The 57,671-nt window shown below is 59.6% G+C and carries 46 protein-coding genes and 6 tRNA genes (1 of these 52 running past the window's edge); 45 read left to right on the top strand and 7 right to left on the bottom strand.

Annotated elements, in window-relative coordinates; all coding sequences use genetic code 11:
• From DW796_RS00255 to proC, 15 genes are all read left to right on the top strand, one after another.
• A protein-coding gene (locus DW796_RS00255) for a hypothetical protein (protein WP_118093915.1) crosses the window boundary here: on the top strand, positions 1–550 show its 3' portion. The gene continues 1,511 nt to the left of window position 1, outside the view; only the last 550 of its 2,061 coding nucleotides appear in the window; the start codon falls outside the window, past its left edge; its stop codon occupies positions 548–550.
• Positions 550–1,026 carry a TadE/TadG family type IV pilus assembly protein gene (locus tag DW796_RS00250; RefSeq protein WP_117816973.1) on the top strand — a complete coding sequence of 159 codons (477 nt, stop codon included), beginning with the start codon at positions 550–552 and terminating at the stop codon, positions 1,024–1,026. The genes DW796_RS00255 and DW796_RS00250 overlap by 1 nt, the downstream gene beginning before the upstream one ends.
• Complete coding sequence (locus DW796_RS00245) at positions 1,023–1,382, top strand: DUF192 domain-containing protein (RefSeq protein WP_233539619.1); 360 nt, start codon at positions 1,023–1,025, stop codon at positions 1,380–1,382. Before DW796_RS00250 ends, DW796_RS00245 begins: the two co-directional genes overlap by 4 nt.
• A gap of 58 nt (positions 1,383–1,440) precedes the next feature.
• The gene (locus DW796_RS10395; protein WP_118093913.1) at positions 1,441–1,707 is read left to right on the top strand and encodes a hypothetical protein; all 267 of its coding nucleotides are present in this window, start codon (positions 1,441–1,443) and stop codon (positions 1,705–1,707) included.
• Positions 1,707–1,991 (top strand): ribbon-helix-helix domain-containing protein, encoded by a 285-nt coding sequence (locus DW796_RS00235; protein WP_035137167.1) that lies wholly within the window; start codon positions 1,707–1,709, stop codon positions 1,989–1,991. Before DW796_RS10395 ends, DW796_RS00235 begins: the two co-directional genes overlap by 1 nt.
• Positions 1,992–2,114: 123 nt before the next feature.
• Positions 2,115–2,187 (top strand) — tRNA-Phe (locus tag DW796_RS00230).
• 482 nt (positions 2,188–2,669) lie between these two features.
• Positions 2,670–3,731 carry a glycoside hydrolase family 5 protein gene (locus tag DW796_RS00225; RefSeq protein WP_055250529.1) on the top strand — a complete coding sequence of 354 codons (1,062 nt, stop codon included), beginning with the start codon at positions 2,670–2,672 and terminating at the stop codon, positions 3,729–3,731.
• 6 nt (positions 3,732–3,737) lie between these two features.
• Positions 3,738–4,616, top strand: a complete 879-nt coding sequence (gene rsmI / locus DW796_RS00220) for a 16S rRNA (cytidine(1402)-2'-O)-methyltransferase (RefSeq protein WP_117637383.1) — start codon at positions 3,738–3,740, stop codon at positions 4,614–4,616.
• A 69-nt stretch (positions 4,617–4,685) separates the two neighbouring features.
• Complete coding sequence (gene metG / locus DW796_RS00215) at positions 4,686–6,287, top strand: methionine--tRNA ligase (protein WP_118093912.1); 1,602 nt, start codon at positions 4,686–4,688, stop codon at positions 6,285–6,287.
• Positions 6,288–6,397: 110 nt separating this feature from the next.
• The gene (rsmA, locus tag DW796_RS00210) at positions 6,398–7,258 is read left to right on the top strand and encodes a 16S rRNA (adenine(1518)-N(6)/adenine(1519)-N(6))-dimethyltransferase RsmA (protein WP_118093911.1); all 861 of its coding nucleotides are present in this window, start codon (positions 6,398–6,400) and stop codon (positions 7,256–7,258) included.
• Positions 7,248–8,165, top strand: coding sequence for a TatD family hydrolase (locus DW796_RS00205; RefSeq protein WP_118093910.1), 918 nt, complete (start codon positions 7,248–7,250; stop codon positions 8,163–8,165). Before rsmA ends, DW796_RS00205 begins: the two co-directional genes overlap by 11 nt.
• Positions 8,166–8,208: 43 nt before the next feature.
• A tRNA-Leu gene (locus DW796_RS00200) sits at positions 8,209–8,295 on the top strand.
• A gap of 289 nt (positions 8,296–8,584) precedes the next feature.
• Complete coding sequence (locus DW796_RS00195; RefSeq protein ID WP_055250521.1) at positions 8,585–9,523, top strand: SPFH domain-containing protein; 939 nt, start codon at positions 8,585–8,587, stop codon at positions 9,521–9,523.
• A 6-nt stretch (positions 9,524–9,529) separates the two neighbouring features.
• Positions 9,530–10,000, top strand: coding sequence for a 23S rRNA (pseudouridine(1915)-N(3))-methyltransferase RlmH (gene rlmH / locus DW796_RS00190; protein ID WP_117563694.1), 471 nt, complete (start codon positions 9,530–9,532; stop codon positions 9,998–10,000).
• A gap of 73 nt (positions 10,001–10,073) precedes the next feature.
• The gene (gene proC / locus DW796_RS00185) at positions 10,074–10,844 is read left to right on the top strand and encodes a pyrroline-5-carboxylate reductase (protein ID WP_118093909.1); all 771 of its coding nucleotides are present in this window, start codon (positions 10,074–10,076) and stop codon (positions 10,842–10,844) included.
• A gap of 157 nt (positions 10,845–11,001) precedes the next feature.
• Here proC and DW796_RS10500 read toward each other — a convergent pair whose 3' ends face one another.
• Positions 11,002–11,175, bottom strand: coding sequence for a DUF6724 family protein (locus DW796_RS10500; RefSeq protein WP_168170424.1), 174 nt, complete (start codon positions 11,173–11,175; stop codon positions 11,002–11,004).
• Positions 11,176–11,286: 111 nt separating this feature from the next.
• Here DW796_RS10500 and serS point away from each other — a divergent pair, with 111 nt between their 5' ends.
• The 7 genes from serS (at position 11,287) to DW796_RS00150 (ending at position 16,752) form a co-directional block, all read left to right on the top strand.
• On the top strand, positions 11,287–12,570 hold the full coding sequence (gene serS / locus DW796_RS00180; protein ID WP_118093908.1) for a serine--tRNA ligase: 1,284 nt from the start codon (positions 11,287–11,289) through the stop codon (positions 12,568–12,570).
• 171 nt (positions 12,571–12,741) lie between these two features.
• Positions 12,742–13,119, top strand: a complete 378-nt coding sequence (locus DW796_RS00175; RefSeq protein WP_117765452.1) for a hypothetical protein — start codon at positions 12,742–12,744, stop codon at positions 13,117–13,119.
• Between the two features lie 77 nt (positions 13,120–13,196).
• Positions 13,197–13,273, top strand: a tRNA-Arg gene (locus DW796_RS00170).
• A gap of 354 nt (positions 13,274–13,627) precedes the next feature.
• Positions 13,628–13,704 (top strand) — tRNA-Arg (locus DW796_RS00165).
• 159 nt (positions 13,705–13,863) lie between these two features.
• A tRNA-Arg gene (locus DW796_RS00160) sits at positions 13,864–13,940 on the top strand.
• Positions 13,941–14,125: 185 nt separating this feature from the next.
• A complete protein-coding gene (locus DW796_RS00155) occupies positions 14,126–16,567 on the top strand; it encodes a lipopolysaccharide assembly protein LapB (protein WP_147350996.1) in 2,442 nt (813 codons plus the stop codon).
• 94 nt (positions 16,568–16,661) lie between these two features.
• A tRNA-Ser gene (locus DW796_RS00150) sits at positions 16,662–16,752 on the top strand.
• A gap of 320 nt (positions 16,753–17,072) precedes the next feature.
• Here the strand turns inward: DW796_RS00150 and DW796_RS00145 are convergent.
• Positions 17,073–18,413 (bottom strand): D-alanyl-D-alanine carboxypeptidase family protein, encoded by a 1,341-nt coding sequence (locus tag DW796_RS00145; RefSeq protein ID WP_158567656.1) that lies wholly within the window; start codon positions 18,411–18,413, stop codon positions 17,073–17,075.
• Between the two features lie 197 nt (positions 18,414–18,610).
• On the opposite strand from DW796_RS00145, the gene DW796_RS00140 reads away from it, so the two are divergent.
• The 19 genes from DW796_RS00140 to larD all read left to right on the top strand — a co-directional run bounded on the left by DW796_RS00140 (position 18,611) and on the right by larD (position 45,251).
• On the top strand, positions 18,611–19,306 hold the full coding sequence (locus DW796_RS00140; protein ID WP_117655503.1) for a response regulator transcription factor: 696 nt from the start codon (positions 18,611–18,613) through the stop codon (positions 19,304–19,306).
• A 25-nt stretch (positions 19,307–19,331) separates the two neighbouring features.
• The gene (locus DW796_RS00135; protein WP_118093905.1) at positions 19,332–20,570 is read left to right on the top strand and encodes a sensor histidine kinase KdpD; all 1,239 of its coding nucleotides are present in this window, start codon (positions 19,332–19,334) and stop codon (positions 20,568–20,570) included.
• A gap of 103 nt (positions 20,571–20,673) precedes the next feature.
• Positions 20,674–21,549 (top strand): phosphate ABC transporter ATP-binding protein PstB, encoded by an 876-nt coding sequence (gene pstB / locus DW796_RS00130; protein WP_199579815.1) that lies wholly within the window; start codon positions 20,674–20,676, stop codon positions 21,547–21,549.
• 64 nt (positions 21,550–21,613) lie between these two features.
• A complete protein-coding gene (locus DW796_RS00125) occupies positions 21,614–22,342 on the top strand; it encodes a response regulator transcription factor (RefSeq protein ID WP_089572665.1) in 729 nt (242 codons plus the stop codon).
• A gap of 3 nt (positions 22,343–22,345) precedes the next feature.
• Positions 22,346–23,770, top strand: coding sequence for a cell wall metabolism sensor histidine kinase WalK (locus DW796_RS00120; RefSeq protein ID WP_117757828.1), 1,425 nt, complete (start codon positions 22,346–22,348; stop codon positions 23,768–23,770).
• Between the two features lie 195 nt (positions 23,771–23,965).
• The gene (locus DW796_RS00115; protein WP_118093904.1) at positions 23,966–24,622 is read left to right on the top strand and encodes a YveK family protein; all 657 of its coding nucleotides are present in this window, start codon (positions 23,966–23,968) and stop codon (positions 24,620–24,622) included.
• Positions 24,623–24,624: 2 nt separating this feature from the next.
• Positions 24,625–25,362 carry a CpsD/CapB family tyrosine-protein kinase gene (locus DW796_RS00110; RefSeq protein WP_118093903.1) on the top strand — a complete coding sequence of 246 codons (738 nt, stop codon included), beginning with the start codon at positions 24,625–24,627 and terminating at the stop codon, positions 25,360–25,362.
• Positions 25,363–25,379: 17 nt separating this feature from the next.
• The gene (locus DW796_RS00105) at positions 25,380–26,030 is read left to right on the top strand and encodes a tyrosine-protein phosphatase (protein ID WP_022094060.1); all 651 of its coding nucleotides are present in this window, start codon (positions 25,380–25,382) and stop codon (positions 26,028–26,030) included.
• A 39-nt stretch (positions 26,031–26,069) separates the two neighbouring features.
• Positions 26,070–26,573, top strand: coding sequence for a GNAT family N-acetyltransferase (locus DW796_RS00100; RefSeq protein ID WP_117628973.1), 504 nt, complete (start codon positions 26,070–26,072; stop codon positions 26,571–26,573).
• A gap of 202 nt (positions 26,574–26,775) precedes the next feature.
• The gene (gene htpG / locus DW796_RS00095) at positions 26,776–28,800 is read left to right on the top strand and encodes a molecular chaperone HtpG (RefSeq protein ID WP_118093902.1); all 2,025 of its coding nucleotides are present in this window, start codon (positions 26,776–26,778) and stop codon (positions 28,798–28,800) included.
• A gap of 387 nt (positions 28,801–29,187) precedes the next feature.
• Positions 29,188–31,953 carry a YhgE/Pip domain-containing protein gene (locus DW796_RS00090; protein WP_233539618.1) on the top strand — a complete coding sequence of 922 codons (2,766 nt, stop codon included), beginning with the start codon at positions 29,188–29,190 and terminating at the stop codon, positions 31,951–31,953.
• Positions 31,954–34,143: a YhgE/Pip domain-containing protein gene (locus DW796_RS00085; RefSeq protein ID WP_117716631.1), complete on the top strand. Its 2,190-nt coding sequence runs from the start codon at positions 31,954–31,956 to the stop codon at positions 34,141–34,143.
• A 201-nt stretch (positions 34,144–34,344) separates the two neighbouring features.
• Entirely contained in the window at positions 34,345–35,328 is a 984-nt protein-coding gene (locus tag DW796_RS00080; protein WP_117637368.1) for a DMT family transporter, read from the top strand.
• A gap of 116 nt (positions 35,329–35,444) precedes the next feature.
• A complete protein-coding gene (locus DW796_RS00075) occupies positions 35,445–36,743 on the top strand; it encodes a M20 family metallopeptidase (RefSeq protein ID WP_199579814.1) in 1,299 nt (432 codons plus the stop codon).
• A gap of 38 nt (positions 36,744–36,781) precedes the next feature.
• Complete coding sequence (locus DW796_RS00070) at positions 36,782–38,086, top strand: MFS transporter (protein ID WP_117583388.1); 1,305 nt, start codon at positions 36,782–36,784, stop codon at positions 38,084–38,086.
• A gap of 305 nt (positions 38,087–38,391) precedes the next feature.
• The gene (hisS, locus tag DW796_RS00065; protein WP_117583387.1) at positions 38,392–39,705 is read left to right on the top strand and encodes a histidine--tRNA ligase; all 1,314 of its coding nucleotides are present in this window, start codon (positions 38,392–38,394) and stop codon (positions 39,703–39,705) included.
• A gap of 314 nt (positions 39,706–40,019) precedes the next feature.
• Positions 40,020–42,776 (top strand): phosphoenolpyruvate carboxylase, encoded by a 2,757-nt coding sequence (locus DW796_RS00060; RefSeq protein ID WP_369831552.1) that lies wholly within the window; start codon positions 40,020–40,022, stop codon positions 42,774–42,776.
• A 416-nt stretch (positions 42,777–43,192) separates the two neighbouring features.
• Positions 43,193–44,470, top strand: coding sequence for a nickel-dependent lactate racemase (larA, locus tag DW796_RS00055; protein ID WP_117583385.1), 1,278 nt, complete (start codon positions 43,193–43,195; stop codon positions 44,468–44,470).
• Positions 44,471–44,519: 49 nt separating this feature from the next.
• The gene (gene larD / locus DW796_RS00050) at positions 44,520–45,251 is read left to right on the top strand and encodes a D/L-lactic acid transporter LarD (protein WP_117583384.1); all 732 of its coding nucleotides are present in this window, start codon (positions 44,520–44,522) and stop codon (positions 45,249–45,251) included.
• Between the two features lie 323 nt (positions 45,252–45,574).
• Here larD and DW796_RS00045 read toward each other — a convergent pair whose 3' ends face one another.
• The 4 genes from DW796_RS00045 to serB all read right to left on the bottom strand — a co-directional run bounded on the left by DW796_RS00045 (position 45,575) and on the right by serB (position 48,580).
• Positions 45,575–46,114 (bottom strand): TetR/AcrR family transcriptional regulator, encoded by a 540-nt coding sequence (locus DW796_RS00045; RefSeq protein ID WP_117628965.1) that lies wholly within the window; start codon positions 46,112–46,114, stop codon positions 45,575–45,577.
• 2 nt (positions 46,115–46,116) lie between these two features.
• Complete coding sequence (locus DW796_RS00040; RefSeq protein WP_117583382.1) at positions 46,117–47,037, bottom strand: LarC family nickel insertion protein; 921 nt, start codon at positions 47,035–47,037, stop codon at positions 46,117–46,119.
• Between the two features lie 10 nt (positions 47,038–47,047).
• The gene (larB, locus tag DW796_RS00035) at positions 47,048–47,830 is read right to left on the bottom strand and encodes a nickel pincer cofactor biosynthesis protein LarB (RefSeq protein ID WP_117583381.1); all 783 of its coding nucleotides are present in this window, start codon (positions 47,828–47,830) and stop codon (positions 47,048–47,050) included.
• Between the two features lie 114 nt (positions 47,831–47,944).
• Entirely contained in the window at positions 47,945–48,580 is a 636-nt protein-coding gene (gene serB, locus DW796_RS00030) for a phosphoserine phosphatase SerB (RefSeq protein ID WP_117583380.1), read from the bottom strand.
• A 256-nt stretch (positions 48,581–48,836) separates the two neighbouring features.
• On the opposite strand from serB, the gene aspS reads away from it, so the two are divergent.
• The gene (gene aspS, locus DW796_RS00025; RefSeq protein ID WP_117583379.1) at positions 48,837–50,624 is read left to right on the top strand and encodes an aspartate--tRNA ligase; all 1,788 of its coding nucleotides are present in this window, start codon (positions 48,837–48,839) and stop codon (positions 50,622–50,624) included.
• 305 nt (positions 50,625–50,929) lie between these two features.
• Here aspS and DW796_RS00020 read toward each other — a convergent pair whose 3' ends face one another.
• The gene (locus tag DW796_RS00020; RefSeq protein ID WP_117583378.1) at positions 50,930–51,946 is read right to left on the bottom strand and encodes a LacI family DNA-binding transcriptional regulator; all 1,017 of its coding nucleotides are present in this window, start codon (positions 51,944–51,946) and stop codon (positions 50,930–50,932) included.
• A 376-nt stretch (positions 51,947–52,322) separates the two neighbouring features.
• On the opposite strand from DW796_RS00020, the gene DW796_RS00015 reads away from it, so the two are divergent.
• The 3 genes from DW796_RS00015 (at position 52,323) to DW796_RS00005 (ending at position 57,407) form a co-directional block, all read left to right on the top strand.
• A complete protein-coding gene (locus DW796_RS00015; RefSeq protein ID WP_117583377.1) occupies positions 52,323–55,331 on the top strand; it encodes a glycoside hydrolase family 2 TIM barrel-domain containing protein in 3,009 nt (1,002 codons plus the stop codon).
• 3 nt (positions 55,332–55,334) lie between these two features.
• Positions 55,335–55,790: a hypothetical protein gene (locus tag DW796_RS00010; RefSeq protein WP_117563669.1), complete on the top strand. Its 456-nt coding sequence runs from the start codon at positions 55,335–55,337 to the stop codon at positions 55,788–55,790.
• Positions 55,791–55,943: 153 nt separating this feature from the next.
• On the top strand, positions 55,944–57,407 hold the full coding sequence (locus DW796_RS00005; RefSeq protein ID WP_117583376.1) for an amino acid permease: 1,464 nt from the start codon (positions 55,944–55,946) through the stop codon (positions 57,405–57,407).
• The last annotated feature ends 264 nt before the right edge of the window (positions 57,408–57,671 follow it).

The following is a 57,671-nucleotide window of genomic DNA, read 5'->3' as shown; positions in this document are numbered from 1 at the left end:
TGGGGCGACGGCGCAAAACAACGTGCTTTCGCGATTTTTCTCGACATTGAAGGAACGCTCGGGCGGCGTTGCCGGCGTGCTCGACGGCGTCATGGATGTCTGGGGACGGCTGCTTGTGGGATACGGAGACATCCAAGGTTCGGCCGACGAACTTATGGACGAGATGATTAAAGGCCTAGGAGGGGGCAGCGGCGCGTTGGGCTCCATTGCATCGTGGCTCGGCGATACCGTTTCGGCGTCCGTGGCGGCGCTGGGTTTGGAACCGTGCGACTTGCGCCTGCGAAAGCCGGTGCTGACTGATTCCGCCAACGTCATTAAGAGCCCGGGGTCTGACATTGCTGGCCTCTCTCAAGCGCAAGACAAACTGCGAAGTATTCCGTTGGGCGTGACCGATCCCAAGGCGCTTTGCGAGGCGTTGGAATATCAAGTCGAACGCACCATTAGCGGTACGGTGTTCACGCTTGCGGAGATTCCTCTGCCCGGCGGCGGCTCCATCCCGCTCACCGTCGATGTCGCCACGCTGGTTGGCGCTTTGGGCGGTGGGTCGTAATGAGTATCCGCATGCGTCTGCGCGAGGAGCGCGCCCAAGCGACGGTGGAGATGGCAGTGGTTACGCCCGTTTTGCTGGTGCTGGCACTCATCGTGTACAACGTCATGATCTTTGCCAGCGCTGTCGCGCGCTTCGACCGCGTGGTGCCCGACATCGTGTTGGCGCACGCCGTGGCGTCGGAGGGGGAGGGCGACGAAAGCTCTGCCGATGCCTCGGCGACGGTTCAGACTCAAATTCTGAATGCCATGGAAGGCTATGGCTTGCAGATCGAAGTGTCGAGCGAGCAAGGCGCGGAGGCATCGGATGGTGGCCTGCTCTCCCTATCCGGTACGTTTAGGACCTACACCTGCACCATGCACTATGAGCCGTGGCCGACTTCTCTCAGCATCGCTGGCGTTTCGCTGGGGGCGCCGACAACGTTGTCGCACGAGCGCGCGGTGACGGTCGATCCATGGCGTCCGGGGGTGGTCATGTGACCGCGGTCTCGTCCTACATCGCGTACGCGCGGGCGCTCAACAGGCTGGGTTGGACGCCGGCCGAGTTTGTGGTGGCGGAGTCGTTTGCCGTGCGCCTGCGCGGTATGCTGGGACGGTGTCCGGTTGCCGCCAACGGTCTGCCGCTCGTCATGGCGTTTCCACGCTGCTCTTCGGTCCATACGTGTTTTATGGCCTATCCCATCGACATCGCCTTCATCGATCGCGACGGCAATATCCTCGCGCGCTACGAAAGCGTTCGTCCTTGGCGCACGTGCTCCTGCCCCGGCGCCTGGGCCGTACTAGAGCGTCCTTCAATCATTGTTTCGACCCCTGCTCTCCAACGCGTGCCGACTTAAGAATTGGCGACAGCGGACTTTCGTCATACGAAATTGGGTAAGATGGAGGAGAAGATGCATGGATGTTGAGATCCATCCCAACGCTAAAAAGCACCTGACAGAAAAGCAGGTGCTTAGCGCTTGGCTTGCGGTTACTGAGCGAATTCGTCGCGAGTCGAAGGACGAGCCGCCGAGATGGCTTGCGATTGGATGGCTCCCAGACGGACGAAGCGTGGAGCTTGTCGCGGTCGAGCTTGTTCGTGGGTGGCTTATCATTCATGCCTTGTCTCCAGTCCAGAAGAAATTTTGGCAGGAGATTGAATGGGCTCGGCAAAGGGGTCGATGATGGGCAAGACGTATACGGCCGCTAATGGTCAGGTTGTAACGGATGAAATGATTGACGCGTGGTGCGAGTCGTACGAGCGCGGAGAGTTTCCGGATGGCGAACACACCGTTGGTGGGATCGTGCATGGACGGCCCCCACTCTCAGGTGAGGGGACGGCAACGCTGTCGGTCAAGATTCCTCTGGGAATGAAGGAGGCCATTCGTCGACGGGCGGCTGCCGAGGGGATGACTCCAAGTGAGTTTGCCCGTGCGGCTCTGAGCGAAAAACTTCTTGCTGCCGGCTGATGCCTCTGACGTGCCGATTTAAAGAACCGAGGCTGTGCTCAAAAACTTTTTTGAAATTCTCGGTTGACCGGAACGCGTCCTTGGTTATACTAATCAAGCCTTGAAACAAGGCACACCTCAAATGGCTGGGTAGCTCAGTTGGTAGAGCAGAGGACTGAAAATCCTCGTGTCAGGGGTTCGATTCCCTTCCCCGCCACCTTGAATTGACTAGGACCTCTGCAAAGGGGTCCTTTTCTTTTATGCAGCCCCCACATGGAATCGAACCCCGTGAGGGCGCGGAGCTGAGTAAACGCGTAAGCGTTTGCCAGCGCAGCTCGCAAGGCGCGTAAGCGCCGCAGCGGTCCGTCCGCGCAGCGCGCGGACGCGATTCCCTTCCCCGCCACCTTGAATTGACTAGGACCTCTGCAAAGGGGTCCTTTTCTTTTATGTAGGGTTCTGCGGAAACTGCGTCCCAGAATAAGGGCTCAGAACGGGACACACTTTCCGGTGCCTGCCTCCGGCGCGCGTACACACCTCGTCGCACCATTCCGAGCCCGCTCGCCCCAGACATTCCTCCCACTTTCGCGTCACTTTACAGACCGTTCGGTCGCCTGTCCGCACACGCGGGTATACTCAAAACGATACTTATCCTATGCAATACGATGCGGGTTCGACCTGCATGATCCGAAGGGGGCAGTGATGGAGAGGATACTCGGCGTTAATCTCTCTGGCTGGTTTATTCCCGAGCCTTGGGTGACCCCGTCGCTGTACGCGGCGACCGGTGCATCCAACGCGGCCGAGCTACAGGAGGCCATGGGTACCGCCGCCTATAACGAGCGCATGCGCCGCCATTACGAGACGTTTGTGAGCGAGGACGATTTTCGCCGCATGGCGCAGATTGGCCTCAATGCCGTGCGTCTGCCGGTGCCCTGGTATGCCTTTGGCTCACAGGGGTCCGATGCGTCCTACATCTCGGTTGTCGACTACATTGACCGTGCAATTGAGTGGGCTGCCAAGTACGACATCCGCGTGCTGCTCGATCTGGCAACCGTGCCCGGTGGCCAGGGCGATTCCAACGATTCGCCCACCACGCCGGAGGCTGTCGCCGAGTGGCATTCGTCCACCAACGGCCGTCATGTCGCACTCGACGTGCTCGAGCGCTTGGCCGATCGCTATGGCGAGGCCGAGAGCCTGCTGGGCATTGAGCTGCTGGACACGCCGCAGATGAGCGTTCGCAAGAGCCTCTTCACCATGACGGATGGCATTCCGGCCCACTACCTGCGCAATTTCTATCGCGATGCCTACGAGCTCGTTCGTTCGTATATGCCCGAGGATAAGATCGTCGTCTTCTCGTCGTCGGGGCATCCCAGCGAGTGGAAGCATTTTATGCGCGGCGCCAAGTACAAGAACGTCTACATGGACCTTCACCTGTACCATTACCGCGACGAGTACGCGCTCGACATTACGAGCCCCCGCGGGCTGACGACGGCGATTTCGCGTAACAAGCGCGAGCTTAAAGAAGCGATTTCGACTGGGTTCCCCGTGCTGGTGGGCGAATGGTCGGGTGCGGCGATCTTTGCCAACTCGTCGGTTACGCCCGAGGGCCGCAATGCCTACGAGCGCGTGTTTATCGCCAACCAGCTGGCTTCGTTTGCGCCGGCTGCCGGTTGGTTCTTCCAAACGTGGAAGACCGAGAAGCGCATTGCAGCATGGGACGCCCGCGCGGCGCTTGGTACGCTCGAGCGCGGCATGATTGAATAGGTTGATATGACGCAAAACAGCGCCCATACGGGCAAACTCTATGTGGTCGGCACGCCCATCGGCAACCTAGGCGACCTGTCCCCGCGCGTTGGCGAGGCTTTTGCCGCCGCCGATGCCATTTGCTGCGAAGACACGCGTGTGACGTCAAAGCTGCTGATGCACCTGGGCATTTCCAAGCCGCTTGTCCGTTGCGACGAGAATGTGATCGCTAGCCGCGCTGCCGGCCTGGTCGACCGTCTGCTGGCGGGGGAGACCCTCGCCTTTGCCTCGGACGCCGGCATGCCGAGCGTGTCCGATCCCGGCCAGGCGCTGGTCGAGGCGGCGCGTGAGGCCGATGTGCCCGTCGAAGTTATTCCCGGGCCCTCTGCTTGCGTCACGGCGCTTGTTTCGTCCGGCATTCCCTGCGAGCATTTTTTCTTCGAGGGCTTTTTGGGCCGAAAGCACGGCGACCGTGTGCGCCGTTTGCAGCGCCTTGCCGTGGTGCCTGGCGCACTCATCTTCTACGAGTCTCCACATCGTATCGTGGCGACGCTCGAGGCCGTGGCGGAGGTCTTTCCCCAGCGTGAGGTCGCCGTCTGCCGCGAACTCACCAAGCTGCACGAGGAGGTCTTGCGCGGGCCCGCTGACCAGCTTGCCGAGGAGCTGCGTGCTCGCGGCGAGGTAAAGGGCGAGATTGCGCTGGTCATCGCGCCGCCGAGCGAGGACGAGGAGGCCGGCATCGCGCCGGTTGGCGCTGCGGTAGCGGATCCCGACGATGCCCTGCGCGAGGATATCCGCACCGCGCTCGAGGAGGGGGAGCCCGCCTCTGCGGTGGCCAAGCGCCTGTCTCAGAAGTATTCGCGCCGCAAGCGCGATGTCTATGCCATGGTGCTCGATATGCAATAGATGGAGGATATCCAGCCCTTGCGCTAGAATCATCCCCTGTATGCAACGTTTTTCTGGAGGACAAACCCCATGGATCAAAGCAAGCCTTCGTTCTTTATCACGACGCCCATCTACTACGTCAACGCCGATCCGCACCTGGGCACGGCTTATTCCACCATCATCGCCGACGTTCAGGCTCGCTATCGCCGCTCCGCCGGCTATAACGTCAAGTTCCTGACCGGCATGGACGAGCACGGCGAGAAGGTCGCCGAGGCCGCAGCCAAGCATGGCATGACGCCGCAGGAGTGGACCGATAGCCAGGCCCCGCACTTCAAGGAGCTTTGGAGCAAGCTCGAGATTTCCAACGACGACTTCATCCGCACCACCGAGCCGCGCCAGCATCATGCCGTGCAGTATCTGTGGGAGCGCATGAAGGAGTCCGGTTACCTGTATAAGGGCAGCTACGACGGTTGGTATTGCGTGCCTGACGAGACCTACTTCACCGATACGCAGGTCCAGAAGGGCGACGAGGAGTACGGCAGCGTCGGCCAGCATCTATGCCCCGACTGCCACCGTCCGCTTGAGCGCGTGCAGGAGGAGTCCTACTTCTTTAAGCTTTCCGCCTTCCAGGACAAGCTTCTCAAGCTCTATGACGAGCACCCCGACTTTGTCGAGCCTGCGTTCCGCATGAACGAGGTACGTAGCTTTGTCGAGGGCGGCCTTAACGACCTTTCCGTGAGCCGTACGAGCTTTGACTGGGGCATTCAGGTCCCGTTTGACGAGGGTCACGTGACCTACGTGTGGTTCGATGCGCTGCTCAACTATATGACTGCCGTCGGCTACGGTGTCGACACCGACGAGGCCCGTGCCGAGCTGGCCTATCGCTGGCCCGCGCAGTTCCATATTGTGGGTAAGGACATCATTCGCTTCCACTGCGTCATTTGGCCCGCCATGCTCATGGCCATCGGCGAGGCCCTGCCCGAGCACGTCTTTGCCCACGGCTTCCTGACCGTGCGCAATGCCGAGACCGGTAAGGCCGAGAAGATGTCCAAGAGCCGCGGTAACGCCATCGCTCCGCAGGATGTTATCGACATGCTGGGCGTCGAGGGCTATCGCTACTACTTTATGACCGATGTCGTTCCCGGTACCGACGGCGCCATCAGCTTCGATCGCATGGAGCAGGTCTACAACGCCGACCTGGCCAACAGCTGGGGCAACCTTATCTCGCGTTCGCTCAACATGAGCGGCAAGTACTTTGACGGTTGCGCGCCCGCCAAGCCCGCATCGTTCGATGCGTTCGACAACCCGCTGGCAAAGATCGCCGATGGCCTGGTCGACCGCTACATGGCCAATATGGACGTGCTCGATTACGGCGGAGCCAAGGATGAGGTCATGGAGCTCATCCATGCCGCCAACCACTACATCGAGGACTCCGAGCCCTGGGCGCTTGCCAAGGACGAGGCCAAGGCTGACGAGCTGGCATTTGTGATCTACAACCTGCTCGAGGCCATCCGCATCGCCGCCCACCTGCTGATGCCGCTCATGCCCCAGACTTCTGCCGAGGCTCTGCGTCGCCTGTCTTGCGAGGACGAGGCCTCGAGCGACGACCTCAAGGGCATTTGCACTTGGGGCCTGCTTGCTGGCGGTCAGCCCGTCGAGAAGGGCGATCCGCTGTTCCCGCGTCTGGCGTAGAGACCGCGCGAGCGCCATATCGGCAATTTGCTGTTTAGCTGTAAGGGCATGGCCGCCACGGTCCATGCCCTTTTGTTTCAAGACGCCGCCATCATGCTAAGGAGGCAACCATGACAACTTCGCCTTTGGCAAACCCCACGGCCACCAGGGAGCTGCTGGAGGAGTTTGGCCTTGCGACCAAGCATCGCCTGGGCCAGAACTTTCTAATCGACAATCATGTGATCGAGCGTATCTGCGAGCTTGCCGAGCTTGCAGGTGACGAGCGCGTACTCGAGGTGGGTCCGGGTTGTGGAACGTTGACACTTGCGTTGCTGCAGGAAGCGACGTGCGTTACGTCCATTGAGGCCGATCCCGAGCTTGAGCCGGTGCTCGATGCCCACGCCGCCGACTATGCCAACTTCCGCTTTATCATGGGCGACGCGCTCAAGGTGGGCCCGGAGCAGATTGAGCAGGCTGCGGGCGGTGAGCCGACGGTGTTTGTCGCGAACCTGCCCTATAACGTGGCGGCGACGATCATCCTGCAGTTCTTCCAGACGATGCCGGCGCTCAAGCGCGCCGTCGTCATGGTGCAAAAGGAGGTTGCCGATCGCATTGCCGCAGTGCCGGGCAACAAGACCTATGGCGGCTATACGGCAAAGCTTGGCCTGTATGCGCAGGTAACGGGTCGCTTTGAGGTGCCGCCGCGTTGCTTTATGCCGGCGCCACACGTGGACTCGGCCGTCGTGCGTATCGACCGTGTTGACGGTGTGGTGCCCGAAGGACTCGATCGCGAATTTGTGGCCCGCGTGATTGACGCTGCATTTGCTCAGCGTCGCAAGACCATCCGCAATTCCATGAGCGCCAACGGTTTTGCCAAGGACGTGCTCGATGCCGCCTTTGAGGCTTGCGGTATCGCACCCACCACGCGCGCCGAGACGCTCGGCGTCGCCGACTTTGTGTGCCTGGCTCGGGAGCTTTCCCATGACGCTTAATGCCGAACGCGTGACGTTTACCAAGAAAAAGAAGACGGTTGCTTGTCCCGTGCCCTTGGCACCGCTTGCCGACACACATGCGCATCTGCTTTCGTTCTGGGGCAAGGATGTGCCCGAGACACTCGTGCGTGCCAAGGCGGCAGGCATCGACCTGTTGGTGACGGTCTTCGACCCCATCGCCGACAAGCGCAGCGTGACGGACTATAGCGACTGGCTCGTGCGCGAAATTCTGCCGATGCAGGATATCCCGCAGATCAAGTATCTTGCCGGCGTGCATCCGTATGGCGCGCCGGACTATACCGACGACATTCACGCGCAGGTTGTTGCTGCGCTTGATGACCCTTTGTGTGCCGGTATTGGCGAAATCGGTCTGGACTACCACATGGATTACGACGACGACATCACGCCGGCGCCCCACAGCGTGCAGATTGATTGCATGGCGCGCCAGCTCGAGCTTGCCGTGTGTCGTAACGTGCCGGTGGAGCTGCATCTGCGTCACGAGGACATGGACCAGGAGCGTACCTCGCACGTGGACGCCTACAACGTGCTGCGCGAGGTGGGTGTGCCTCAGGCCGGTTGCGTGCTGCACTGCTTTGGCGAGGACCGCGCCACGATGGAGCGCTTTGTGGAGCTGGGCTGCTATATCGCCTATGGTGGTGCGGCCACCTTTAAGCGCAACGACGACGTGCGCGAGGCATTTGCGGCAACCCCACTCGATCGAATTTTGTTCGAGACGGATTGCCCGTATATGGCTCCGGAGCCCATCCGCGGTCTTGAATGCGAGCCCGCAATGATCTCCATTACGGCAAACGCGCTGGTTAACGACCGTGTCGATCGCACTGGTGAGGACGCCGAAACAATCGCGCATGCCGCTTGGGAAAATGCCTGCAAACTTTTTCAAAAATAGTTCTTGCGTTCGCGATGGCGCTCCGTTATTCTAATTCCTGCACGCGGGCGTGGCGGAATTGGCAGACGCGTACGGTTCAGGTCCGTATGGGGGCAACCCCATGAAGGTTCAAGTCCTTTCGCCCGCACCATTGATTGAAAAAGCTCCCAGCAATGGGAGCTTTTTTGTTACGGGCCCATCGCAGGGACTTGAACCTGTGAAGGAGCGAGCGTCAAGAAAACGCGGAGCGTTTTTAGCGAGCTGGCGAGTCCGCCGGCAGGCGGGCGAAGCCGGTGCGGATCCGCGCAGCGGATAGGCGGACGTCCTTTCGCCCGCACCATGGATTGAAAGAGCTCCCAGCAATGGGAGCTCTTTTTGTTATGCACGATCTCCTTGGACGGGTATCCTAGTACCAACGTGTGCCTATCAGAGGAGAGACCATGCTGTTTTCCGGTATCATCGCCGCCCTTACCAGCCTTTTGATTCCCATCATCATCCTGTTGCTGCTGCTCCCCAACGCCTGTTATGTCGTTGAACAGCAGCACGCCGTAATCATCGAGCGCTTGGGTAAGTTCAACCGTATCGTCAACGCGGGCTTCCACGTGAAGGTGCCCGTGATCGACCGCAAGGCCGCCACGGTGAGCCTGCGCACCATGAAAAACGGTTTTGGCATCGACGTTAAGACCCAGGACAACGTGACCATCGGTCTTGAGGTCTCCGCTCAGTACCACGTGAGCTACGACATGGGCGCCGGCCCGGCAGATTCGGGCATCTACAAGAGCTACTACATGCTGCAGGAGCCCGTCGACCAGATGCGCGACTTCATCACCGACGCCCTGCGCTCCTCCATCCCCGTCTACACACTCGATGAGGTCTTTGCCAAGAAGGATGACATCGCCAAGGATGTCAACGCTACCGTTTCCGAGCAGATGGCCGCCTACGGCTTCACCCTCGTGTCGACGCTCATCACTAAAATCGCACTGCCGACCGAGGTCGAGAACTCCATGAACGACATCAACGCCGCCCAGCGCAAGCGCGCTGCGGCACAGGAGCTCGCCGAGGCCGACCGCATCAAGCGCGTCACCGAGGCAACCGCCGAGGCCGAGGCTATGGAAAAGGCGGGCGAGGGCATCGCCAACCAGCGCAAGGCCATCGCGCTGGGTATCAAAGATTCGCTCGAGATCATCCAGGAGACGGGTGTCGGCAATGACGAGGCCAACCAACTGTTCATGTTTACGCAGTGGTCCGAGATGATGACGGAGTTCGCTCGCACGGGTAAAACCTCGACGGTCGTGCTGCCGAGCGACTTTTCGCAGTCGGCCTCGATGTTCGAGCAGATGCTGGCCGCCGGCAAAGTTCAAAACGATTCGAAGGAGTAGACGCGCGTGAAATACACCGTCGTTTGCGTCGGTAAGCTCAAGGAGCGCTTTTGGAAGGACGCGTGCGCTGAGTACACCAAGCGCCTAGGTGCCTATGCCAAGGTGGATATCCGCGAGGTGGCCGATATCGACCCGGCTAAGGCGGGCGGCGTGGATGCCGCGCGCGACAAGGAGGGGGCGGCGATTCTTGCCGCCTTGCCGTCTCGAGCGCATGTGATCCTGCTGGCTATCGAGGGCAAGGAGCGCTCGAGCGAGGAGTTTTCGGCGAGGCTCGACGATCTTATGCTGCGAGGCAGCAGCGACATTGCCTTTGTAATCGGCGGTTCGGACGGCGTGAGTGACGACGTGCGCGCACGAGCCGACGAGATGCTCAGCTTTGGACGCATTACCTTGCCGCATAACCTGGCGCGTGTGGTGCTGCTGGAGCAGATTTACCGTGCCTGCAAGATCAGTCGTGGCGAGCCGTATCACAAATAGGTCGGCAATACGAAACAATGGCGTGGGACAATACCTTTCGTTTTGAGGAATGTGTCTGAAAGGACTATGCGATATGAAGATTGGATTTGTCGGTTTTGGCAATATGGCGAGCGCTATGGCCGATGGCTGGATCGCTGCCGGTGTAGCTGCGAGCGACATGTGCGCCTGCGCGGGTCGCTACGACGCACTGGTTGAGCGCTGCGAGGCGCGCGGCATGGTCGCCTGCCACGATGCCGCCGAGGTTGTCGCCGCATCCGATATCGTGGTCGCTGCGGTCAAACCGTACATGATCGAGAAGGTATTCGCCCCGCTCAAGGATGCTCTTGCCAAAAAGGTCGTTCTGTCGGTTGCCTGGACTTGGGACAGTGCCAAGTGGGAGCAGGTCCTGCCGGGCGTCGCGCACATCTCGACGGTGCCCAACACGCCGGTTTCGGTGGGAGAGGGCGTTATCGCCTGCGAGAAGTCCTCTACGCTCAACAGCGAGCAGCGTGCTGTGGTGCTCGACCTGCTCGGTAAGCTTGGCGCTGTCGTCGAGCTCGACACAAGCCTGCTGTTTGTGGGCGGCACGGTGGGTGGTTGCGCTCCGGCGTTTGTCGCCATGGCAATCGAGGCCCTGGGCGATGCGGCGGTCAAGCACGGTATCCCGCGTGCGGATGCTTATCGCATTGTGAGCCAGATGGTGCTGGGTACGGCAAAGCTGCAGCTTGCAACTGGCCAGCATCCTGCGGAGATGAAGGATGCCGTGTGCTCGCCCGGCGGTGCCACCATCAAGGGCGTCGTTGCGCTCGAGGACGCCGGCATGCGCAGCGCCCTAGTCAAGGCAATCGACGCAACCCTCCAGTAAAACCGACCAAAAAGGGACAGGTTTATGTTGGCAGGTTTTTCCTGCGGTTTTGTCCTTTTAGCGAAAAGTGCCCCGCAACTGGCTCAATTCCAGTTGCGGGGCACTTGCGTTTGCCCAGATAAAACCGACCAAAATAAACCTGTCCCTTTTTGGCAGGTTAGTCCCAGAAGCTGTCTTCTTCGTCCTCGGACTTGGGGCCGCGGTCGACATACATCTTATGGGTGCGCTTCTCCATTACAAAGGCAATAATCGCAAACAGCAGGATGCCGCCGGCGAAAAGGATGGCAAAACCGGTGCGGGTGCCAAACAAAAAGGAAAAAACTGCGTCCATTGGGTGCCTTCTTGCGTAGTTGAGTTGGGTCGTAAACGCTCATAAGTATATACTTGCCCATACATGTACAAGGTTGCAACCTAAATGGAATGTATATCGCCGGAGGATCTAATGCTTGATATCAAGTTTGTTCGCGAGAACCCCGATGCCATCGATGTCGCCATGGCTAACCGCCAGACGTCTTGGGATCGCGAGAAGTTCTTTGAGCTCGACGACGAGCGTCGTGCCGTCATCACCGAGGTCGAGGAACTTCAAGCCACGCGCAATGCCGAGTCCAAGAAGATCGGCGCCCTGATGAAGGAGGGCAAGAAGGACGAGGCCGAGGCCGCCAAAGAGGCCGTGCGCGCCGTCAACGAGAAGATTGACGGTCTGGCCGAGCGCCGCACCGACCTCGAGCAGGAGCAGTACGACTTCATGGCTCACCTGCCCAACATTCCTTGCGAGGCCACGCCGTACGGCAAGGACGAGGACGAGAACATCGAGCGCCGTCGTTGGGGCACCCCGCGCGAGTTCGACTTCGACTTTAAGCCGCACTGGGATCTGGGCATCGACCTCGACATCCTTGACTTCGAGCGCGGCAACAAGCTCTCCGGCAGCCGCTTCACCGTTCTCGGTGGCGCCGGCGCCCGTCTTGAGCGCGCCCTCATCAACTTCTTCCTCGATACGCACACCAGCCGTGGCTTCAAGGAGTGGTGGCCGCCCATCGTCGTCAAGCGTCAGACCATGTTCGGCACGGGCCAGCTGCCCAAGTTCGAGGACGACGCCTATCACGTCTCGGGCGACAACTTCCTGATCCCCACCGCCGAGGTCGTGCTCACCAACCTGCACGCCGGTGAGGTCCTCGACGCCGATACCCTGCCGCGCCGCTACACCGCCTTCACCCCCTGCTTCCGCGAGGAGGCCGGCTCCGCTGGTCGCGATACCCGCGGCATCATTCGCCAGCACGAGTTCGACAAGGTCGAGATGGTCAAGTTTGCCAAGCCGGAGGAGTCCGACAAGGAGCTCGAGAGCATGACCGCCGAGGCCGAGTTCCTGCTGCAGCAGCTGGGTCTTCCGTATCGCGTGATTAGCCTGTGCACCGGCGACCTGGGCTTCTCTGCCCGTCAGACCTACGACGTCGAGGTCTGGCTGCCGAGCTACAACGCCTACAAGGAGATCAGCTCCTGCTCCAACTGCGGTGACTTCCAGGCCCGTCGCGCCAACATCAAGTATCGCGACCCCGAGAACTTCAAGGGTTCGCGCTATCTGCACACCCTCAACGGTTCCGGTCTGCCGGCTGGCCGTACCATGGCAGCCATTCTGGAGAACTACCAGAACGCTGACGGCACCATCACGATCCCCGAGGTTCTGCGTCCCTACATGGGCGGCCTCGAGAAGATCGAGCCGGTCGCGTAGATTGGCTGCATAAGCGATTTGCTAGGGCACTCCTTTTTGGGGTGCCCTTTTTGTGTGCGGCCATACCATGCTGTGCGGACAGCTCAATAGAAAACACACGAACAACTGTTCTGTATACAGCCATCTACCTGCTATGCTTTTGCTAAATAAGAGCGAGAGAAAGGGGACGCGATGGAGCTGTTTGATGAGCGGGTGGTTTTGTTTGAGAGCGACGAGGGCGGGGAGTACCTGCTTGTGACGTGTGAGCCGTCTGGCATGGGTGGCCTGGTGGTTCGACAGACGAGCGAGGGTCCGTTGACCCAATGGTGCTACGAGGAGTCGCCGCATGTGGTTGAGACGTTTGTGGCGCACGAGGGGCTTGTGGCCCTGGAGCATTTCTATGGGGTCCGGACATCTAACCAGGTTGCTCGCATGTTGAGTATCTCGTTTGCCGATTATGATTGTGCCCAGCGGGTGAGATCGCTCCTGAGGGAACTTGATGCTAAGTTTGACGTGATCGAAAAGCCAATCGATCGTACGGGGAACGACGGTATATGCGGAGCAGCATGACAAAACTGCGTTCCAAAAAAAAGTTTGAGATTGTGCTTGACTCCAATAAGCTAAAGTGGTTTTATATGTTTTGCGCTGCGGCGTTACCTCAGCTGGATAGAGGGTCTGACTACGAATCAGAACGTCATAGGTTCGAATCCTATACGCCGCACCAATTGAACTTGAAGCCTCCGGCAACGGGGGCTTTTCTTTTTTGGAGACCAGACAGGGATTCGAACCTCGGTCGAGGCGCGAGCGTGAAGCGGACGCGGAGCGTCCGTAGCGAGCGGGCGAGCACGCCGGCAGGCGGGCGAAGCCGGCGCGGATCCGCGGAGCGGATGCGCGGAATCCTATACGCCGCACCAATTGAAATTGAAAGCCTCCGGCAACGGGGGCTTTTCTTTTATGGCAACACCGCATGGATTCGAACCTCGGTCGAGGCACGAACAACTTAATTATCACTCCGTAAAATTTTTTCTAATTGTCGCTTGACCCATCGGGGGCTCGCGTGCATAATAATCCGTGCGTTGCGGCGTTACCTCAGCTGGATAGAGGGTCTGACTACGAATCAGAACGTCATAGGTTCGAATCCTATACGCCGCACCAACTGAACTTTAAAGCCTCCGGTAACGGAGGCTTTTCTTATATCGCGATGCGTCGAAGATCGCGCCAAGCCCTCCAAATGATTAAAAATCAAATTCGATAACTTTTTTTGAAAAAATGCTTGACCATTATTCAGTCCCTGTGCATAATAATCAACAAGTTGCGGCGTTACCTCAGCTGGATAGAGGGTCTGACTACGAATCAGAACGTCATAGGTTCGAATCCTATACGCCGCACCATTTGAGATTAAAGCTCCCGGCAACGGGGGCTTTTCTTTTACGTAAACACCGCATGGATTCGAACCTCGGTCGAGGCGCGGGCGTAAAGCGGACGATTTCCTGTCGACTCGTGTAAGATTCCGAGTAGATGTCGCGACTAATTCGCGACCACTCCTTCTTCAAGCGACCGATCAGGGTGATACTTCGTGGCAGAGCGTCCGACATACAAGCTCAGGTTTCTCGATCCCAAAAAGCGCTTTCCGGCGATGCCCGAGCAGCCTGCGGGACGTTCATATGGCGTGGTCTGGAAACTCTTTGGCGAGGATCAGCATGAATCTTGCTATGTCGTCGAATTCGTTGGCAAAAGCCATGTGTCGCTTTTGGGCTACGTAAGCGTTTCGGGCGAGGTGTACAAGGTGGACCGCCCCGTTAGCGAGACTCCGCTGCCCAACGATCCCGACATGGAACTGGTCCTTGACGAGTCGGACTCCGGTATTGGTGAGATTGTGGTTCGGGGAGCCAACGGCACAATGCGCGCGTGCGCGCGAACCGTCGGCTCTCCCGAAGGCCCCATGCGCGAGCAGTCCGACCACGAGACATGGAATTCGACCCGCTCCCTTCCTTACGGCGAGTTCATGGCATCGATGTTCCTGCGCTACGTGATATTCGCTGACTCCGAAAATGCCATTGCGAGCACGGCGGACGCCGGCGGACTCGACGAGGGTATGCAAAATGTTATCGACAAGATCAAGCTCGTAAAGTTGCCCGAGCCGGTCGAGGTGTTTTTGGGCTTTAACACGGCACCGCTCCCTGATGCTATCGAGACGCTGCTTTACCGCGTTGACCATGCCGAGAATCCGAGCGGTATCGAGCGCTATGCCGCCGCCCTTATGAGTGAAATTGACTTGCCCCGCTTGCGCACCATCGCCGCTAAGTCCGAGATGAGCCTGGCTCGCATCGATCGCTCAAAGCTTTTCTATCTCAATTTTGATCGCAGCCTGCTGGACCAGGACGAGATTGACATGCTGCTTGCCATCGAGTGCCGTCTTAACCGTCTCTCCGGCATCCTTGAGCACATCGGGGCCGGATTGGTCCCTGCGGCATCCTCGCCGAGCCTTGAGGGCTGCGCGCTCTTTGATGCGTGGCATATCGCCAAGACGACCAACGATGTTCCCCGACTGCTCGATACGGCCTCGAGCGATAACCCGTGGGGCAAACCGGGTACGGTGGCTTGCCAGCCGGGCGGTGAGTGGGATGTGCGTACCCGCTTCGCGCGTATTGTCGAGGCACTTAACGTGGTCACGCGGCTCGACTATACCTATCGGGCAAACGTTGCCGAGGGGATCATGCTCGTTCGGTTTGGGCAGTCTGTCGTTGATGCTATGCCACAACGTGAATACGACGCTCAAGATGACGCCTGGCGCGAGTTGGACGAGGACACGCGCGCGATCTGGGCCGCGGAGCACGATGCGCGCGTGGCGCTCACGCTTGCGGCAGCGTGTTTTGCCGCGGGCACCTGTATCACGCGCTGCTATGTGCAGATTGCTGCTCCCGACAGTGAGCAGGGCGAGTGCGTTGTCGCAACGTATTTCTTTGGGCGCGCGGCCTATCTGGCCGATTGCGTGCCTGTCGCCAAGGATCTTGAGAGCATGGACATGGACGATATGCCGTGCAAGCGTGTGCTTGAGGCATATGAGTCAACCGCTCCGGAGACGATTGAACCTGCGGAGGTTCATGCTCGTCCGCGTGATGACCATCGCATGCTGCCGCCGGCGCTGCGCGATCTGCTGCTTGCCGATACAGCTGACGAGCTGGAGGTCATGGAAGAGGACGACGACCCATACGTGGCCCGTGTTGTTGAATTGCGCGAGCAGGCAAAAGTCGACCGTACAGGTGCTTTTGAAGGCTTTTCCCGTCTTGTTGAGGAGTTGGAGGCTAAGTGCGCCGTCGCCGAGCTTTTGGCGACAGGTCCGGTTCAAACGCAGTTTTGCGATAACCAGCTGGTGCGCATGGTGCTACCGGTGTTGGAAGAAGACCGCTCTGTACGAATCCTTCGTGCGCCCGATGCGCTGTACTTTGCCCAGCACGAGATCTGCAGCTTTTACGCCGAGCAAGAGGACTTTGAACGAGCACTGCCCGAGGTGCGCCATCTTTACGATCTGGCGCGCTCGTCCATGCAGTCGCACTTTGCGCTCATCAACGTGCTTGCGCGTCTGGAGCGCTTTGATGAGATTATCGAGGTGGCGCGCCACGGCCTACGTATTGCCAGCGATCGTTCTGCAATCGGCTACCTGTTCTATCGCTTGGCGTTTGCCTATTGGAATTGCGATCAGCTCGACCTGGCGCTGGTTTGTTACCGTCTGGTGCCGCGCGGCGAGGAGTCGGGCAGCAGCGCGCTGGAAGAAATGCAGGGCCTTATGAACGAGATGGGCGTCAGCGAGCCTCCGACGTTCGAGGAAGCGGTCGAGACCATCCGCAGGGCTGGACTCGAATTGCCGCCCGTGCCCGCGGTGGCCAACCAGCTTGCGGATGCCGCCGTGCAGCTGGTCGATAACGGCTTCTTTTTCCTGGCGCGCGGTTGCATCTTCCAAATGTGGCGTACCATGGGCAACGACGAGCTCGGCTCCCTCAACCGCTCGCTGGGGTAGGGGCGAAAACTGCAAGGAGGAAAGGCCGCCGGGCAATTAGAAAATTACCTCTTGCCCAACTTCGACTGTTTGGTTACTATAGAACGGCTGTTACGGAGAGCTGACCGAGAGGCCGAAGGTGCTCGCCTGCTAAGCGAGTATGCCCCAAAAGGGCATCTGGGGTTCGAATCCCCAGCTCTCCGCCAGTACGAATTTGAAGAAGGGTCCCATTTGGGGCCCTTTTTATTATCAAGAATGGCGGCTGGGGATTCGAACCCGAGAGGGCACGGGCGTTAAGCAAACGCGAAAGCGTTTGTAGCCCGTGGGCGAAAAGCCGCCAGGCTTTGAAGCCGGAGGGCATGCGCAGCATGCCCGGACATCCCCAGCTCTCCGCCAGTACGAATTTGAAGAAGGGTCCCATTTGGGGCCCTTTTTATTATCAAGAATGGCGGCTGGGGATTCGAACCTCAAAAAAAGAGGCATCCTTTCGGACGCCTCCCTTCAGTGGGCTTATTATTCTTGCGCACTACACCTCGGGCGCCTTGGCGACGGTCTCGCTTTCTGCCGTGAGCGGGCGGTTGTCGATGCGGCGGCCCAAGCGATCGAGCTTCACGAGTAGCCACTCAATGGGATTCGGCCCTGCGCCTTCCTCGTCGGCAACCAGGTCCATGACGGCGATCTTGGTGCCATCCTGCTTGAGCGTAACGCTGCCCACCTTGTCGCCCACATGCACCGTGCCCGAAAGATCGTCGTAGCTAACCTTTTCGGTCACCTCGCCGGCAAGGGAAAACACGGTCGCTTGCGCCGTAGGATCGGCGAGCGTGGCGTCGATCGTCTTATCCGTCCAGTCGGTTTGGCCAATGCGCGCCATAAGCGGGTTGCCGTTGGCGGTCTTTTCCTGCGTGTTGGCGATTGCGACCGTCACCTTGTGACCGTAGTACCAATTGGCAAGGGTTGCGGTATCGGTAAAGCGCTGGTCGGTGGTGGTGGAGTTCAAAACGACGGTGTAGATCTCGTCGCCATCGCGGTTGTAGGCACCCGTAAAGCAATAGCCTGCATCATCGGTGGTGCCGGTCTTGCCACCGATGATGCCATCTTGGCCTAGCAAATAGTTATGCGTGTCCATGGAATGCGAATGGTCGGTGCCGTCGGCGCCCGTGACCTCGATCCAGGAATCTTCGCTCGCTACGACCTCGCGGATCGTGTCGTTTTTCATGGCCTCCTGCATCATCAGCGCTACGTCGTGTGCGGTTGAGTGCATATCGCCAGCCCACTCATCAAAGTCCAGACCATGCGGGTTTTCAAAAAGCGTGCCGGTGCAACCGAGCTTCTTAGCGCGCTCGTTCATGGCTTTCACAAATGTTGCCTCGGCGTCTTTGGTCTTAGGGTCGATCTTCTTGCCCACATATTCGGCGAGCACGATGGCGGCGTCGTTGCCCGAGGGAATCATCAGGCCGCGCAGTGCCTGCTTCACGGTGAGCTCGTCGCCTTCGAGTAGGCCGGCTGTTGAATTGCCCACGGTGGCTGCGGCGTTGCTCACCGTGACCTTCTCGTCCATCTTGCAATTCTCGACGGTTAGGATTGCGGTCATGACCTTGGTGATCGAGGCAATCTTGACCTGCTCATCGGCGCCGCGGGCATAGTAGACGGTGCCGTCTTTGCCCATGACGAGGGCATTGGTCGCATCGATATCGGGCAGGTTTTCGGCCGTGATGCCGCGCGCATCGGCGGTTTTGCCGCAAACATTGTCGGTCGTGAGTACTTGGGCGCCGGCGACGGTGGGCACGCCAGCGGCAAGGGCGATAGCGCAGACAAAGCCGGCGGCAAGCTGGGCTGAGCGCTTTGCAAAAGAGGTGAGGGACTTCACGGATTTCGCTTTCGACGGGATGGTCTCTTCTGGAACTAGAGTATATCGTTTGCCGGCGTCGGCGATCATCGCGTGCGTGCGTGGCCCACATCCGCGCCCGAACGGGCACAAGGGTGCTTAAGGCCGACTTAATCACCAACGCTTGTTGTGTGTGGCATGCGTCCCCTCGGGCATAATGGAGCGCGAGAGGAGCACGCATGAACGAGCGCATTTTGGTAGTTGATGACGAGAAGGCCATCGCCGACTTGGTTGGTATCTACCTTACAAAAGAGGGCTTTGATGTCCAGATTGCCTATAGCGGGGCCGATGCTGCCAAGGCAATCCTGGAGCAGGAGTTCGATCTGGCACTGTTGGATGTCATGCTGCCCGATATCGATGGCTTTGAGCTACTGCGTACGATCCGTTCCAGCCATACCTATCCCGTGATCATGCTGACGGCGCGCGATGCCCAGCAAGACAAGATCGAGGGCCTTTCGCTTGGCGCGGACGATTACGTGGTTAAGCCGTTCCGTCCGCTGGAGCTCATCGCGCGTGTGCACGCTCAGCTTCGCCGCTACACCAGCTACGGTAGCCGCTCGCAGGCGGCCGAGTCGCCGACCATCCAGCTCGACGGCCTGGAGATCAACCGCGATGCTCGTTCCGTAACGGTGGACGGTGCACCGGTGCGCCTCACGCCCATCGAGTATTCCATCTTGCTGTATCTGGTTGAGCATCGCGGCAGCGTGGTAGCCGTGGAGGATCTGTTCCGCGCGGTGTGGAACGAGGATTTTATGCCCGGCTCCAACAATACGGTGATGGTGCACATTCGCCACCTGCGCGAAAAGATTGGCGACGACGCTCAAAAGCCGCGCTTTATCAAAAACGTCTGGGGCGTCGGCTACATAATCGAATAGCGCCTTTGATGGTGGGGAAGTGGACATGACAAAAGACGATAGGCAGGCATTCGAGGTGCCCGATCGACTCTTTGAATACGTGAGGTCGGTCGTCGACAACCGCGCACTTGCAACGGTGCTGCTCTTTTTGCTGAGCCTGCTGCTGATTGGCATCGATAACATCGCTGGAATCTTGGCGGTGCTGCTTGTCGGCTTTTTGCTGATCGATCGATTTGAAATCGTACGCCGCTGCGTGGTGATTGGCGGTGCCGCGTGGGCCATGACGTTGGCGATTGGCGCCATGGCACTCGGCGGCATCGAAGGGCCGGTGCTGTTCGATGCCGGCTTTGTATTCAACATGCTTGGCTTTGTGCTGGCGCTTGCCGTGTGCGTGCTGTTCTTTTGCGGCCGCGCCCTGTACTGCCAGGGCTATGAGCAGGGCGAGCAGCATGCCGATTGTGTGCTGGCCGCTCGTATTCAAGATCGCCTGATCGATCACCCCGACACCTGGGACAACATCGACGGCGACTTCCTGGAGGTCGAGGGCGCACTCAACCGTGTGCGCGATCGCGAGCGCAAGGTGCAGCAGGCCTTGCGTGACGAGTCTCATCGCAAGGACGATCTGGTCACGTACTTGGCACATGACCTACGCACCCCGCTTGCCAGTGTGGTGGGCTATCTTTCGCTGCTTCAAGAGGCTCCTGAGCTGCCGGTTGAGCAACGTGCGCACTTTACGGGCGTGGCGCTCGACAAGGCGCGCCGGCTCGATGCGCTCATCGAAGAGTTCTTCGATATCACGCGCTTTGACTTCCACGATATCGTGCTCACGCGCGGCTATGTTGATCTGGGGTTGCTGCTGGCTCAGGTGGCTGACGAGTTCTATCCCATCCTCAACGAGCAGCATAAGGAAGCCCAGGTTGATATTCGCGAGGACCTGACGGTGCTCGTGGATGGCGACAAGATGGCCCGCGTGTTCAACAACATCATGAAAAACGCCGTCGCCTATAGCTATGAGGGCTCGACTATCACGATTGAGGCCAGGCGCCAAGACGATGGCGGCGTGCGCGTGCACTTTATCAATCAGGGCGATCCTATCCCTGCGGCTAAGCTCAAGGTGATCTTTGAGAAGTTCTATCGCCTGGATGCGGCGCGTGCGACCAATCGCGGTGGTGCCGGCCTGGGCCTTGCTATTGCCAAGGAGATCATCGCGGCACACGGCGGTACCGTTGCATGTGAATCGACGCCCGAACACACGATATTCACCATCGAGCTGCCCGCCGCATAGCCAGTGTGCCCTTACAAACACTTGACAATGTGCTCACGTGCGTATGAGCCGCGATTCCTACTATCGATACTGCTGAATTGATATCGATATGGAGGTGTGCGGTATGACGGCTGCTGCGGCTGTGGAGCCCACGGAGCTTGAAGAACTCATGGAAGCGCAGGCCGAGGCCGCGCATGAGCGCGAGGTTGGGGATGCGACTCGCCCCACGGCAGAGGATCTTGCCGCCTCGCCGACGCGCATCGACGTCGAGGGCCTCGACCTGTTCTATGGCGATCACCATGCGCTCAAGGACGTGAATATCAAGATCCGCGACAAGCAGATCACTTCGTTCATCGGGCCTTCGGGCTGCGGAAAGTCCACGTTGCTGCGCTGCTTTAACCGCATGAACGACGGCATCAAGGATTGCCGCATCGAGGGCAAGATTGCGCTCGATGGTCAAGATATCCTGGGCGATTGCGACATCTGCCGTTTGCGCCAGCGCGTGGGCATGGTGTTCCAACGCCCCAACCCATTTCCCATGAGCATCTACGACAACGTCGCCTACGGTCCTCGCGGTATGGGTGTGCGCGACCGCGCCGTGCTCGATGAGCTGGTCGAGGACTCCCTGCGTCGCGCTGCCCTGTGGGACGAGGTCAAGGACAAGCTCAAGGAGTCGGGCCTGGGTCTTTCGGGTGGACAGCAGCAGCGCCTGTGCATCGCCCGCGCACTTGCCGTGCAGCCCGACATTCTGCTGATGGACGAGCCGACCTCGGCGCTCGACCCCGTGTCGACGCTGGTGGTGGAGCAGCTTGCCTGCGAGCTCAAGGAGATCTGCACGTTGGTGGTCGTTACGCACAATATGCAGCAGGCGGCGCGCATCTCCGACTCGGTCGCGTTTTTCTTGCTGGGCGAGCTGGTGGAGCACGCGCCCACCGCTCAGCTCTTCAAAAAACCGACCGATTCGCGCACAGCGGATTATTTGACGGGGCGTTTTGGCTGACGCTGTCTTTTACAGGTGCTTTTAGGGTTAAGATGCGGTCATATCGGCCGCAAAGGGGTTCAACATGATCTATTACGTCGAGGACGATGACAACATCAGGGATTTGACGGTCTATGCGCTGCGCAAGCAGGGAATCGAGGCCGAGGGCTTTTCGTGCGATGGCGAGTTTAAGGCTGCCGTGGCGCGACGGGTGCCCGATGCTGTGCTGCTCGATATCATGCTGCCCGACACCGATGGCCTGGCGATTATGCGTCGCCTGCGTGCCGATCGCCTGACGGCGACGGTGCCCATCATGATGCTTACCGCCAAGGACACTGAGCTCGACAAGGTGATGGCGCTCGATGGCGGTGCCGACGATTACCTGACTAAGCCGTTTTCGCTCATGGAGCTTGCGAGCCGCTGCCGCGCACTGCTGCGTCGCGGCGGCATGGTCAAGCAGGCGAGCGATGTGCTCAGCGTAGGCGACATCGTGCTTTCGCCCAGCCATCGCGAGGTGACCGTTGCCGGCGAGCCGCTTAAGCTCACCCTGCGCGAGTTCGACCTGCTCGAGTACCTCATGCGCAAGCCCGGCGTGGTCTTTACCCGCGAGTCGTTGCTGCAGAGCGTGTGGGGCTGGGACTTCGACGGCGGTTCGCGCACCGTTGACGTGCACGTGCAGACGCTTCGCCAAAAACTGGGCGAGCATGCCAGCGCCATCGAGACCGTGCGCGGCGTGGGTTATCGCCTGGCCGAGCCTTCTGCCGGTGATGGTGCCGAAGGCGACGACACCGCGGCCACCGCATCGGAGGAGTAACCCGTGGTCTTCGCCCCCCAGGGAAAACATACGCTGTCGCACCGCGTTTTTGTGACGATCTTTGTTTGCGCCATGGCGGTTATCGTGGCGTTTACGGTGCTGGGTGCGTTCTTTGTGCAAAACACCTTGGCGGATGCCACGAGTGCCAATCTGGCGCAGGAAACCGAGCTCATTGCTGCCGCCCTCGACGAGCAGCAGGAGCCCATCCCGTTCTTGCGTAGCCTCGATCGCGAGGACTTACGCATCACGCTGATTAACAAGGATGGATCGGTTGCCTACGACAACGAGGCGTCGCCTTCCACACTGCCCAACCATGGCGATCGCCCCGAGGTCATCGAGGCCTTTGAGAGTGGTTCGGGTTCCGCGGAGCGCGCAAGCTCTACGCTCGACGAGATTATGCTGTATCGCGCCGTCGCCCTTGATAACGGCCAGGTTGTCCGCTTGGCGCAGGCCCAGCCTGGCGTTGCGGCGATTTTGCTGTCGATGGTGGCGCCGATGCTGCTTATCGCAGCAGCGGGTGCGGTACTCTCGTTTTTCATGGCGCGCCGCGAGTCCCGTGCCATCATCGCGCCGTTGCAAGAGGTGGATTTGGACCACCCGCGCCGTAGCTATGAGCACGCCTATGCCGAGATGGTCCCCATGCTTGAGCGTATCGAGTCGCAGCGCCAGGAACTCAAGCGCCAAATGGCGGTGCTAGCGGACAACGACCGTATGCGCCGCGAGTTCACGGCGAATATCACTCATGAGCTCAAGACGCCGCTTACGGCGATTTCGGGCTATGCCGAGCTCATCGCAAACGGCATGGTTGAGGGCGAGGATGACCTGCGCAACTTTGGCGGTCGTATCTATCGTGAGGCGGGCCGCTTGGCAGCGCTTGTCAACGATATCCTTACGCTGTCTAACTTGGACGAGGCCGAGCGTGCGACTGAGGGCGAGGCGGTGCCCATTGGGTCCACGGAGCCTATTGAGCTCTCGCGTGCCATCTACACGGTTGAGCAGCGTCTTGAACAGGTCGCCCGTCAAGCGAATGTGACGATAAGTCATGAGACCAAGCCTGTGGTCATCGAAGGCGTGTCGCGCTTGATTGACGAGCTCATCTACAATCTGGCAAGCAACGCCATCCGCTACAATCGGCCCGGCGGTACGGTTACGCTGCAGTGCGGCACCAACGACGAAGGCCATCCGTTCCTCGCGGTCGCCGACACGGGAATCGGTATCGCGCCTGAAGAACAGGGCAAGGTATTTGAGCGGTTCTATCGCGTGGACAAGAGTAGATCCAAGGCACGCGGCGGAACCGGCCTGGGGCTTGCCATTGTCAAGCATGCGGCCCTGTATCATCACGCCACGCTCGATCTATCGAGCGAGTTGGGCGTGGGAACCACCATTACGGTGGCGTTTCCCATACAGCAGGACGAGCCATTCGCATAGCGATACAACATAGATAATGATGTAGACGCCGCATCGGACTTTCGGGTGCGGCGTTGTTGTGCAATTTTACGATCGCTTCCGTCATTTTTACAGGAGAGCCTGTTTCTTATGTATAGAGTTTGGTCTCGGTAAAAAGATGCGATAACATACGGACAGTTTTGTCAATCCGAACTGGGGAAATGAAAGGCAAGCTGCATGACCCTTCTCGAACTGTTCCAGCTGCTGAAGAAGCACCTCAAGCTGGTCATCACCCTTCCGGTGGTCTGCGCGATCGCCATGGGCATCGTGTCCTTTGTTGCGATGGACAACACCTACACCGCGACGACGAGCATGTACATTCTCGCCAAGACCGACGATAGCGGTCAGATGAGCTACAACGATCTCTCGGCGAGCCAGATGCTTTCCAACGATATCGCCACGCTGCTGGATAGCGATAGCGTTAAGAGCGGCGCCGCCAATGAACTGGGCCTCACCGATCTGGATGACTACAAGGTGTCTGTTTCCTCCGAGACCACCACGCGTGTCATTACGCTTTCGGTTACCGGCACCGATGCCAAGGAGACGGCTAAGGTCGCAAAGGCCATAGCTAGCTCGGTGAGTACGGTCGCTCAGAACGTCGGCGCTGCCCAGAGCATCAACGTTATCGACGAGGCTAAGACCCCCGAAGCCCCCAGCGGTCCCAAGCGTATGCTGTACGTTGCTGTCGCGTTCCTCGCGGGCATCTTTATCGCAGTTGCCTATGTCGTTTTGGCAGACATGCTCAATACCCGCATCCGCGGTGCCGAAGAGGCAGAAGAGCTCCTGGGCATTCCCGTTGTTGGCCGAATTCCGGCTATGAAAGGTGGTAAATAGGCATGGCTAAGGCAAAGAACACCGATAAGCTCGTTGTACAGAATGCCGCCAAGACCCTTCTGGCCAACATCCGCTTTGCGAGCGTGGACGACCCCATTCGCACCATCACCGTTACCTCCTCGATTCCCAACGAGGGCAAGTCTACGGTTTCCATTAACCTTGCTCAGGCAATCGCCACGAGCGGCAAGTCCGTGCTCCTGGTCGAGTGCGATATGCGCCGCAGGTCCCTTGCCGATATGCTCGGCGTCCGCTCCCGCGGTGGACTCTATGCGGTCCTTTCCGAGCAGATCTCCATTGACCAGGCAATTGTCGAGACGGGTCAGAAGAACTTCTACTTCCTCGATGCCGAGCCGCATATTCCCAATCCTGCCGACATCATCGTCTCTCACCGCTTTTCCAAGTTGGTCAAGGCACTGTCTGCTAAGTTCCAGTACGTCATCTTCGATGCTCCTCCGGTTGGCACCTTCATCGATGCTGCCGAGATTGCCAGCCTGACCGACGGCGCGCTGTTCGTGGTGCGCGAGAACTTTACCAAGCGCGAAGAGGCGCTCAACGCCATCGGTCAGCTTAAGAAGTCCGAGAAGGTCAAGCTCATCGGTACCGTTATGAATTACTGTGAGACCGAGACCAGCGAGTACTACTATTCTTACTACACCAAGGACGGTAAGAAGGTTAAGAAGGGCTCCGACAATCAGGGCACTTCCAAAAAGGGCATCTTCACCAACCGAGCAAACGTTTAGTTGATTAAGGCCGACCTATGCGTGACATTCATTGCCATATCTTGCCGGGTGTAGACGACGGCGCCGCCGATCTTGATGAGAGCTTGGCGATGCTCGAGGCTGCCAAGCGGGCCGGTGTAACCAGAATCGTTTGCACTCCTCACTGCCGTGATCCCTATTTTGATTACGACAAGATGTGGGATGCCTTTGAGCTACTGCGCGATAACGCTGACGGTTTTCCGCTCCAGATGGGCTTCGAGGTCAACCATCGAAAGCTCGTTGAACTTGGTATCGATGCCGCGGAGCACTTGCATTTCGATGGGACCAACGAGTTTCTGCTCGAGCTTTCGACGCATGCCGATGCGTATGCGTTTAGAGAATACGAGAACACGATTTACGATTTGCAGTGCCGTGGCTACCAGGTGATCATCGCTCATCCTGAGCGCTATCGTGCGGTTCAAAAGGATGTAAGCGTGGCGGAACGCCTGGTCGATATGGGCTGCAAGCTGCAGGCTTCGGCGGACTTTATTGCCGGTGGTCGCTTTGGTCGCGAAAAAAAGCCGGCCCAGCGCCTGTTCGATCAGAACCTGTACAGCTTCATCGCGAGCGATGCCCATAACGTGGGTCATTACGACTGCCTGGCGAAGGCTCGCGCGAAGTTTAGCGTGCGCGGAGCTCATTTTCGCTAAAATCTGTCCCTAACGTTCTCATTGAATGAAAGGGCAGCCATGGATATCCAACTTAAGACGGGATGCTTTGATGACGCGGCGTTGGTGCGCCGCGTCGTTTTTATGGACGAGCAGGGCTACGAGAATGAGTTCGACGCTATCGACGAGGACCCGAACTGCATTCATGTGACGCTCTATGTAGACGGCGAGCTTGCCGGTTGCTCGCGCGTGTTTCCCGAAGAGCTTGAGCGCGCGGCTGACGCAGAGGCTCCGGTGTCGCCGGCGTGCGACTTGGACGAAGGCGTCGCAGCGGGGGAGACCTACATTATGGGGCGCGTCGCCGTGCTGCCGGCTATGCGTCGTCGTGGTTTGGCGAGCAAGATTGTCGAGGCCAGTGATACCGCCGCGCGTGATGCCGGCGCCAAGCTCATTAAGCTGCACGCGCAGGAATACGTGCTGCCGCTCTATGCCAAGGCGGGTTACACGCAGATTGCCCCAGTGGACTATGAGGATGAAGGCCAGCCCCATGCCTGGATGGCCAAACGGGTCGAGGGTGACAGATAGGGACGTTCCTTTTCTGCCGGCAGTTGGGGACACTCCTTGGCAATTGGCGCATCAGAGCGTTTGGACATACAGTTTTTCGATTCCGTATGTATATATGCGCGCTAATGGGTTATAAAATCTAAGTCTGAACATAGCAGGTCTGCGATGCGGCTCGGGCAACCGGGCCGTTTTTGCGGACGGGGGTAGCGCGAAAGGACTGCACATGCGTCAATTTAAGACCGAGAGCAAAAAACTGCTCGACCTCATGATCAACTCCATCTACACCAATAAGGAAATCTTCCTGCGCGAGCTTATCTCTAATGCGAGTGACGCCGTCGACAAGCTCAACTTTAAGAGCCTGCAGGACCCGAGTGTCAAGCTCGACCAGGGCGACCTGGCTATTCGCGTCTCTTTTGATAAAGACGCCCGCACCATTACCATCTCGGATAACGGCATTGGCATGACCGCCGAGGAGCTCGAGCGCAATCTGGGCACCATCGCCCATTCCGGCTCCGAGGAGTTTAAGACCGAGAACGCCGAGCAACAGGGCTCCGATGTCGACATCATCGGCCAGTTTGGCGTGGGCTTCTACTCCGCCTTTATGGTCGCCAGCCACGTGAAGGTCGTCAGCCGCGCTTATGGCGAGGACACCGCCCACGTTTGGGAGTCCGACGGTCTTGAGGGCTACACCATCGAGGATGGCGAGCGTGCTGAGCACGGTACCGATGTCATCCTGACGCTGCGCGAGAACGAGAAGCTCGACGCCGACGGCGAGGCCGAGACCTACGATCGCTTCCTGACCGAGTGGGGCCTCAAGAGCCTGATTCAGCAGTACAGCAACTATGTGCGCTACCCGATTCAGATGATGGTGAGCAAGAGCCGCCAGAAACCCAAGCCCGAGGACGCCGGCGACGACTACAAGCCCGAGTACGAGGACTACCAGGAGCTCGAGACCATCAACTCCATGACGCCGATTTGGAAAAAGCGCAGCTCCGACGTTGAGCAGAAGGATTACAACGAGTTCTACAAGTCCACGTTCCACGACTTTGACGATCCCGCGCGCACTATCAGCTTCCATGCCGAGGGTACGCTTGAGTACGATGCGCTGCTGTTTGTGCCGGGCCGCGCCCCGTTCGATCTGTACAGCAAGGACTACGAGAAGGGCCTGGCGCTCTACAGCTCCAACGTGCTGATTATGGAGAAGTGCGACGACCTGCTGCCCGACTACTACAACTTTGTCCGCGGCGTCGTGGATTCTGCCGACGTGTCGCTCAACATCTCGCGTGAGACGCTGCAGCAGAACCGTCAGCTCAAGGCCATCGCCAAGCGCGTGGAGAAGAAGATTACCGCCGATCTTGAGGATATGCGCGACAACGACCGCGAGGCCTACGAGAAGTTCTTTGAGAACTTTGGCCGCGGTCTTAAGTACGGCATCTACTCGAGCTATGGCATGAAGGCCGATGAGCTCGCCGACCTGCTACTGTTCTGGTCTGCCAAGGAGCAGAAGATGATTACCCTGGCCGAGTATGCCAAGGGCATGCCCGGGGATCAGAAGGCCATCTACTACGCCGCCGGCGACTCGCGTGAGCGCTTGGCCAAGATGCCCGTGGTAAAGGGCGTGCTCGAGCGCGGCTATGACGTGCTGTTGCTGACGCAGGATGTGGATGAGTTCACGTTCCAGGCTATGCGTGAGTACGTTGCCGCCGATATGCCTAAGATCTACGAGGACGACGCCGCCCGCGAGGCTGCCGAGAAGGCCGTTGCCGACGGTGCCGAGCCCGAGGTCGAGGATCGTCATCTGGAGCTCAAGAACGTTGCGACCGGTGATCTTGACCTGGCGACCGAGGACGAGAAGAAGGAGGCCGAGGACGCCACCAAGGAGAACGAGGACCTCTTTAGCGCTATGAAGGAGGCGCTCGGTGACAAGGTCGAGAAAGTTGCCGTCTCCGCGCGCCTGACCGATGCCCCCGCTTGCATCACCACCGAGGGCCCGCTTTCGCTTGAGATGGAGAAGGTGCTCCAGAAGGGACCCGAGGGCGCGCCCGACGGCATGCCCAAGAGCCAGCGCGTGCTCGAGCTCAACGCCAAGCACCCGGTCTTCGACAAGCTTGTCGCTGCCCAGAAGGCAGGCGACGCCGACAAGATCAAGCAGTACTCCGGTCTGCTCTATGACCAGGCTCTGCTGGTCGAGGGCATTCTCCCCGAGGACCCCGTTGCCTTCGCGGCGGCTGTCTGCAACCTGATGTAGTTCGGGGATACGGCACCGTAACTAGATTAGAACGAGAGTGGATAATCTCCCACTTTTGGCTCGAATGCAGGCTTGAAGTGGGAGATTTTCCACTCTCGTTTCCTTTTGAATGATCCCTTGGGGACGGAGGAAAGCGGATCACCAGATCAGGCCGACCCCCTCGGTGATCCGTTTTCCTCCGTCCCCAAGGGATCAATTATTTGTCGGGGTTGTGGTTTTGCGACCTGCTGAAATTTGAGATACTGTACAACTGTACGTTAACTAATCTTCGTAGTATATTGCTACCCGCAAAACTCAATACCATTGTGCTTCGAGACGCTAAAGCGCCTACGTACAATGGTTGTTGATAGTACGATTTGATTCAACGACAGGATGGATGGTCTAAGCGTGAGTCTCGGCAGCAAACTATCCAACGCAAAGGTATCCTTTGCGATCTTTAAGCGTGACATCAAGCGATTGCTCGTGAACCCCGTCGCCTTGGTGGTTACCCTCGGCGTGTGTGTTATTCCCTCGCTGTATGCCTGGTACAACATCGTGGCAAACTGGGATCCGTACGGAAACACCCAGGGCATCAAGATTGCTATCGCCAACAACGACCAGGGAACCCAAAACGACCTGGTGGGCGAGCTCAATGCGGGCGACAAGGTCGTCGATCAGCTCAAGGAAAACGATCAGCTGGGGTGGACCTTCGTCGATTCGGCCGCCGATGCCAAAGAGGGCGTCGAGAGTGGTGAGTACTATGCGGCCATCGTAATCCCCAAGAACTTCTCAGATAACCTGGTCTCGATGCTCGACGGCAATTACCATCAGCCCAAGCTCACGTACTACGTCAACGAGAAGAAGAGCGCTATTGCGCCCAAGGTCACCGACACTGGCGCCAATACCATCGAGGAGCAGATCAACTCGGAGTTTGTCTCCACGGTGGGCGAGACCGTCGCGGGCATTGCTAAAGATGCTGGCATCGACCTTAAAGACAAGGCGACCCAGACCCGGGATTCGCTGGCGGGCTCGGTGTCCGAGGCGTCTGATACCCTGGGCGAAGTACGCGATTCCATCGGCGACATGAACACCGCCATCGACAAGACGAGCAGCTCGATTGCTTCGGCCGATGCTGCGCTGGTGGGCCTGCAGGGGCAGGCGCCCTCTCTAACGCAGGCGATCTCCCAGGGCAACGACCTGCTGGGCGAGGCTCGCGCCACGGCGGGCAACTCTATCACCTCGCTCTCCAAGGCACTCTCGGAAGGTAGCCTTGCACTCACCAAGACGTCAGCCTCCGCGAACGCTGCGATTGGCAAGCTAACGGGTACGGTCACATCTACGACCACCCGCATCGACAACTCGCTCGAGTCTCTCCAGGCGACGATCGATCACAATAAGGTCGTTATCGGACACTTGGAGATTCTCGTTAATGACACGTCGACAGGTTCCGAGGAAATTGACGCGCGCATTGTATCGACCATCGATTCGCTTCGCGAGCAAAACCAGAAGCTGCAGAGCATCAAGGATGGCCTTTCCGCACAGTCGAGCGCCATGGCAAACGACGCTACGGCAATCTCGAACGCGAGCAACGCACTCAACGCGGCAATTCAGACCGGTACGGCTAACCTCGGTCAGGCTCAGACCGATCTGGGTCAGAACGCACTTCCGAAGGCTTCGAGCGCGCTTGATTCCTTTGCCGCCGTTTCGGGCGATTTGACCGGCATTGTGTCGGGTATGACCCCCACGATAGCGAGCGCGCGCGGCACGCTGGCGCAGCTCGACGCCACGCTCAAGCAGGCAAAGACCACGCTATCCCAAACCGACGCCTCCCTTGCCAAGGTTCAGGACAAGCTCGCGACCGCCGCCAATGACATTGCGGCGCTGCGGACCTCTGAGTCTATGGGCGAGTTAGCCGACCTCATGGACGTCGACGTCAATGACGTGGCAGATTTCATGGCATCTCCGGTTGAGCTGACGTCCAAGTCAATCTATCCGGTCAAGAGCTTTGGCTCGGGCATCGCGCCCTTCTACACCAATCTGGCGCTGTGGGTAGGCGGCTATGTGCTCATCGCTATCTATAAACTCGAGGTCGACCGCGAGGGCATCGGTAGCTTTACGGCGCGTCAGGGCTACTTTGGCCGCTGGCTGCTGCTGGTGATCCTGGGCGCGTTCCAGGCCATTATCGTTACGGTGGGCGACCTGGTCATTGGCGTTCAGTGCGTCAATCCGCTGCTCTTTGTACTGGGCGGCATCGCTATTTCGTTCACCTACGTCAACATCATCTATGCGCTGTCCACCACGTTTAAGCATATCGGTAAAGCCATTGGCGTCATCCTCGTCATTGTGCAGATCCCCGGCTCGTCGGGCATGTATCCCATCGAGATGATGCCCGGCTTCTTCCAATGGCTGCATCCGCTGCTGCCCTTCACTTATGGCATCAACCTGCTGCGCGAGACCGTCGGTGGCATGTATTCGTTCAACTACCTGTTCAACCTGTGCATCCTGGGCGTGTTCCTTGCCATCGCGCTCTTTATCGGTCTGCAGCTGCGCCCGTTGCTGCTCAACCTCAATCTGCTCTTTGATAAGCAGCTTTCCACGACGGGCCTCATGATCTGCGAGTCCAACGACCTACCGCGCCAGCGCTATTCGCTGCGCACGGCCATGCGCGTCATGCTCGATTCGGATTCGTACCGTCGCGAGCTGCTCGATCATGCCGTGGCGTTTGAGCATCGCTACCCGTACTACATCAAGGGCGGTTTTGCCGCCGTGGTAGGCGTGCAGGTTCTGCTCTTTGTGCTTTCGACGGTGCTCGATATCGACAATAACGGCAAGATCATCCTGCTCGTTATCTGGATTATCTCGGTCATTGCCATCTGCGGCTGGCTCATCAACATCGAGTACATCCGTGCAAGCCTCAACACCCAGATGCGCATCTCGGCGCTTTCGGACGAGGACTTGCGCCGCGAGATGCGCGAGCACACGGCTGCCATCCCTGCCGCCCGTCGTATGTTTGGTCTCAACGCCAGCGAGCGGGGCACCAAGGACAGCGAACAGCCCACGAGCCGTCTGCCGCATATTGGTGCGCATCGTAAATCTCAGGGCAGCGACAGCACAGCTACAAATGATGGAGATACCACCCTGCTTGGCAAGCACTCTAAAGGAGGTGAGGCATAAATGAAGAACATCCTGCACCTGTTTAAGCGTGATGTCCAAAACGTGTCTCGCTCCGTGATCGGCATGGTCGTCGTGATGGGCCTCATTATCGTGCCGTGCCTGTACGCGTGGTTTAACATCGCCGGCAGCTGGGATCCGTACGGCAATACCGGCAACCTTAAGATTGCAGTGGTCAACACCGATGAGGGCTACGAGAGCGACCTGATTCCCGTCGAGATCAACGTGGGCGAAAACGTGACGGCGACCCTGCGCGGTAACGAGAACTTTGACTGGGTTGTCCTCAACGACCGCGATAAGGCGATTGAGGGCGTTAAGTCGGGCACATACTATGCCGCCGTCGTTATCCCCAAGACGTTTAGCGCCGACATGATGACGCTTTTCTCGACCAACGTGAAGCACGCCGACATCGAGTTCTACGAAAACCAGAAGGCTAACGCCATCGCCCAGATCGTGACCGAAAAGGGTTCGAGCGCCGTCCAGAGCCAGGTGAATGAGACCTTTACCAAGACCATCACGACCATCGGCCTTAAGACCGTGTCCAGCCTGCTCGATTACATGAGCACCGATCAGGTCAGCAGCTTTATCGCCAACCTGTCCTCGACACTGGGCGATTCGGTCGAGGACCTGCAGGACGTTCAAGCCAACGCGACTTCGCTGGCGGGCATTTTGAGCTCGACCTCCGATTCGTTGACGTCGGCGAGCGGTATGCTCCAGCAGACGGGTAAGGTCGATGAATCTACCAAGCAGTTGATGGAGCACGCCGAGAGCGGCATTAGTGATTCCAAGGAAGCACTCAAGGCCGCCAACGACGCCATCAACGCCGCGATTGACGGAAGTGCGGGCTCGTTTGACAACGTGTCCGCCGAGCTCGCGAAGGCTTTCGACGCCGCAAACCAGCATGTCCACGTTACGGTGACCCAGCTCAACGAAGCCGCGTCGGCACTCGAATCGCGCGCCAAGGAAATCGACGACACGGCCGACCAGCTCCGCAGCTTTGCCGATCAGGTGAGTGACGAAAAGCTCCAGGACAGCCTCAAGTCTGTGGCTACATCGCTGGGCAGGATCGCGACGGAGTATCGTAACAATGCCAACGACCTGAGGGCAACCGCAAAGTCCCTTTCCGACAGCATGGCAGAGGTCAACAGCACGCGTGCCGAGGTCGACCAGGCCATCGCCGATGCCAAGGCGGGCATCTCGGGCGCTAAGTCCGACTACGATTCCACATTCTCGGTCAAGGCCAAGGAGCTCAAGAAAACTATTTCGGGCGTTCTGGATTCGCTCGACGGCATCTCGGGCGACCTAGATAGCGCTGTTGCCGGCCTGACCGACGCATCCGGTTCGCTGGCAAAGGGTCTCTCCAAGGCCGCAAAGCTGGTCAACAAGGCTTCCGATCAGCTGGGCGAGGCGTCGGACAAGATCAGCGCGTTCAAGGACGAGCTCGACGGCGCCCTGATGTCGGGTGACCTGGCGACGATCAAGACGATGATCGGCAACGACCCCGAGGGCCTGGCCGTGTCGCTTTCCGGCCCCGTTGCGCTCGACCGCAAGCCGGTCTATCCGATCCGCAACTACGGTTCGGCCATGGCGCCGTTCTATACGATTCTGTCGCTCTGGGTCGGCTCGATCGTACTGGCGGCCATGATGAAGGTCTCGGTCGACGACGAGCTCATCAACGAGCTCATCCCCGTACGCCTGCACGAGATCTATCTGGGCCGTTACCTGTTCTTTGGCGGTTTGGCCCTGCTGCAGGCAACGCTCGTGTGCGCGGGCGACATTCTGTTCTTTGGCATTCAGTGCGACAACCCGCTGCAGTTTGTGCTGGCGGGCTGGGTCGCGAGTCTCGTGTTCTCCAATATCGTCTACACGCTTACGGTTTCGTTTGGCGATATCGGCAAGGCGCTCGCTGTCGTGCTGTTGGTCATGCAGGTCGGCGGTTCGGGCGGCACGTTCCCCATCGAGATGACCGGCCCCGTGTTCCAGGCGATCTATCCGTTCCTGCCGTTTACTCACGGCATCAACGCCATGCATGCCGCCATGGCTGGCGCCTACCATATGGAGTACTGGGTTGAGTTGGGTATTCTGGCGAGCTATCTGATTCCGTCGCTGGCCCTGGGCGTCGTCTTCCGCCGTCCGGTCATCAAAGCCAACGACTGGATTATCGAAAAGCTGGAGTCGACCAAATTGATTTAATACAGCAACGTAAACGCCGTCGGAACATCGAGGATTTCTGTTCCGACGCTTTAGTTGAGTGAATTGCATGGGCTGCTTGGTTGTTGCTACAGTAGCGGGGCGTGCCGGGGGTCCGGTGCGCCCTGTTTTTATTTGACCATGAGGCGGCATGCGGTCACGCGCGTGCGGACACCACGCCCAGATTGAGCGCGAGGATGCCCTATGCCCCAGCATGTCACTGACAATATCGAAATGATGCCCGATGGCCCTGTGGCTCGCGAGGACCTGGGTGCGGGCGGCACCTCCCGTGGTGCCGGTGCTCGTTCGCCGTTGTTCTGGAAAGTTCTACTGCTTTCGGTGGCGATTATCTGGGGTTACTCCTTTACCACTATGAAGGACGCGCTCGACACCATTCCGGTGTTTGAACTGCTCTACGTGCGCTTTCTGCCTGCGGCGTTGGTCATGTTTGTCATCTTCCACAAGCGCATCATCGCGCACCTCAACGCCCGCAATCTTATCGTCGGACTTGGAATGGGCACACTTATGTGGGCCGCCTACGTCCTGCAGACGGTCGGTCTGGCGCACACCACGGCGGGCAAGAACGCGTTTTTGACGGGTACGTACTGCATCCTCGTGCCCTTTGCGAGCTATTTTCTGAGCGGCGAAAAACTCACCCGCTATAATCTGGGCGCGGCACTGCTGTGCTTGGCGGGCATTGGCCTGGTGGCGCTTGATAGCGTCGAGTTCAACATCGGCGATGCCATTACGCTGGGCGGCGCGGTTTTCTTCGCCATCCAGATGGCGGTGACCGCCAAGTACGGTCGCAAAATGGACATCAACGTCATCACGTTTTGGATGTTTGTGGGCAATGGCGTGCTGAGCCTGATCTCGTCGCTGCTATTCGAGACCCAGGCGCCTCTGTCCGTGTGGACGCCGAATTTTATCTGTGTGATGGCGTTTCTCTCGGTGGGCTGCACATGCGTGGCTCTGCTCATCCAAAACGTCGGCCTGGCGCATGTCCCGGCTTCGACGGGCTCGCTGCTCCTTTCGATGGAGTCGCCTTCGGGCGTGTTGTTTTCGGTGCTGCTGATGGGGGAGGCGCTCACCTCGCGCCTGCTCGCCGGCTTTGTGCTTATCTTCCTGTCGATTATCTTGAGCGAGACTCACTTCGATTTTTTGCGTCGAAAGCCGCGCCCGCAATTGTAAACAACTTGTTGCGCCGCCCTCCTGGGGCGGCATTTTTTATGCCTCGCCCTTAAAGCTGTACCTTGCGCTTTACGCTATCAAAGTGCTTACTGCAAAAACGTTACTGGAGGGCATTTATGGCACTAGCTCAGTCCGATCTTCAACCGCAATCAGCGTCCAAGGCCACCGTGGCGGCGCAGGCCGCTATCGGTGACGGTCTTGTTGCAGAAGCTCAGGCGTTTGCCAACGAGCTTGCCACATGGCGCCATGATCTCCATCAAACGCCTGAGCTCGGTAACAACCTTCCGCAGACGTCCGCCTTTATCCAGGCGCGTCTGGACGAGATGGATATTCCCTATGCCGTGCTTGTTGACGGCTCCTGTGTCGTTGGCCTAATCGGTGCCGGCGCGGCAGCTGCTGCTCGGGGTAACGGTACGTGCACGGACAAACAGGCCGGTACGGTCATCATGCTCCGTGGCGACATGGATGCCCTGCCTGTTGCTGAAGAGTCAGGCGAGCCTTTCGCCTCTACGAACGGCTGCATGCACGCATGCGGACACGATATGCACGCGACGGCGCTGCTTGGTGCGGCGCGCCTGCTCAAGGCCCGCGAGTCCGAGCTTGTCGACGCCAACGCCACGATTAAGTTGCTGTTCCAACCGGGCGAGGAAACCTTTGAGGGTGCCCGCGCCGCCATCGCCGACGGTCTGCTGCAGAACCCGCGTCCCCAGGCCGCCTTCGCCATACATGTCAATAGCCAGTCGCCGCTTGGCCTGGTGCTCTACGGCAGCCCGGCGCTCTCGGGCGTGTACGGTTTTCGCATCACGCTTCAGGGCAAGGGCGACCATGGCTCGAGCCCCGAGATCTGCATCGACCCCATCACGGCCGGCGTCCATGTGCATCTGGCGCTTCAGGAGCTCATCTCCCGCGAGGTGCCGGCGGCCAAGGAGGTCGCGCTTACCATTGGCAAGTTCGCCGGCGGTCAGGCCGCAAATGTCATTCCCGACACTTGTGTGCTTGAGGGAACGCTGCGTGGCTTCGACGTCGAGCTCATGGAGCACCTCAAGACCCGCATCGCCGAGGTCGTCAACGGCGTGGCCGCAACGTATCGCACGCCGGCGACTATCGAGACGCTTTCGGATGTTCCGCCGCTGGTACTCGACGACGGCATGACGCAGGCGTCGCTTGGCTACGTGGGCGCGGTGCTGCCCAAGGCTGCCTTCCTGCCGCTGTTCCACGCCATGGCGAGCGAGGACTTCGCGTTGATCTCGAGCGAGATCCCGAGTGCGTACTTTACCGTGGGCGCTGCCGTGACTGATACGGACGAGCACTTTGCTCAGCATCATCCCAAGGCACGTTTTAGCGATGCCGAGCTTCCCCTTGGCGCCGCGGCTTATGCCGCCGTCGCTTTGGGCTACATCGCCGACCACCGGTAGCACCCAATCTTGCTACTCGTTCGTTAAAAAGGAGCAGTATGTCCCGGCAGCATAAATTCTTCCCCGGTTGGCTCGTCGTGGCCTCCGGCTTTGTCATCATGGCCACGTGCTACACGATTTTCGTTAACTGCATGAGTCTGTTCCAGCCGCTCATCGTCAGCGACTTGGGCATTTCTCTTGCGCAGTACAACATCTCCAACGCCATCTCCACCGTGGTGAGCGTTATCGGCTCACTTGTGATCGGTCATGTGGCCGATAAAGTGAGCGGTCGCGTTTTGGGCTCCCTCACTGTTATCGCCACCTCTGCCGTTCTTGCCGGCATGAGTTTTGTCGGTGAGCTGTGGCAGGTCTACGTGCTCTTTGCCGTCTCGGGCTGCTTTGCCGTCGCCTCGACCCGCCTGCTCATTAGCCTTGTGACCGCCAACTGGTTTACGGCCAAGCGAGGCCTTGCCATCTCCATCGCACTTTCGGGCTCGGGCTTTGGCGGCGCTATTCTGTCTCCCATCGTGAGCTCGCTTATCGTGAGCGTTGGCTGGCGTTCCGCCTTCCTAGTGCTCGCGGCTATCTGCATGGTGGCGGCGCTGCCCATCACGGCCTATTCCTTCCGCACCAAGCCTTCCGAGATCGGCCTTAAGCCGCTCGGCGAGAACCCGGGCGATCCGTCCGTCTCGACGGCTGGCGACAAGGATGAGCACACGGCGCCTGAGGTTAACGTTGGCTGGTCTCGCATCAAGAAGAGCCCGGCGTTTTGGCTGCTTGTCGTCGCCTTCCTCTTTATGGGACTCGTTAACGGCGCCATCTTGCCCAACCAGGTCACCAACATGACGAGCGTTACCGTCAACGGCGCCAAGATCGTTACGGGCGGCCACGACCCCATGTGGGCCGGTACGGTGCTTTCTGCCTACATGGTCACGGTTGTTATCGCCAAGATTTCGCTCGGCGCCATCTACGATCGCTTTGGTTTGCGCTTTGGCAACGTGCTGGGTTCCGTTGCGTGTATTGTCGCCTGTGTGGCGCTGTGCTTCCCGACGACGGACCTTGGTCCTATTGTGGCCGCTGTGAGCTTTGGTATCGGAACGTGCATGGGCACCATCACGCCCACCATTGCCGCGTCAAAGCAGTTTGGCATGGCCGACCTCGGCAAGGTCACGGGCACCATTACCTCGCTCGAGATGGTCGGCGGCACCGTGGGCGCCATCGTTTCGGGCGTGCTGTTCGATGCCACGGGCTCTTTTGCGAGCACCTGGATTGTGTGCCTGGCGTGCTCCGTGGTCATGCTCGTGTTCCTGCTGGCATCCGAGCCCATCGCCGCCAAGCTGCGCGCGAGCGTGGCGGGGGAGTAAGCACGCTGCCGCGTTTGCCGGCTCACCCTGCTCTGTCCGCGGCGGTCTTGGGAGCCGAATGGATGCTCGTACCATCATTCGGTTTCCAAGGTCGCCACGGGCCTACGAAATGATCCGTTTTCCTCCGTCCCCAACAGATCACGTGATCCGAAGGGGACGGAGGAAAACGGATCACAAACAGCGGCGGCGCGTCTGGCCGAACGAGTCCCCATACCCTCGTTCGGTCAGACGCGCCGCCGCGTTGCTGCTTTGTGCCGTATAATGTCCTGTACCTATGACGCGATACAAAAGAAAGGTGTTTGCCCATGCAGGCACAGAAGGCGGAGGGAACCCGCGACCTTATCGGCGCCGAGATGCGCGCTTGGCAAAAAATGCAGCAGATTGCGGCCGGCGTATTCGAGCCGTTTGGCTTTAAGCCCATCGAGACGCCCGCCATCGAGCAGGTGGACGTGTTTGTCCACGGCATCGGCCAGTCGACCGACGTCGTGCGCAAGGAGATGTTCCGCGTGTTTAGCGGCGCCAACCTGGAGCGCGTCTTTACCGAGGGTACCGATAGCAAGCTCAAGCCCAAGCAGCGCCTGGCGCTTCGTCCCGAGGGCACGGCCGGCGTGGTGCGCGCCGTCGTGGAGAACAACTTGGTGCCTCAGGGCTCCACGCCGTTTAAGGCCTACTATGCCGAGGCCATGTTCCGCGGCGAGCGTCCTCAGAAGGGTCGCCTGCGTCAGTTCCACCAGGTGGGCATCGAGTGGCTCGGTGCTCCCGATCCGGCGGCAGACGCCGAGTGCATCATTATGCTCATGGAGTTCTACAAGCGCCTGGGCTTCGATCTTTCCAAGCTCCGTCTGCTCATTAACTCGATGGGCGATGCCCAGTGCCGTCCGGCCTATCGCGAGCAGGTTAAGCAGTTCATTCTCGACCACGCCGACGAGATGTGCGACGAGTGCCGCGAGCGCGCCGAGCTTAATCCGCTGCGCGCCTTCGACTGCAAGAACGACCATTGCCGCGAGATCATGGCCGAGGCCCCGTTGATGGGTGACAACCTGTGCGACGAGTGTCGCGAGCACTACGAGCAGGTCAAGCGCTATCTGGATGCCGCTGGCATCGAGTATGTCGAGGACCCCACCCTGGTGCGCGGCCTGGACTACTACACCCGTACCGTCTTTGAGGTCGAGGCTCCCGGCGCCGGCGTCGGTTCCATCGGTGGCGGCGGTCGCTACGATGGCCTGGTTGAGCTCGAGGGCGGCAAGCCCACGGCCGGCGTCGGCTTCGCCGTCGGTTTTGAGCGCGCCCTGTTGGCCCTGCAGGCCTTTGGCAGCGACCTGGGCGCCGATGAGGCCCCGTGTGTCTACGTCGCCAATGCCGGCAAGGAACTGCGCCAGAACGTGTTTGCCATTACGCAGCAGCTTCGCGCCGCAGGTATCGTGACCGAGGCAGACTATCAGGGCCGTTCGCTCAAGGCCCAGTTTAAGCAGGCCGACAAGGTGGGCGCCAAGCTCATTTTGGTCTTGGGCGGCGACGAGCTTGCTGCCGGCAAGGTTAAGGTGCGCGACATGCAGAGCCATGACGAGGTTCTCGTCGATTTGGCCAATGTGGTCGAGGCGGTTCGCGAGCGCCTGTAGCGCATCTTTTTGAGCTGCGGGCCTGCTAACGTGCCCTGCTCATGGAGAACGATTGTTACGGGGGTGTTTCGCTTTTATGCGGAATGCCCCCGTTTGTATATGCCGCCTACCGAGAAATACGACCATTTAGGGCAAAAACCCTTGCAATGCAGAAAATACTTTTGTGTGGTAAAGCGCAATCAGCGTCGAAAGTTTTTGCCGAGTGCCTATAATGGATACCGCATGTTACGTGCATAGAAGGAGGAATGGGAGGAAACGTGGCTGAGAACCCAAGCAACCAGTCTGTACCCGAAGCCGCGGCGCGTGTCGCTGCCGTGGTCAACCGCCTCGTTAACCGAATCGGCTTGAATGCCGAGTCCAAGGAGCGTCTCGCCGAGATCGAGATCCCCGAGGAGCTGCGCGACAATCTGGCGCTGTTCTTGCGCCTGGAGCGCCGTGTGCTTAGCGAGTATGATCCCGAGATCGCGGACCTGTTCGACAAGATTTTGACAGCCGAGATTGTGGCCAATGCCGGCAACCCCGGTAGCCGTGCTGCCGACGAGTCCGTCGACGAGCAGGGCGTGCCCACTGCCGACGAGCCCACCGCCGTGGCGTTTCGCGAGGTTGTCGATATGATCGACAGCCTGCCGCTCGATAAACAGCAGGTTATCGTCCGCGCCTTTACGAGCTTCTTCCATCTGGCAAACCTGTCGGAGGAGAATTACCGTGTGGCGCAGCTGCGCGAGCGCGAGGCCGGCGCATCGACCGATACCGAGGTCGATCCTGCCAACGAACTCACCGTCGCCTATCACCAGTTGGTAAACGAGATGGGTGTCGAGGGCGCCAACGAGCTGCTCGGCAAGCTCGAGTTCCACCCTGTCTTTACCGCACATCCCACCGAGGCCCGTCGTAAGGCCGTCGAGGGCAAGATTCGCCGTATCTCCAACCTGCTGGAGGAGCGTCCGCGTCTGGGCGGTTCCGACCTGGTGGAGAACGAGCGCCATATGCTGCAGGAGATCGACGCCCTGGTGCGTACGAGCCCCATCGCGCTCAAGAAACCCACGCCGGTCGAGGAAGCCGATACCATCATCGACATCTTCGATAACACGCTGTTCGACGTTATTCCCGTCATCTATCGTCGTTTTGATGACTGGGTGCTGGGCGATAAGGCCGGCACCGTGCCGCCGCTGTGCCCGGCGTTCTTCCACCCCGGCAGCTGGATCGGTTCCGACCGCGACGGTAACCCCAACGTCACCGCCAAGGTGAGCCGCGAGGTCGCTGCCAAGTATTTCACCCATATGGTGCTCAAGCTCGAGGACAAGTGCCGCCGCATCGGCCGCAACCTCACGCTCGAGGCCACCTACAGCAAGCCGTCTGCCGAGCTCATCAACCTGTGGAACCATCAGGTCGAGATGAGCACTCAGTACACCGCACGTGCTGAACTAATCTCCGAGCACGAGCCGCATCGCGCCGTCATGCTCGTCATGGCCGACCGACTCAACGCCACCGTGCGTCGCATCACCGACACCATGTACCACAGCGCCGATGAGTTCCTGGAGGACCTGCGCGTCGTCCAGCGCTCGCTGGCCGCCTGCGGTGCCGTCCGTGCTGCCTACGGCCCGGTCCAGACCATCATCTGGCAGGTCGAGTCCTTCGGCTTCCACATGGTCGAGATGGAGTTCCGTCAGCACTCCGTGGTGCACGCCCGCGCCCTCAAGGATATCCACGAGAACGGTATCCATGGTGATCTGCAGCCCATGACGCGCGAGGTCATCGATACCTTCCGCGCTATCGGCTCCATCCAAAAGCGTTACGGCAAGAAGATGGCGCACCGCTACATCATCTCGTTCACCAAGAGCGCCCAGCATGTGGCCGACGTCTTTGAGCTTGCCCACCTGTCCTTTGCGCATGAGGAGGATGTCCCCGAGCTCGACGTGATCCCGCTGTTCGAGCAGCTCGAGGACCTCGAGGGCTGCGTCGACGTGCTCGACCAGATGCTTACGCTGCCCGTGGTGCAAAAGCGCCTTGCCCAGACCAACCGTCGCATGGAGGTCATGCTGGGCTATTCCGACTCCTCCAAGGATGCCGGTCCTACCACGGCTATGCTCGCGCTGCACTCCGCACAGGAGCGTATTGCCAAGTGGGCCGAGAAGAACGATATCGATCTGGTGCTCATGCACGGTCGCGGCGGTGCCGTGGGCCGTGGTGGCGGCCCGGCCAACAAGGCCGTGCTGGCGCAGCCCAAGGGTTCGGTCAACTGCTTCTTTAAGCTCACCGAGCAGGGCGAGGTCATCTTTGCCCGTTACGGTAACCGCACGCTGGCTCAGCGCCATGTTGAGTCCGTTGCCGCTGCAACGCTTTTGCAGTCGGCCCCGAGCGTCGAGAAGACCAACACCGAGACCACGCAGAAGTTCTGGGATATGGCCGAGAAGCTCAACGCTGCAAGCCACGAGCGCTATCTGGATCTGCTGAACACCGAGGACTTTACACCGTGGTTCTCGACCGTGACGCCGCTGACCGAGGTCGGTCTGCTGCCGATCGGCTCGCGCCCGGCCAAGCGCGGTCTGGGTGCCAAGTCGCTCGACGACCTGCGTACCATTCCGTGGATTTTCAGCTGGAGCCAGGCTCGCATTAACCTGGCCGCTTGGTACGGTCTGGGTACCGCCTGCGAGCAGCTGGGCGATCTTGACCAGCTCAAGGCTGCCTACCAGGAGTGGCCGTTCTTCCGCACGTTCATCGACAACATCGAGATGTCGATCGCTAAGACCGACCAGCGCATCGCCAAGATGTATCTGCACCTGGGCGATCGCCAGGATCTGTCCAAGAAGGTCTTCACCGAGATGCAGCTCACGCGTAAGTGGGTCCTTGCCATCGTCGGTGACGAGTGGCCGCTACAGCGCCGTCGCGTGCTTGGCTGCGCCGTTCGCGTGCGTAACCCCTATGTCGACGCCCTGTCCATCGCTCAGGTCCGCGCCCTTCGCGAGGTGCGTATGAACCAGGACGAGATGGCCGAGGAGAAGAAGGCCGAGTACATGAGCCTGATTCTTTCGACTGTGACCGGCGTCTCGGCAGGATTGCAGAACACGGGGTAATCGATAACCCTGTAGTCGTCCGGGTCCGCCATCAGTTTACTTTTAGGCACGTCCTCGGACATGCAAGAAGCCCTCGCTGCGCACTTCGTGCGGCGAGGGCTTCTTGCGTCCTGCGGAGTGTGCCTAAAAGTAAACTGATGGGGCCCTACGATGTCCGGTCTTCGGCGGATTACTGCTGGGGAAAAGATAGCGCGCTTCGCGCGTTTTGGATGGGGTCTGTCTCGGCGGCGCGTTTGGCGCTTCTCGCCTTGCGACTGTAGCGCCCGCGGTCCTCATTGGGACCACGGCCGTTTTGTTATGGGTCAAATATGAACGTTGTGTTAATGAGTCGGTGGACGGTGGTGTTTTTCGGTGAGCGGCGTATCCTTCCAACGGTTTGACTAGTGTGTCAGTTGAAAGGAAGAGGGCGCTCGTCAATGTTTGAATGTGAACTACCGTTTGACCACAAGACGTTGCATCTGGAGCTCGAGGACAAGAACTTCGCGGGTGTGATGGAAGGTCATCAAAACGAGTTTAAGACTACAAAATCGCAGGAAGAGCTGGTAGAGGAGTCGCTTGCCAACCCTTATGGCTCGCCTTCGCTCGAGGAGCTTTGTGCTGGCAAAAAGGATATCGTAATTATCAGCTCTGACCATACGCGTCCCGTTCCTTCGCGTGTGACGATGCCTATTCTGCTGCATCACATTCATGCCGCTGCGCCCGAGGCCCGTGTGCGTATTTTGGTTGCTACGGGTATGCACCGTCCGTCGACGCACGAGGAGCTCGTCAATAAGTATGGCGAGGACATCGTTGCCAACGAGGAAATCGTTATGCATGTCGCGACCGACGACAGCATGATGAAAAAGATCGGCACCCTGCCTTCTGGTGGCGAGTGCATCATCAACAAGATTGCGGCCGATTGCGATCTGCTGCTTGCCGAGGGCTTTATTGAGCCGCACTTCTTTGCCGGTTTCTCTGGTAGCCGCAAGTCCGTCCTGCCTGGCATCGCCAGCTACAAGACCATCATGTACAACCACAACGGTCAGTTTGTGAACGATTCCCACTCGCGTGCCGGCAACCTGTGCCACAACCACGTGAGCGAGGACATGTTTGCCGCCGCCGAGATGGCTCACCTTGCCTTTGTGCTCAACGTGGTGCTCAACGGCAAGCACGAGGTCATTGGCTCCTTTGCCGGCGACATCCACAAGGCGCACGAGGCTGGCTGCGAGTTCGTGAAGAGCCTTGCCGGCGTTGAGCCCGTCGAGTGCGAGATCGCCATTACCACTAACGGCGGCTACCCCCTCGATCAGAACATCTATCAGGCTGTGAAGGGCATGTGCGCTGCCGAGGCCACGCTTCCCGAGGGCGGCGTGATCATCGACGTCGCCGGTTGTGCCGACGGTCACGGCGGCGAGGGCTTCTATCACAACATCGCCGACAACGATCCGGCAGAGTTTGAGCGCGCCTGTATCGATCGTCCTAAGGACGAGACCCTGCCCGATCAGTGGACGAGCCAGATCTTTGCCCGCATCCTGGCGCATCACCCCGTGATCATGGTCACCGACCTGTGCGATCACCAGATGCTCAAGGATATGCACATGACGCCGGTCAACACCCTCGAGGAGGCGCTCAAGCTCGCCTTTGAGATGAAGGGTGCCGACGCCAAGGTCGCCGTCATCCCCGATGGCCTGGGTGTTGTCGTCGCGCAGCACTAGTGCGCGGCTTAAACGAATCGTTTATAACCGACAAGAAAGATAAGGTTTTATGCTTACCAAACTCCTCTGCGAATTCGGCGCGACGGCCCTCATGATCGTCTTTGGCGTGGGCGTGCACTGCGATACCGTGCTCAAAGGCACCAAGTATCAGGGCTCCGGCCATATGTTTGCCATCACCACCTGGTCTTTTGGCATCTCGGTCTGCCTGTTTGTCTTTGGCGGCGCCGTGTGCATGAACCCCGCTATGGTGCTTGCCCAGTGCATCGTCGGTCTGGTGCCGTGGGGCAACTGCATCCCCTTCATGCTTGCCGATATGCTCGGCGGCTTTGTGGGTGCCGTGATCGCTTGGTTTATGTATGCCGATGAGTTCAAGGCTTCCGAGGGTGTCGTCGATCCCATTGCCCAGCGCAACATCTTCTCGACCAACCCCACCACCGAGGGTACGAACTATGCCCGCAACTTCTTCTGCGAGGCAATCTGCACCTTTGTGTTCATTAGCGCCATCCTTGCTGCTGCTAGCCGTGCTGGTGAGGACGTTTTGATGCTCGCCATCTGCGTCGGCCTGATTGTCTGGGCCGTTGGCATGGGCATGGGCGGCATCACCGGCTTCGCTATGAACCAGGCACGTGACCTTGGTCCCCGCCTTGCTTATCAGGTGCTGCCGATTAAGAACAAGGCTGACAACAACTGGAAGTATGGTCTGCTTGTTCCTGGCATCGCGCCGTTTGTCGGTGCTATTGTCGCCGCGCTGTTTGTGCACGGTTTCTTGGGCATGTTCTAGTCGAAGGACGGCTCTATAAGGTTCGGGCTCGGCAAGGGTTTACTTTCCAACGCGTCCTCGGACATGCAAAAAGGCTCGCTGCGCACTTTGTGCGGCGAGCCTTTTTGCGTCCTGCGGAATGCGTTGGAAAGTAAACCCTTGCCGAGCCCTGGGCATTCTTGGCTGTGTTCGAACAAGCAACCCAACATATATATCTGAATTTGGATGTGAGGGGCGCTTTGTTTTTGGGTGCCCTTACAAGAAAGCGTGACTTGGGGATGGGATGGGCACTTTGCTTTTTAGTGCCCTGAGATGGGGGCGAGACTTTGGAATGAGAGGCTAACTTAGGTGAAGAGGGGCTGTATGGCTGATAGGTAGTCTTTGGCTACGTCGGCTTTGTCTGCTTGGAAGTTGTGCCAGGCCCACCATTGGACCATTCCTACGAAGCTTGAGGCTATGTGGTGTAGTAGGAAACTGCGGTCCATGGTGCCGGCGGGGCCTGCGGGGTCGACGGGGACGGTTTCGGCTGCGCGCGACATGATGGTCTTGCGGAGACAGTCGGCGAAGACGCGTGAGCCGGCGCCGGCTACGAGGGCTCGAACGCCCTGGCGGCGTTCCCAGAGATTGTTGAGGATATGCTCGACCTGCACGAGTGGGTCGTCGAGCGGTGTGCCATCGTCGTCAAGAGCGTGGGTGCAGATGTCGCTCACGAGTTCGGACAGTAGGTCGTCTTTGCTCTTAAAGAGACCGTAGAATGTCGCGCGGCCTACGTGAGCGCGAGCGATGATGTCGCCGACGGTGATCTTGCCGTAATCTTCCTCGCGCAGGAGCTCGGAGAACGCCGCAACGATGGCGGCGCGGCTTTTTGCCTTGCGGGCATCCATGGCTATGCGTCCGCGTGAACGAGCAGGCAGCGGAGCGTGCCGGAGCAACCCTCGTAGGGGCGTTTGCCGGCGCCGTAGCCGACAGCTTCGATGCGGTAGCGTGAGGGCAGTTGGTCGGACGTACGCAGGGCGGTGACGATGGCGGCGCCTGTGGGCGTTACGAGCTCGCCAGCGACCGGTGCAGGCGTGAGAGCGATATTGCCCGCCTGGCACAGGTTGACGACAGCGGGGACGGGAATGGGCATGAGGCCGTGTGCACAGCGGATGGTTCCGTGGCCCTCGGAGAGCGACTCGACCACGATGTCCTCAATGCCCAGGTCATCGAGGCAGATGGCGACAGAGCAGACGTCGACGATGGAGTCGATGGCGCCCACCTCGTGGAACATGACGGTCTCGGGCGTTTTGCCGTGAGCCTTGGCCTCGGCAGCGGCGAGTGCGGTAAAGATGGCGAGGGCGCGACGCTTGGCGCCATCGCTTAGCTGCGAGCCATCGATAATGGCGGTGACGTCCGCCAAAGACCGGTGGTGATGGTGGTGGGCGTGATGATGCCCCTCGTGGCCATGGCCGTGGATCTCATGGTCATGGTCGTGTGTGTGCTCGTGCTCATGCTCGTCATGGTCATGATGATGGTGGTGCTCATGCTCATGCATATGCTCGACAGCTGCTTCGTTGCCGTAGAGCCAGGCCATATCGTGGTCGTGGTTCTCGAGCTCCTCTGCCAGCTGAACGTCAAAGTCGCAGGCGTCGATGCCGTGCTTGTTTACGCGCGTGACGGCGATCGAAAAGCCATCGACCGGCAGCGTGGCGAGCTGTTCGCGCAGCTGCTCCTCACTGGCATCCAGGTCGAGCAGGGCCGCAACGGTCATATCGCCGCTGATGCCCGAGGTGCCGTCGATGATAAGCGTGTGCTGATGGTTGGACATGGGATGCTCCTTAGCGGGCGCAGGGCGTGCCGGCGCTCAGATGATTGATAAGACTTGCCTGGTAGGCGGCACCAAAGCCGTTGTCGATATTGACGACCGAGACGCCGCTGGCGCAGGAGTTGAGCATGGCGAGCAGCGCGGCCACGCCACCAAAGTTCGCGCCGTAGCCCACGCTGGTGGGAACGGCGATGACCGGGCAACTCACCAGGCCGCCGATGACGCTCGCCAGGGCGCCTTCCATGCCGGCGATGGCGATGACCACCTGCGCCTGGGCAAGTTCCTCGGCATGCGCAAGCAGGCGGTGCAGCCCGGCGACGCCCACGTCGTAAAGGCGATCGACTTCGTTGCCATAGAACTCGGCCGTCAACGCGGCTTCCTCGGCGACGGGCAGGTCGCTCGTGCCGGCGCAGGCGACAACGATGCGTCCGTTGCCGGTAGGGGAGGGCTTGCCGCCCACGAGGGCGAGCTGCGCGTCCGGGACATATCCCAGGTCGATGCCGTTGCCGAGAAGCTCCGAGGTGCGGGCGGCCTTTTTGGCGTCCAGGCGCGTGACCAGGATGCGCTCCTGGCCGGCATCGCGCAGCGCTTTGATAATGGCGGCAATCTGATCGGCGGTTTTACCGGCACCGTAGACAACCTCGCCGGCTCCCTGGCGCACCCCGCGCGAAAGATCGAGCTGCGCAAAGCCCAAATCGGCGGTCGGAGCCGTCTGGATGCGCGTGAGGGCGACGGCCGGGGTGACTGCCCCGCCGGCAACATCGCTCAGTAACTGCTCAAGATCTCGCTTATCCATATATGTTCCCTTCGACGGCGCAAAGTCTAGCACTCAAAGGGTATGTTTCCGAACATTAAGACAAAATTGTTCGGAAACTATAGGACAGACTGATTCAATTGTTAGACGGATCGACTAGTCACGCAGGATGATGTCCATGGCGAGCATCAGATTGCGCTCGTCGATGGCAAACGGGGCGGCCTCGCGCGTCTTGGGCTTGGCACAAAACGCGATGCCCGTGCCCGCGGCCTGAATCATGGGGATGTCGTTGGCACCGTCGCCGATCGCGACGGTGTGGGCCATGTCGACGCCGCACTCAACTGCCCAGTCCAGCAGCTGGATGAGCTTGGACTCCTTGGTCACAATGTCGGCAGCCAACTTACCGGTGAGCTTGCCGCCTACGACCTCCAGACGGTTGGCCAGGCAAAAGTCGATTCCCGCGGCGGCCACGATCTTGTCGGCAACCTCGTGGAAGCCGCCACTTACGACGCCGACCTTCCAGCCCTTGCTGTGCGCCGAGCGCACAAGCTCCAGCGCGCCGGGGGTAAACGTCACGCGCTCAAAGGTGCGCTCGAACACGCTCTCGTCCAAGCCGGCAAGCAGCCCCACGCGCTCCTCGAGCGCTTGCTTAAAGTCAAGCTCGCCGCGCATGGCGCGCTCGGTGATCTGCGCCACTTGCTTGCCCACGCCGGCTTCCTCGCCCAACAGGTCGATGACCTCCTGGTTGATGAGCGTGGAGTCGATATCCATAACGATGAGGCGTGCAGTCATGGCGGGCCTTTCCAAGTGCAGTTGTATTGGGGCACATTGTCGCACGTGACGAGCGCGGGCGGGTGTCACGGCGCGTCAATTGTTTCGTCTCCGTCAAGTCTTTGGGCAGGAGCCACTTTTTCGCGGCACATCGACGCGAGTGCGATAAGATAGAACGCCATGTCTGGCTGCGCGGTTTACGCAGGCTGGGCAAATCTGTACGACGCCGCCCGGAACGACACGGGGCGGCACAGATCCATAAAGGAGGATCACTGGTATGAGCCAGACCCGTCCCATCGATGAGCATTCCATGCACACCCGTACCTGCGGCGAGCTTCGCTTCGAGAACGTGGGCGAAGAGGTCACCCTCACCGGTTGGGTGAGCCGTCGCCGCGACCACGGCGGCCTTATCTTCTGCGACCTTCGCGACCGTGAGGGCATCACGCAGCTCACCTTCGACCCCGAGCACTCCGACGGCGACGCCTTTAAGATCGCCGAGACCATGCGTCCCGAGTGGCCCATCAAGATTCACGGCGTCGTGCGCGCCCGTGGCGAGGAGACCACCAACACCAAGCTCGCGACTGGCGAGATCGAGGTCCTGACCGACCACGCCGAGGTGCTCAACACGTCCGTCACCCCGCCGTTCCAGATCGAGGACGGCATCGAGACCAGCGAGGACACCCGCCTGCGCTATCGCTATCTGGACCTTCGTCGTCCCGAGATGATGGCCAACCTCAAGCTGCGCTCCGACTTTACCTTTGCCATTCGCGAGGCGCTGCACAACCGTGAGTTCATGGAGGTCGAGACGCCCTCCCTGTTCAAGTCCACGCCCGAGGGCGCCCGCGACTTCATCGTCCCCAGCCGCATCCAGCCGGGCAACTTCTACGCCCTGCCGCAGTCCCCGCAGCTCCTGAAGCAGCTGCTTATGGTCGGTGGCGTCGAGCGCTACTATCAGGTTGCCAAGTGCTTCCGCGACGAGGACTTGCGTGCCGACCGTCAGCCCGAGTTCACCCAGGTCGATATCGAGATGTCCTTCGTGGACCAGAACGACGTTATGAGCGCGCTCGAAGAGGTTCTTGCCGATGCCTTCGGCCGCATGGGTGTCGAGATGCCCACGCCGCTGCGTCGCATGAACTACTGGGAGGCCATGGACACCTATGGCTCCGACAAGCCCGATACCCGCTATGGCATGCACTTGGTCGACCTGACCGACATCTTCGCCAACTCCAAGTTCAAGGTCTTTGCGACTGCCGCGAACGAGGAGGGCTCTGTCGTCAAGGCCATCAACGCCAAGGGCGCCGGTGCCTGGGCTCGCGCCAAGATCGATAAGCTTGCCGGCGTGGCTTCCACGTTTGGCGCCAAGGGCCTTGCCTGGATCGCCTTCCGCGAGGACGGCTCCATCAACAGCCCCATCGTCAAGTTCTTCTCGGACGAGGAGATGGCTGCCCTGCGCGAGCGCATGGACGTCGAGCCCGGCGACCTTGTGATGTTCGCCGCCGGCCCGCGCCTGCTCTCCGACGAGATCCTGGGCGGCATGCGTTCTCACATGGCTAACGCGCTCGAGATCAAGCGCGAGGGCCACGACTTCTTGTGGGTCGTCAACTTCCCGCTGTTCCACTGGGACGAGGACCGCAAGGCTTACGCTGCCGAGCACCAGCCCTTCACCCTGCCGACCGAGACCGACATCGCCAAGATCGAGGCCGACCCGCTGGCAGCCGGTTCCTGCACCTACGACTTTGTCATGGACGGCTTTGAGGCCGGCGGCGGCGGTATGCGTATCCACAACGCCGAAATGCAGATGTCCATGCTCAAGCTCCTGGGCTTTACCGAGGAGCGCGCCGAGTCGCAGTTCGGCTTCCTCATGGAGGCTCTCAAGTTTGGTGCGCCCCCGATGGGCGGCTTCGCCCTGGGCCTGGACCGCGTGTGCATGCTGCTCACCGGCTCCGACTCCATCCGCGACGTCATGGCGTTCCCCAAGACGGCCAGCGGCTCCGACCTCATGTCGGGCGCCCCGAGTGCCGTTTCCGGCGCCCAGCTCAAGGACGTCAGCCTGCGCCTGATGTAGGCAAGCGGCTACATATTGCCCGTAACGAGGGAAGGACACGTGCCTTCCCTCGTTTTTTATACGTCGAGATTGTGAGGGCATGGGATGACCGGGCGTTGCGGAAAGTGCGTCCCGGAATCTGCGTCCAGAACGGGTCGCGCTTTCCCAAAGGGGGTCCTCTGGGAAAGCGCGACCCAGAATTCGGCAAAATAATGGGGCACAGTTTCCGCTTGAGCGGTCTAACGGAAACTGTGCCCCAGAATGAGCGCTCAAAACGGGGCAGGCTTTCCGCAACAACTGTCTGGCGAAAAGCCCGGCCCAGTTTCCTACAGCGAGTCTCTCTGAACGAGCTGCATGTGCATCACGGAGGTGGTGGGCTCGGCGCCCTTGATCATGTCGAGCGCAATGTTGGCGGCCATGTGGCCTTCTTCGCGCAGGGGCTGGCGGACGGTCGTGAGTGCGGGGACGCAGCGCGCCGCAATCTCGTGATCGTCGAAGCCGACGACAGAAACGTCCGCCGGAACGGATAGGCCTGCCTCGTTGAGTGCGGTGATGACGCCAGCCGCGATACGGTCCGATCCGCAGAGCACGCCATCGAAAGCAATCTCGCGCGCGAGGATCTGGTGCATGGCCTGATAGCCGTCTCCGCTGTTCCAGCCGGTATAGATAACGTTTGCGTCTGGGAGGTCTTCGCCCAAGACGGCGCGGTAGCCGCGCAGGCGGTCGACAACAGCGGGGTTGTCTTGCGGTCCCAACACGGCGACGATATCTTTGCGCCCGCGCTCCTTCATGGCGAGTGCCGCAAAGCGTCCGCCCTCTTCGTCGTCAGAGTAGACCGTCGAGAACACATCGCGATAGGGGTGACCCTCGAGCTGGCCGCACAACACGGTGGGCACGCCCAGCTCGCGCAGTACCTCGAGCAGTTCGCTGCCCTTGTAGGGGGAGACGTTGATTACGGCGTCGAACGAGCGGCGCTCAAAGTGCTCGCGTGCGCGGTTGCGCTCATGCGTAGAAGACGCCTGCAAGATAACGGGCAGATAGGATGACTCCGACAGTTCTTCGGTAATGCCGCTCAAAAACTCGCTATAGGTGGGGTCGCTGAAGAGTTCACTCAGGGGCTCGGTCACGAGCACGGCGATGATTTCCGTGCGTCCGACAGCGAGCGCTCGGCCACGAGCGTTGGGGACAAAATTGACTTCCTTGGCCGCTGCGCGGACGCGCTTTTTGGTTTCCTCGCTAATGCGGGGCGAATCGTTGAGGGCGCGCGATGCCGTGGAGCGCGACACGCCGGCAGCTGCGGCAACCTCGGCAAGCGTAGGTGCGGTGCGAACTGGTTGGGTCATGGCGTCTCCTGGAAAATGCGGTCGATGTTGTCATTGATACGGGCTGGTGCGGATACAGCTTACTATAGTGCGCCTGAACAGCGTTCATGATATCCGGCCACTGGTGGCATTTCACGTTCAAGCTGCTGTTGAACATGGCTTGCACGGGTGGGGCATAGATGGGCGCGGCCGTTGTCAGCCGCCTGGGAATGCTGTTTTGCGCTGAGTTTCGATACTCAGGGTGACATAAGTGTCGTGGTTGTACAACCGGTTGCACCGTTAATCCGACAAAATCGACCGTTCGGCGGACAACCGGTTGCACAGATTTTTGTACCGCCCGTAAGATAAGGACAACCGGTTGCACAAAGAAGCACTACGATGACGAAGGAGCATCACCATGGACGCCATTAACGATTGGGAAAACCAAGCGCTCACCCACAGGAACCGCCTGGCACCCCATGCGTACTTTATGGGTTATGAGGCCGCCGATCTCGCCGCTACGTACAGCCGCGAGCTGTCGCGCGGATTTGTCCAGCTGTCCGGCTCGTGGCAGTTCCGCCTTTTTGAGGGCCCCGCGGCCGTCTCCAACGAAGCACTTTGCACGTACAAGCCCGAGTGGGATCACGTGGAGGTTCCGCACCTGTGGCAGGTAGACGGCTATGGCAACCTTGCCTACACCGACGAGGGTTTTCCGTTCCCGGTGGATCAGCCGTTCGTTCCCTCCGACGACCCTACGGGCGTCTACCAGCGCATCGTCAAACTTCCCGCCGTGCCTGCCGGCGCTCGCGAGATTATTCGCTTCGACGGTATCGAGAGCTACGGCGAGCTGTATGTCAACGGCAAGTTTATCGGCATGACCAAGGGTTCGCGCCTGTCCGCCGAGTTTGACGTGACCGACGCGCTCGTCGAGGGCGACAACCTGTTTGCGGTCAAGGTTCTGCAGTACAGCGATGGTAGCTACATCGAGGACCAGGACATGTGGTGGGCATCGGGCATCTTCCGCGATGTGTACCTCATGCAGCGTCCCGCCGCGCATCTGGTCGACTTTAGGTTCCGCACGCACCGCGAGGGCGATGCCGCTCTGATCACGCTCGATACGGTTGCCGAGGGCGCAAGTCGCGTCGTGTATACGCTCAGCGATGGCCAGAATGTGGTCGCTACGGGCGAGTGCGTCGACGGCCATGCCGAGTGCAGCGTTGCCGATGCCCACTTCTGGAACCCCGAGGACCCCTTCCTCTATGACCTTACGCTTGAGGTCTACGACGGCGACGAGGTCAGCGAGTACGTTCCGCATCGCCAAGGCCTTGCCGAGGTGACGGTCGAGGGCAATCATATCTACCTCAACGGCACCTACTTTAAGATGCATGGCGTCAACCGCCACGACCACGACGATCACAAGGGCCGCGCCGTGGGTCTCGAGCGCATGCGCCGCGACCTGGAGCTCATGAAGCAGCACAACATCAACGCGGTGCGCACGTCCCACTACGCCAACGATCCGCGCTTCTACGAGCTGTGCGACGAGTACGGCATCATGCTGGTCGCCGAGACCGATATGGAGAGCCACGGCTTCGAGAATATCGGCAATATCGCCCTGGTCACCGACGACCCTGCCTGGGAGCCGGCTTACGTTGACCGTGTTGAGCGCCTGGTGATGCAGGAACGCAACCACGCGTGCATCATCATGTGGTCGATGGGCAACGAGAGCGGCTATGGCTGCAACATCCGCGCGATGTACGCCAAAGCTCACGAGCTCGACGGTCGTCCGGTCCACTACGAGGAGGATCGCAACGCCGATACCGTCGACGTCATTTCCACCATGTACTCCCGCGTGTCGCAGATGAACGACTTTGGCGAGCATCCGTTCCCCAAGCCGCGCATCAACTGCGAGTACGGCCACTCCATGGGTAATGGTCCCGGAGGCCTGTCCGAGTACCAGGAGGTCTTCGATCGCTGGGATTGCATCCAAGGCCAGTTTATTTGGGAATGGTGCGACCACGGTTTGGCTGCTGTGACCGAGGACGGCGTTGCCTACGACATGTATGGCGGCGACAACGGCGATTACCCCAACAACAGCAACTTCTGCATCGACGGCATGGTGTTCCCCTGGCAGCAGCCGAGCCCGGGCCTTACCGAGTACGGCCAGGTCATCTGCCCGGTTCGCATGGCCTACGATGCCGAGGCGGGCGAGCTGACCGTCACCAACAAGCGTTGGTTTACCACCCTCGAGGATGTCTGCCTGTCGGCGGAGACCCTGGTGGACGGCGACGTGGTCTGCCGCAAGACGCTCATGCCCGGTGCGGTTGCCCCCGGCGAGTCCGTCCAGCTTCCGCTGGTGATTCGCGAGGCCGCAGTGGGCGAGACCCTGCTGACCGTGCACGCCTACACCATGGCGGCTCACGCCTGGTGCGAGCCGATGTTCCAACTGGGTGCAAGCCAGTTTGCCATCGCAAACCATCCGGCGCCGGCAATTGCCGCCCCCACTCGTCCTGAGCTTACGGTCGAGGAGACCGAGCAGGAGATTCGTATTCGCTCCCTCAACGGCGAGCTGACCTTCAGCAAGGTCAACGGTACCGTGAGCGAGTGGAAGGCATCCGGTCGCGACGTCATGACCTCCGGTCCCCAGGTTGGTTTTTGGCATCCGCTCGTCGATAACCACGCCCAGGAGTACGACTCCCTGTGGAAGGATAACTTCATCGATGTGATGCAGACGTCTACCCGCAATGTTTCTTGGAAGCAGGACGACAATGCGGTTGTCGTTACCGTGAGCCAGCGTATCGCTCCTCCCGTCCGCGCGTTCGGCATGCGCGTCGAGCTCGTCTATACCGTGCTTCCGAGTGGCCGCGTCGACCTCAAGGTTTCCGGCGAGCCCTACGGCGACTATTCGGACATTATCCCGCGCATCGGCATCTCCTTCGAGGTCCCCGGTTGTGATCGTGCCGTCGAGTGGTATGGCCACGGCCCGGGCGAGAACTATCCGGACTCGCTGCGCGCCAACCCGGTCGGTCATTACCGCACTACGGTCGACGACATGTTCACGCCCTACGTTATGCCCCAGGACTGCGCCAACCGCGAGGGTACCCGCTGGGTCGCCCTGCGCTCCAGCCACGGTGACGGTCTGGTCGTGACGCGTCCGAGCGACGCCGCTTCCAATCCGTTCTCGTTCTCCGCATGGCCCTATAGCTGCGAGGCTATCGATAATGCCAAGCATGTCTACGATCTTGTCCCGGGCGACACGGTTACGGTCAACATCAACGACCAGCTGCTCGGCCTTGGCTCGAACTCTTGGGGTTCCGAGGTGCTCGATTCCTATCGCACCCGTTTTGAGAGCTTCAGCTTTGAGGTGTCCCTGCGACCGCTGACGTCTGCCGATCTGGCTCAGGCGCTGGCACCCATTAAGGAGGCATAAGTCATGCATATCTTTAACTCGCGTGCCGATTTCGACGCCCAGATGAAGTCCGTCAAGAAGTGGATGCGTACCGGTCAGGCACTCGACGGCGTTTCTGAACTGCAGCACGATGTGGCGTACTCTATCGGCGACTCGCTGGTGTATTGGTGGGTGAACGCCCACGAGGCGGCTACTGCCGATCTGGTCGGTCACCGTCGCTACCATGCCGTGCTCGCCCCGCTCGACGGCAATCTGACCGTTGAGGTGGCTTCCAAGGCCGATCTTACCTGTACGCGCGCCTACAGCGATATCGATGATCGCGAGCGCTTTGAGGGTACGGGGGAGACCGTGACGATTCCCACCGGCGGCGTTGCCGTCGTCGAAATTGACGAGGCCTACCGTGTCGTGGCCGATGCCGCGGATCCCCGCGTCGTGGTGCTGCACGTGACAGTCGAAGGTTATTCCTTCCCCAACAAGTAGTATTCGTCCGCCTGGACGTTTGCTTCGCGCCGTTAAGGGGGATGGCTTTGTTGACTCCCTTTTCCCCATTCCCCTTAGCAGGTGCGCCGTCCGTGTTTGCACTTGCAGCTCGGACGGTTTTAGATGACATTTAACAGATGATTGGGAGGGCTTATGAGCTCTGAAAAACGAGGAACGATTGGTTCGTTCGCTCTGCTGGGCATGACGGTCGCCGCCGTGTTCGGTATCAAGAACATCATCAACAACAACGCGGCCATCGGCTTGGCAGCTGCGCCGTCGTTCTTCTTCGCCACGCTTTTGTACTTTGTCCCCTATACCCTGGTTACCGCCGAGTTCGTCGGCCTCAACAAGGACTCCGAGTCTGGCGTGTACGCATGGGTTAAGACCTCGATGGGTGGTCGCTGGGCGTTCCTGACGGCATTTAGCTACTGGTTCGTTAACCTGTTCTTCTTTGCGTCCGTCCTGCCCAACGTCATCATCTACGCGAGCTACGTGTTCTTTGGTGCCAACGCCGAGCTTTCGCAGCTGTGGATCACCATTATCGAGATCGTCGTCTTTGCTATCGCCACGTGGGTTTCGACCAAGGGCGCTAAGTGGATCGGCTCCATTTCCTCCTTCGGTTCGACCGCGGCTCTCGGCCTGACCGCCGTGTTCATCCTGCTGTCCCTGGCTGCTGCCTTTGGCGGCGTTGAGTTCGCTACGGCTCCTACTCCCGCTAACATGGCTCCCGACATGAGCAACTTCGCAACTGCGTGGGGCTTCTTCGGTACGCTTGCCTGGATCATCCAGGGCGTTGGCGGCGCTGAGTCTGTCGGCGTGTTCCTTAACGACCTTAAGGGTGGCGTCAAGGCCTTCGTGCGCACCGTCGTTATCGCCGGCCTGACCATCGGCCTTCTGTATGCAGGCGCTTCGCTGCTGGTTAACCTGTTCATCCCCGAGGGCGGCGTTGCCATCTCCACCGGTATCTTCGACGTATTCGGCGCTGTCTTTGCCCACTTTGGCATTCCCATGGAAGTGTCTACGCGCGCCATCGGCTTGATCCTTCTCGCCGCCACGCTGGGCTCCCTCATGATGTGGACCTCTGCTCCCATCAAGGTTTTCTTCACCGAGATCCCCAAGGGCGTCTTTGGTAGCAAGATCGTCGAGCTCAACGAGCATGGCATTCCTGCCCGCGCTGCTTGGCTGCAGTTCGCCATCGTCGTCCCCATCCTGATCATTCCGGCCCTGGGCTCCGGTAACCTCGACGACCTGCTCATGATCGTTACCAACATGACTGCTGCCACCGCTCTGCTCCCACCGCTGCTGATTTTGCTTGCCTACTTTATGCTGCGCAAGAACTTTGACGCCGCTCCCCGTGGCTTCCGCATGGGTTCGCGCCGCTTTGGCCTGGTCGTTGCCGCATTCCTGCTTGTGGTCTTCTGCTTCGTGCTTATCTGCGGCACCATTCCGCTCGATCAGCCGCTGTGGCTGACGCTGGTCTACAACGTTGGCGGCGTGGTTGTCTTCTTGGGCCTTGCCGTGATGTGGTACAACCGCTACATCAACCGCCTGCGCGAGACCGATCCCGAGGCCGCCGAGAACGAGCTTCGCCCTTCCGTCCTCGATATGATGGAGTAGCGGCTAGGATTAATCTACGGCTGTGGAATAAATCGATTCCCTTTCCTAAGGAGGGGCCTTACGAGGCCCCTCCTTTTGTGTTTTGGGGCATGGTTTTGGCCCCCGTGGTCAAAAAATGCCAAATATGAGTACTGTTGCAAAAGAAGTGCCATATTTTTCGGCCTGCTCTGAGCGAAAATGGGCTCAAAATCGATTTATCTAACTCCCTTTAAGGTAGCGTGCAGAGATGTGGTGTAAGAGGCGGGGCATGCCCCGCCTCCGCCC

Origin of the sequence: Collinsella sp. AM31-2AC (assembly GCF_003469285.1) — a bacterium.
GTDB lineage: Bacteria > Actinomycetota > Coriobacteriia > Coriobacteriales > Coriobacteriaceae > Collinsella > Collinsella aerofaciens_AT.
This window is presented reverse-complemented; position numbering and strand designations above follow the sequence as displayed.

Excerpts from the sequence above, each read along its gene's own strand:
- DW796_RS00250 (WP_117816973.1), top strand. The coding sequence starts at position 550 with ATGAGTATCCGCATGCGTCTGCGCGAGGAGCGCGCCCAAGCGACGGTG.
- DW796_RS10395 (WP_118093913.1), top strand. The coding sequence starts at position 1,441 with ATGGATGTTGAGATCCATCCCAACGCTAAAAAGCACCTGACAGAAAAG.
- DW796_RS00235 (WP_035137167.1), top strand. The coding sequence starts at position 1,707 with ATGGGCAAGACGTATACGGCCGCTAATGGTCAGGTTGTAACGGATGAA.
- DW796_RS00225 (WP_055250529.1), top strand. The coding sequence starts at position 2,670 with ATGGAGAGGATACTCGGCGTTAATCTCTCTGGCTGGTTTATTCCCGAG.
- rsmI (WP_117637383.1), top strand. The coding sequence starts at position 3,738 with ATGACGCAAAACAGCGCCCATACGGGCAAACTCTATGTGGTCGGCACG.
- metG (WP_118093912.1), top strand. The coding sequence starts at position 4,686 with ATGGATCAAAGCAAGCCTTCGTTCTTTATCACGACGCCCATCTACTAC.
- rsmA (WP_118093911.1), top strand. The coding sequence starts at position 6,398 with ATGACAACTTCGCCTTTGGCAAACCCCACGGCCACCAGGGAGCTGCTG.
- DW796_RS00205 (WP_118093910.1), top strand. The coding sequence starts at position 7,248 with ATGACGCTTAATGCCGAACGCGTGACGTTTACCAAGAAAAAGAAGACG.
- DW796_RS00195 (WP_055250521.1), top strand. The coding sequence starts at position 8,585 with ATGCTGTTTTCCGGTATCATCGCCGCCCTTACCAGCCTTTTGATTCCC.
- proC (WP_118093909.1), top strand. The coding sequence starts at position 10,074 with ATGAAGATTGGATTTGTCGGTTTTGGCAATATGGCGAGCGCTATGGCC.
- DW796_RS10500 (WP_168170424.1), bottom strand. The coding sequence starts at position 11,175 with ATGGACGCAGTTTTTTCCTTTTTGTTTGGCACCCGCACCGGTTTTGCC.
- serS (WP_118093908.1), top strand. The coding sequence starts at position 11,287 with ATGCTTGATATCAAGTTTGTTCGCGAGAACCCCGATGCCATCGATGTC.
- DW796_RS00175 (WP_117765452.1), top strand. The coding sequence starts at position 12,742 with ATGGAGCTGTTTGATGAGCGGGTGGTTTTGTTTGAGAGCGACGAGGGC.
- DW796_RS00140 (WP_117655503.1), top strand. The coding sequence starts at position 18,611 with ATGAACGAGCGCATTTTGGTAGTTGATGACGAGAAGGCCATCGCCGAC.
- DW796_RS00135 (WP_118093905.1), top strand. The coding sequence starts at position 19,332 with ATGACAAAAGACGATAGGCAGGCATTCGAGGTGCCCGATCGACTCTTT.
- pstB (WP_199579815.1), top strand. The coding sequence starts at position 20,674 with ATGACGGCTGCTGCGGCTGTGGAGCCCACGGAGCTTGAAGAACTCATG.
- DW796_RS00125 (WP_089572665.1), top strand. The coding sequence starts at position 21,614 with ATGATCTATTACGTCGAGGACGATGACAACATCAGGGATTTGACGGTC.
- DW796_RS00115 (WP_118093904.1), top strand. The coding sequence starts at position 23,966 with ATGACCCTTCTCGAACTGTTCCAGCTGCTGAAGAAGCACCTCAAGCTG.
- DW796_RS00110 (WP_118093903.1), top strand. The coding sequence starts at position 24,625 with ATGGCTAAGGCAAAGAACACCGATAAGCTCGTTGTACAGAATGCCGCC.
- DW796_RS00105 (WP_022094060.1), top strand. The coding sequence starts at position 25,380 with ATGCGTGACATTCATTGCCATATCTTGCCGGGTGTAGACGACGGCGCC.
- DW796_RS00100 (WP_117628973.1), top strand. The coding sequence starts at position 26,070 with ATGGATATCCAACTTAAGACGGGATGCTTTGATGACGCGGCGTTGGTG.
- htpG (WP_118093902.1), top strand. The coding sequence starts at position 26,776 with ATGCGTCAATTTAAGACCGAGAGCAAAAAACTGCTCGACCTCATGATC.
- DW796_RS00085 (WP_117716631.1), top strand. The coding sequence starts at position 31,954 with ATGAAGAACATCCTGCACCTGTTTAAGCGTGATGTCCAAAACGTGTCT.
- DW796_RS00080 (WP_117637368.1), top strand. The coding sequence starts at position 34,345 with ATGCCCCAGCATGTCACTGACAATATCGAAATGATGCCCGATGGCCCT.
- DW796_RS00075 (WP_199579814.1), top strand. The coding sequence starts at position 35,445 with ATGGCACTAGCTCAGTCCGATCTTCAACCGCAATCAGCGTCCAAGGCC.
- DW796_RS00070 (WP_117583388.1), top strand. The coding sequence starts at position 36,782 with ATGTCCCGGCAGCATAAATTCTTCCCCGGTTGGCTCGTCGTGGCCTCC.
- hisS (WP_117583387.1), top strand. The coding sequence starts at position 38,392 with ATGCAGGCACAGAAGGCGGAGGGAACCCGCGACCTTATCGGCGCCGAG.
- larA (WP_117583385.1), top strand. The coding sequence starts at position 43,193 with ATGTTTGAATGTGAACTACCGTTTGACCACAAGACGTTGCATCTGGAG.
- larD (WP_117583384.1), top strand. The coding sequence starts at position 44,520 with ATGCTTACCAAACTCCTCTGCGAATTCGGCGCGACGGCCCTCATGATC.
- DW796_RS00045 (WP_117628965.1), bottom strand. The coding sequence starts at position 46,114 with ATGGATGCCCGCAAGGCAAAAAGCCGCGCCGCCATCGTTGCGGCGTTC.
- DW796_RS00040 (WP_117583382.1), bottom strand. The coding sequence starts at position 47,037 with ATGTCCAACCATCAGCACACGCTTATCATCGACGGCACCTCGGGCATC.
- larB (WP_117583381.1), bottom strand. The coding sequence starts at position 47,830 with ATGGATAAGCGAGATCTTGAGCAGTTACTGAGCGATGTTGCCGGCGGG.
- serB (WP_117583380.1), bottom strand. The coding sequence starts at position 48,580 with ATGACTGCACGCCTCATCGTTATGGATATCGACTCCACGCTCATCAAC.
- aspS (WP_117583379.1), top strand. The coding sequence starts at position 48,837 with ATGAGCCAGACCCGTCCCATCGATGAGCATTCCATGCACACCCGTACC.
- DW796_RS00020 (WP_117583378.1), bottom strand. The coding sequence starts at position 51,946 with ATGACCCAACCAGTTCGCACCGCACCTACGCTTGCCGAGGTTGCCGCA.
- DW796_RS00015 (WP_117583377.1), top strand. The coding sequence starts at position 52,323 with ATGGACGCCATTAACGATTGGGAAAACCAAGCGCTCACCCACAGGAAC.
- DW796_RS00010 (WP_117563669.1), top strand. The coding sequence starts at position 55,335 with ATGCATATCTTTAACTCGCGTGCCGATTTCGACGCCCAGATGAAGTCC.
- DW796_RS00005 (WP_117583376.1), top strand. The coding sequence starts at position 55,944 with ATGAGCTCTGAAAAACGAGGAACGATTGGTTCGTTCGCTCTGCTGGGC.